This is a genomic window from Anaerotignum lactatifermentans (genome assembly GCF_014982935.1).
GTDB classification, from domain to species: Bacteria; Bacillota; Clostridia; order Lachnospirales; family Anaerotignaceae; genus Anaerotignum; species Anaerotignum lactatifermentans.
Genome location: NZ_JADCKK010000005.1, coordinates 1 through 57,516, shown reverse-complemented (window position 1 = coordinate 57,516; position 57,516 = coordinate 1). Strand labels below are relative to the sequence as shown.

The following is a 57,516-nucleotide window of genomic DNA, read 5'->3' as shown; positions in this document are numbered from 1 at the left end:
TGCGCAGGATGGCAACGGAGCAGTCCAGTTCATCCAGATGCAGGAAATGATACAGTTCCATGCCTTTGCCGGCTTTGATATGGTCAATGACAATGCCGTTTTGGATTTCGTCGATATGCATTACACTTCCACCCCCAGTAATTTCAGAATCAGTGCCATACGGATATATTTGCCGTTGTGTGCCTGTTTGAAGTAGCATGCGCGGCTGTCGTTATCCACACTGGTGGCGATTTCGTTGACACGGGGCAGGGGATGCAGGATACAAAGATCCTCTTTGGCGTTTTTCAGCTTGTCCAGTGTCAGAATATAGCTGTCTTTCAAACGAATGTAGTCTGCTTCGTTGAAGAAACGTTCCCGCTGTACTCTTGTCATGTACAGAATGTCCAGTTTGGGCATAACTGCTTCCAGATCCTGTGTTTCTTCGTAGGACATGCCTTTTTTCTCCAGTACATCATGAATGATGTAAGAAGGCAGGCTCAGTTCTTCGGGAGAAATCAGCACGAAGTGGATGCCTGTGTAACGGGACAGAGCGTGGATGAGGGAATGTACGGTACGGCCGAATTTCAGGTCGCCGCACAGACCAACAGTCAGGTTATCAAAATGACCTTTTTCTCTGTGGATGGTCAGCAGGTCTGTCAGTGTCTGTGTGGGGTGGTTATGACCGCCGTCACCAGCATTGATGATGGGCACGGGAGAGTGCATGGAAGCCACCATAGGTGCCCCTTCTTTGGGATGACGCATAGCGATGATATCTGCATAGCAGCCTACCACACGTACGGTATCCGCAACGCTTTCCCCTTTGGATGCAGAGCTGCTGTTTGCTTCGGAAAAGCCCAGCACACTGCCGCCCAGTTCCAGCATAGCCGCTTCAAAGCTCAGGCGGGTTCTGGTAGAGGGTTCAAAAAACAGGGTAGCCAGTTTTTTTCTGCGGCAAGCGTCGCAGTATTTATCGGGATTGGCGATGATGTCACAAGCGGTGGCAATCAATTCGTCGATTTCCTGTACAGTCAGGTCAGTAATATCGATCAGATTTCTCATTTCACATCAGTCCTCCAGCTTTCATCACTGGGATTGTTGCGGAAAGCGATCAGTCTCGCGATGTCAGATTCTTTGATGTAGCCTTCTTCAGCAGCTACTTCAGCAACAGCGTCGAAGTTGGACAGGCTGACATTTTTTACATTTGCTTCTGCCAGACGATCCAGACCTTTCTGCATGCCGTAAGTAAAGATGCTTACGATACCCAGTACGTCTGCACCTGCTTCACGCAGTACGTTTACAACTTCGATGGCGCTGCCTGCTGTGGAGATCAGGTCTTCCACAACAACAACTTTCTGACCTTTTTCCAGTTTGCCTTCGATCTGGTTGTGTCTGCCGTGGTCTTTGTGACCGGAACGTACATAGCCCATAGGCAGACCCATGATGTGACCAACGATCGCAGCATGAGCGATACCTGCTGTGCTTGTACCCATGAGAACTTCACAGTCGGGATATTCTGCTTTGATGGTTTCTGCCAGTGCGTTTTCTACGCGAGTACGCACTTCAGGTGCTGTCAGTGTCAGACGGTTGTCACAGTAAATGGGGCTTTTGATGCCGCTTGCCCAGGTGAAAGGTTCTTCGGGACGCAGGAAAACAGCGCCGATGGATAACAGGTCTTTTGCAATCTGTTTTTTCATGTTTGTCATATTACTTTTCGCCTCCTAAAAATTCAGAAACACATCTTCTATAAGCAGCGATGGGGTCCTCTGCCTGTGTGATAGGTCTGCCTACTACGATGTAGTCAGAACCGATTTCTCTTGCTTTTGCAGGGGTGGTGATTCTTACCTGATCCCCTTTATCCCCATCGGCAAAACGTACGCCGGGGGTTACTGTCAAAAAGTCTTTGCCGCAGACGTCTTTTACTTTGCCTGCTTCCAGAGGGGAGCAAACAACGCCGTCCAGACCTGCGATTTTTGCGTTTGCTGCATAGTGCATAACAACTTCATCCAGAGGTTTGTCGATGAGCAGATCGTTCTGCATACGTTCTTCGCTGGTGGATGTGAGCTGTGTTACAGCGATCAGCAGGGGACGTGTGCCGTCGGGGCGTGTCAGACCTTCCAGACCTGCTTCCATCATAGCGATGGTGCCGCCAGCATGTACGTTGCACATGTCAACATCCAGACGGGACAGGACTGCCATAGCTTTTTTTACGGTGTTGGGAATATCGTGCAGCTTCAGGTCCAGGAAGATTTTATGACCTCTTGACTTGATTTCTCTTACGATTTCGGGACCTTCTGCATAGAACAGTTCCATACCGATTTTCAGGAAGGGTTTTTCTTCTGTGAAGCGATCCAGAAAGGCATACAGGTCTTCTTTGCTGTTGAAGTCACAAGCGATGATGACATCTCTGTTCATTTGTGAGCACCTCCAATGATTTCATTCAGATCTTTGATACCATACTGCTCCATAACGCGGGGCAGGTCTTCGATGATGTTTTTGCATGCGAAGGGGTCTACCAGATTGGCTGCGCCTACCTGTACGGCAGTAGCGCCTGCCAGCATCATTTCGATGACGTCTTCCGCGGAGGAAACACCGCCCATACCGATGACGGGGATGTTTACAGCTTCCGCTACCTGATATACCATGCGGACAGCCACAGGGAAGATGGCACTGCCGGAGAAACCGCCCATTTTGTTCGCGATAACAGGGCGTTTTGTTTTCAGGTCGATACGCATGCCCATCATGGTGTTGATGAGGCTGATGCCGTCTGCGCCTGCTTCTTCACATGCTTTTGCAACAGCCGCAATGTCTGTTACATTGGGGCTCAGTTTGATGTAAACGGGTTTTGTGGTCACTGCCTTTACGGCTCTGGTCACTTCTGCCGCTGCTTCAGGGCTGGTGCCGAATGCCATGCCGCCGTGATGTACGTTGGGGCAGCTGACATTGACTTCGATGATGCCAACCTGATCTTCTTTGTCGATGCGTTCGCAGCAGTAAGCGTATTCGTCAACGGAAAAACCGCTGATGTTGGCAATGACAGGTTTATGGAAGCACTTGCGCATTTTAGGCAGTTCTTCGGAAATGACTTTGTCAATGCCGGGGTTCTGAAGCCCTACGGAGTTGATCAGCCCTGCGGTGCATTCTGCAATACGGGGTGTAGGGTTACCGAAACGGGGTTCTCTGGTTGTTCCTTTGAAAGAGAAGGAACCCAGAATGTTGATATCATACAGTTCCGCAAATTCGTAGCCATAGCCGAAAGTACCGCTGGCGGGAATCACGGGGTTATCCAGCGTAATGCCGCTGAGTGTTACTTTTGTGTTTACCACTTGATTTCCTCCTTTTCCAGTACAGGGCCGTCTTTGCAGATACGTTTGTTGCCGTATTTTGTTTCACAGCTACATCCCATGCATGCGCCGAAGCCGCAGCCCATGCGTTCTTCAAAGCTGAGCTGACCGCTGGTTTCTGTCACGTCGGAAAGAGCCTTCAGCATGGGTTCGGGACCGCAGGTGTAGAAATAAGTGTAGTCTTTCAGTGTTTTTACAACGTCTGTGACAAAGCCTTTTGTACCCAGAGAGCCGTCTGCTGTTGCTACATGAACGGGTACGCCAAGGGCGCGGAATTCGTCGATATAGAAGGCTTCCGCTTTGGTGTTGAAGCCCAGAATCACTTCAGGCTTTTTGCCTTCTTCCAGCAGATTTTTTGCCAGACGGTACATGGGAGGAACCCCTACGCCGCCGCCGATGAGCAGGGGACGCATACCGCTTTTGCTGGTGTCATAGCCGTTGCCAAGACCTGTCAGGATGTCCAGCTGTTTGCCGGCTGCCAGTGTGGAAAGGTACTGTGTGCCTTTGCCCACCACTTTGTAAAGGATGGTCAGAGTTTTTTCGTTGTAGTCACATACGGAAATGGGACGACGCAGGAAAAAACCATCCAGTTTGATATTCACGAACTGACCGGAAGCGGTGATGGCAGAGGTATCCCCTGCCAAAACCATTTTCAATACTGTGTCGGTCAGATGCTGATTGCTTTTTACAGTAAAGATAGACTGCTTCACGACGTACCTCCTAGATTATGCGTCGATGGTAGAGATGCAAAGTGTTGTTTCTTCCAGAACATCCAGCAGAACACGAACAGTATCCAGTGTTGTGAACATGGTTACGTTGTTTTCTACAGCGCACTGACGGATTTCCCAGCCATCGCTGTTCTGCATGTCGTTGATGTCTCTGGTGTTGATGACATAGCTTACATAGCCGTGGCGGATGGATTCGATGATTTCATCGCTGCCGTCGCTGATTTTTGCTCTGACTCTTGTACGGATGCCATGTTCTTTCAGGAAGTCAGCTGTGCCTTTTGTTGCTTCGATGTTGAAGCCCAGTTCGTAGAAACGACGGATCAGAGGCAGTGCTTCTTCTTTATCTTTGTCTGCGATGGTAGCAAATACGGTACCGTAGTTCAGGATGTTCATGCCGGAAGCCTGCAGAGCTTTATACAGCGCGCGGTTCAGTTTGTTGTCGTAACCGATTGCTTCCCCTGTGGACTTCATTTCGGGGGACAGGTAAGTGTCCATACCGTGCAGTTTGGAGAAGGAGAATGCGGGAACTTTTACATACCATCTGTTCTTTTCGTCGGGGTAGATGCCGAAGATGCCCTGTTCTTTCAGAGTCTTGCCCAGAATTACCAGTGTTGCGATGTCTGCCAGAGAGTAACCTGTTGCTTTGGACAGGAAAGGTACTGTTCTGGAGGAACGAGGGTTCACTTCGATTACGTATACATCATCGTTCTTATCCACGATGAACTGGATGTTGAACAGACCGCGGATACCGATGCCCAGACCCAGTTTCTTGGTGTATTCCAGGATGGTGCCTTTTGCTTTTGCGGATACGCTGAAGGTAGGGTATACACTGATGGAGTCACCGGAGTGTACGCCGGTTCTTTCTACATGTTCCATGATACCGGGAACGAATACATCGTAACCGTCGCATACTGCGTCTACTTCCAGTTCTTTGCCTTCGATATATTTGTCAACCAGTACAGGCTGGTCTTCGTTGATTTTAACGGCTGTTTTCAGGTATGTGCGCAGGGATTCTTCGTTGGCAACGATCTGCATTGCACGACCGCCCAGAACGTAGCTGGGGCGAACCAGTACGGGATAGCCGATTTCTTCTGCTGCTTTTACACCGTCTTCGATGTTTGTAACTGCCTGTCCCTTAGGCTGAGGGATGTGCAGTTCTTCCATGATTTTTTCAAAGGAATCTCTGTTTTCTGCTCTTTCGATGGCAGCAACGTCTGTACCGATGATTTTTACGCCGCGTTCCATCAGAGGCTGTGCCAGGTTGATAGCTGTCTGACCGCCCAGAGAAGCGATAACGCCCAGAGGCTGTTCCAGTTCTACGATGTTCATAACGTCTTCTGTTGTCAGAGGTTCGAAGTACAGCTTGTCGCTGGTTGTGTAGTCTGTGGATACAGTTTCAGGGTTGTTGTTGATGATGATGGATTCATAACCATACTGTTTGATGGTTGTTACAGCGTGTACTGTGGAGTAGTCGAATTCGACACCCTGACCGATACGGATAGGACCGGAACCCAGTACGATGATTTTCTTCTTGTCGCTCAGGCGGGATTCGTTGCCTTCTTCGTATGTGGAGTAGAAGTAAGGGATGTAGCCGCCGCAGCCGCTTGTTTCGATCATTTTGTAAACGGGGAACATTTTCTGTTCTTTTCTCAGGTTGAATACTTCAACTTCTTTCCAGTTCCACAGTTTTGCGATGAATTTATCGGAGAAGCCCATTTTCTTCGCTTTTGCCAGAATTTCAACGTTGCCAACGTTTTCAGCCAGAACTGTTTCGTAGTCAACGATATTTTTCATTACTTCCAGGAAGTATTTTGTGATCTTGGTTGCTTCGAAGATGTCGTCCAGAGATACACCGTTGCGGATCAGCTGTGCGATGGCATAGATTCTGTCATCGGGGCTCTTAGCGATGTAGTCCAGCAGTTCTTCGTTAGGTGTGTTGTCAAATTTGTCCATGTACAGGTGGCAAACACCGATTTCCAGAGAGCGGATGGATTTCAGCAGGCATTCTTCGATGGTTCTGCCGATACCCATAACTTCGCCAGTTGCTTTCATCTGTGTGCCCAGTGTGTTTGCTGCTGTAGCAAATTTGTCGAAGGGGAAACGAGGCATTTTTGCTACGATGTAGTCCAGTGCGGGTTCGAAGTTTGCGTTTGTTTCGGAAATCTTGATTTCGTCCAGTGTCATACCAACAGCGATTTTAGCTGTTACACGTGCGATGGGGTAACCGCTTGCTTTGGATGCCAGTGCGGAAGAACGAGATACACGAGGGTTCACTTCGATCAGATAGTATTTGGAGGAGTTGGGGTCCAGTGCGAACTGTACGTTACAACCACCTTCGATTTTCAGCGCGCGGATGATTTTCAGAGCGCTGTCACGGAGCATGTTGAAGTCTGCATCGCTCAGTGTCAGGATAGGAGCCACAACGATGGAGTCACCTGTGTGTACACCAACGGGGTCGATGTTTTCCATACCGCAGATGGTGATGGCGTGGTCTGTGCCGTCACGCATTACTTCGAATTCGATTTCTTTGTAGCCTTTTACGCTCTTTTCTACCAGTACCTGGTGTACGGGGGAAAGTTTCAGAGCGTTTTCCATGATTTCAACCAGTTCAGTTTCGTTGTTTGCAAAACCGCCGCCTGTGCCGCCCAGTGTGAATGCGGGACGCAGTACAACGGGGTAGCCGATTTCTTTTGCAGCGTCGATGGCTTCTTCAACGGAGTATGTGATGATGGAAGGAATTACGGGTTCGCCGATTTCCTGGCAGAGTTCTTTGAACAGTTCTCTGTCTTCAGCGCGTTCGATACTGTCGCAGCTTGTGCCCAGCAGTTCAACCTGGCATTCTCTCAGAACGCCTTTCTTTTCCAGCTGCATTGCCAGATTCAGACCTGTCTGACCGCCGATACCGGGAACGATGGCGTCGGGACGTTCATAACGCAGGATTTTTGCAACATATTCCAGTGTCAGGGGTTCCATGTAAACCTTGTCTGCAATGGTTGTGTCTGTCATGATGGTAGCGGGGTTGGAGTTTACCAGCACAACTTCATAGCCTTCTTCTTTCAGGGCAAGGCAAGCCTGTGTGCCTGCATAGTCAAATTCGGCAGCCTGTCCGATCACGATGGGGCCGGAGCCGATAATCAGAATTTTTTTGAGGTCAGTTCTCTTTGGCATATTGTAATTCCTCCTTAAGAATTATATATATAAAATTTCCTAGTTACCTGAATTTATTATAATATGGTTGTTTTCCGGCTGTCCAGATTTTCTTCCCATACAGGAATCCCTTTGTACATGGTCAGTTTACATCTGCCGGATACTTCCCAGCCGGTGAAGAGTGTGCTTTTGCCCATGGAGCAGAACTCCGCAGGGTCAATGGTGTATGTTTCGTTCAGATCGTACACAGTCAGGTTGGCAGGCATGCCAACAGCAAGAGGTGTGCCGATGCCGAAACGTTTGGACGGATTTGTGTGCATCAGATCAATGAGCATATTTAAGGTAAGAACTCCTTTTTTCACCAGATTGGTGTACAAAATGGGGAAGGCTGTTTCCAGTCCTACGATACCCATCATGCTCTTTTCCAGACCTTTGCTTTTTTCCTCAGCGGAATGGGGCGCATGGTCGGTGGCAATCATGTCGATGGTGCCGTCCAGAATGCCTGCGATGAGGGCATCCTGATCTGCTTTGCTGCGCAGAGGGGGATTCATTTTGAATCTGCCGTCCTCCTGCAAGTCCATATCAGTCAGTACCAGATAATGAGGACCTGTTTCGCAGGAAACGGGAAGCCCTTCTTTTTTCGCCTGACGGATCAGTTCCACGCCTTCTTTGGTGGAGATGTGGCAGACGTGATAGTCACATCCTGTTTCTCTTACCAAAGCAATGTCGCGCTCGATCTGCTTCCATTCACTTTCGGAGCAGATACCTTTGTGTCCGTGCTGCGCACAATATTCGCCTGCATGAATATAGCCGCCATTGAGCAGTTCATTGACTTCGCAGTGTGCGGCTACCATTTTGTCAAGTTGTTTGATTTTTTTCATCGCCTGGCGCATCATTTCGTCACTTTGTACACCTCGTCCATCATCGGAAAAGGCACAAACATGAGGTGCCAGTGCATCAAAATCCGCAAGAGCTTCGCCTTTTTCACCATAAGTGATGGCACCATAAGGCAGGACTTCAATCAAAGCGGTTTTTTCGATGGCTTCCAGCTGAGGTGCCAGTGTTTCGGCACAATCGGGCACTGGATTCAGGTTTGGCATTGCACAAATGGTGGTGTAACCGCCGTGTGCTGCCGCCTGTGTACCGGTACGGATGGTCTCTTTATAAAAAAATCCCGGTTCTCTCAGATGCGTATGAACATCAATGAAACCGGGAAAGATAGCGAAACCTTCCAAATCGAAAACAATGCTGCCTTTTGTGGGTGCGGCGGAAGAAATATCGGTAATGATACCATTGTTGACAAATACGTTGGATTTTACAAATTCGCCCTGCATAAATACGTTTGCATTGGATAAAATGTAGTTCAATGTATTTCTCTCCTTTCTTCTGTCTGCATGGTTGTTATATATTTCTTTACAAATTGTCAGTAGTATATCATAGGGATTTGGCTCTGTCAAGCATTTCTTTTGGGGAAAATTCTTTCCCCTTCATTGACAGGAAATTGGAAAATGTGTTAGACTGAACTTGTCAAATAAAGCGGTTTTCTGTAACTGACGGATTGGTGGGAAACCACAGGGGAGCAGAAAATCGGAATTTTTTCTAAGCAGTGCAGTACTGCCTGGCGGATATTTTTATGAATGCCGGGCTTAACAGAATTTCTTCGGTCTGTTTCTTCTGCATGATGGTGGTCGGCGGTGTTTTTGATGAATGGAAATATCGCTTTTTTGCTGTCAATGAGGAGAAAAGAAGGAAAGCGTGCTGCTTTTTGTCGACCGTCTGGGCAGTCCTGTTTCCGCCAAGGAATCAGACTGTCCTTTTTTGCGTCTGCAAAAGGAATTTGTATTATTTTTGAGGAGGTTTATCCATGAAAAAAATCGGTATTGTAATGGGCAGCGACAGTGATCTTCCTGTATTGGAAAAGGCAATGACAACACTGGACAAATTTGGTGTGCCTTATGAAGTGCATGTATATTCCGCACATAGAACACCTGTAGAAGCAAAAGAGTTTGCACAGCAGGCAAGAGCAAACGGCTTTGGTGCCATCATCGCGGCAGCAGGCAAGGCAGCTCATCTGGCAGGCGCCATTGCAGCCAACACAACACTGCCTGTCATCGGCATTCCTGTAAAATCCTCTACACTGGACGGTCTGGATGCACTGCTTTCTACCGTACAGATGCCCGGCGGCATTCCCGTTGCAACTGTAGCCATTGACGGCGCAGAAAATGCGGCTCTGCTGGCAATTCAGGTACTGGGTGCATCTGACGCGGAACTGGCAGCAAAACTGGATGCAGCCAGAGCAGAAGCAGCAGCAAAAGTACTGGAAAAGAACAAAGCAGTGGAAGCAAAATACAACCACTGATACCATACATACGAAATAAACACAGATACAAAAGAACCCCTGTCAGAAAAGACAGGCGGAACAAGGAGCTGGAAAAATGAATAAGATCCATGAAGAATGCGGCGTTTTTGGTGTATATGCCAAGGAGAAAACATCCGTTGCATCTACGGCATATTACGGTTTGTTTGCCCTGCAGCATCGGGGACAGGAAAGCTGTGGGATTGTAGTCAACGACGAGGGCGTGTTCACATATCATAAGGACGGCGGTCTGGTCAATGATGTGTTTACCCCAGCGGTGATGGAGCATCTGGGGGAAGGGAGCATGGCAGTGGGTCATGTGCGCTATGGCACAACCGGCGGCGGTGGCAGAATCAATGCCCAGCCCATCGTTGTGAACCATGTGAAAGGCGCAATGGCTCTGGCACATAACGGCAATCTGGTCAATTCCTTTGAACTGCGGCGGGAACTGGAGCTGGAAGGTTCCATATTCCACACCACCAGTGATACAGAAGTCATTTCCTACATCATCACCAAGGAACGGCTGAAAGCACCTTCCATTGAGGAGGCGGTCAATCAGGCAATGTATCGCATCAAGGGGGCTTACTCTCTGGTGGTCATGTCTGCAACCAAGATGATTGCGGCAAGAGATCCCCATGGATTCCATCCTCTCTGCTATGGTGTCACAAAAGAAGGGACTTACGTCATTGCTTCGGAAACATGCGCGCTGGATGCAGTCAGCGCAGCCTTTGTGCGGGATGTGGAACCCGGTGAAATCGTGGTCTTTGACGGCGATGAAATCCGTACCATTTCCGACCATATGGGTGAAGCAGAGAAGCATTTGTGTATTTTTGAACATATTTATTTTTCCAGACCCGATTCCAGAATCGACGGCGTCAGCGTACATCGTGCCAGAGTAACGGCAGGTGCCTGTCTTGCCATGGAACATCCCGTACAGGCGGATGTTGTCATTGGTGTGCCGGATTCCGGTATCGACGCAGCCATTGGATATGCCAGACAGTCCGGCATTCCATATGGCATGGGATTTATCAAGAATAAATATATCGGTCGTACCTTTATCGCGCCGGGACAAAAGGCGAGAGAGGATAAAGTAAAGATCAAGCTGAATGTAATATCAGAAACCATCAGGGGAAAACGTGTGGTTATGGTGGACGACTCCATTGTCAGAGGCACCACCTCTGCAAGAATCGTCAAACTGCTGCGGGAAGCAGGGGCAAAAGAAGTCCATGTCCGTTCTTCCGCACCGCCGTTTTTATTCCCTTGTTATTACGGAACAGACGTGGATTCCCAGGAAAACCTCATTGCGGTGAATCATACCATGGATGAGATTCGGGATATCATCGGTGCGGACAGCATCGGCTATCTGAATCTGGACCATCTGGGCATGCTCATGGGTACTCCCAAGGGCTGCGGATATTGTGCCGCCTGCTTTGATGGGAATTATCCCACAGAAGTTCCCACAGAAACGTGCAAGAACAGATTTGAAGGCAAGCTGAGCGAAAGGAGCAACAATCATGAAAAGTCAAAGTGAAAGCTATAAAGCTGCAGGTGTGGATATTACCGCTGGGTATCAGGCAGTGGAACTGATGAAAAAACACATTGCAAGAACCGTAACAGCAGGTGCAATGTCCGATATCGGCGGTTTTGGCGGTCTGTTTGAAATGGATCTGACAGGCATCACAAAACCCGTACTGGTAAGCGGTACTGACGGTGTTGGCACAAAACTGAAACTGGCGTTTTTGATGGACAAACATGACACAGTAGGTATCGACTGTGTAGCTATGTGTGTCAACGACATCATTTGCTGCGGCGCAAAACCTCTGTTCTTCCTGGACTATATTGCCGTAGGCAAAAACTTCCCTGAAAAAGTAGCAGCCATTGTTTCCGGCGTAGCAGAAGGCTGCGTACAGTCCGGCGCTGCTCTCATCGGCGGTGAAACAGCAGAAATGCCTGGTTTCTACCCCGAAGACGAATACGATCTGGCTGGTTTTGCAGTAGGCGTTGTTGACAAAGATAAAATCCTGGACAACAAAACCATGGAAGCTGGCGACGTTGTCATCGCACTGCCTTCCAGCGGCGTACACTCCAACGGTTTCTCTCTGGTTCGCCGTGTATTTGATGTGGAAAACGCAGACATCAAAACACCTCTGGCAGAACTGGGCGGTAAATCCCTGGGTGAAACACTGCTGGCACCTACAAAAATCTATGTAAAACCCATGCTGGCACTGTTCGAAGAAGTAAAAGTAAAAGCAGTTTCTCATATCACAGGCGGCGGCTTCTATGAAAACATTCCCAGAAGCATCCCCAAGGGCTTCGGTGCGAAAATTGACAAGAGCGCACTGCGTATTCCTCCCATCTTCAAACTGTTGGCAGAAAAAGGCAACATTCCCGAACGTGACATGTTCAACACATTCAACATGGGTGTTGGCATGAGCGTTGTGGTTGCCAAAGCAGACGCTGAAAAAGCACTGGAAATCCTGAAAGCAAACGGTGAAGACGCTTACATCATGGGCGAAATCATTCCTTCCGAGGAGGGCGTGGTGATATGCTGAAAACAAAAATCGCAGTTTTTGTTTCCGGCGGCGGCACCAATTTGCAGGCATTGATTGACGCCCAGAAAAGCGGCATCCTGCAAAGCGGCGAAATCGCCTTGGTACTTGCCAGCAACCATAAGGCTTATGCCCTGACAAGAGCGGCAGAAAACAACATTCCTTCCGTTGTGGTTGTCAGAAAGGAATTCGATTCCCAGCTGGCTTATGAAGAAAAGGTCAAAGAAGTCCTGAAAGAATATGGCATTGAACTCATCGTTCTGGCAGGCTTCATGTCCATTCTCAGTGAAAACTTTACTTCCGCTTTCCCTAAGCGGATTATCAATATCCACCCCTCTTTGATCCCTTCTTTCTGCGGAAAAGGGTATTATGGTCTGAAAGTCCACGAAGCGGCTTTGGCTTATGGGGTGAAGGTAACAGGGGCAACGGTGCATTATGTCAATGAAATCCCCGACGGCGGCGAAATTCTCATGCAGAAAGCCGTTGAGGTCAAAGACGGAGATACACCGGAAGTGCTCCAGCGCCGTGTCATGGAGGAAGCGGAATGGATTCTGCTGCCCCGTGCCACAGAGCAGGTTTCCAAAGAATTGCAGAAAGGAAGATAATTTTCATGGATATTTACAGAAAAGATTCTATGGCTACACTGGTGAAAGATAACGCTTATGTGGGCAGAGGCATTGTCATCGGCAAAACAGCAGATGCCAAAAAAGCGGTAGTGGCTTACTTCATCATGGGCCGCAGCGAAAACAGCCGTAACCGTGTGTTCATCGAAAAAGGCGATGAAGTCATCATCGAACCCTTCGATGTTTCCAAAGTAGAAGACCCTTCCCTGATCATTTATTCTCCCATCAAAAAATGGGAAAACAAACTGATTGTCACAAACGGCGACCAGACAGACACCGTTTATGACTTCATCAAAGACGGCAAAACATTCGAAGAAGCTCTGGAAACAAGAGAATTTGAACCTGACGCACCCAACTTTACCCCCAGAATCAGCGGTATGCTCACATTCGGGGAAAAAGATTTCGCATACAAAATGAGTATCCTGAAAAGCGCAGACGCAGAAGGCAGCGCATGCAACCGCTACACCTTCTCCTATGCTGCAACAGCAGGTCTGGGTCACTTCATCCATACTTACGCTTGCGACGGCAACCCCCTGCCTACATTCCAGGGTGAACCCGAACGTGTGGCAATCCCCGATGACATCGACACCTTCCTGAATGAAATCTGGGAAAACCTGAATGAACAGAACAAAATCTCCATTTATGTTCGCTACATTGACCTGGAAACAGGCGCTGTGGAAAACAGAATGATCAACAAAAACAAATAAATCAAAAGAGGAGTACAGGATGCACGAAAACAAGGAAATTTATATTTCACCTTTTTCTACCCGTTATGCCAGCAAGGAAATGCAGGAAGTATTTTCTGAACAGTTCAAATTCCGCACATGGCGCAGACTTTGGATCGCATTGGCACGGGCGGAAAAAGCATTGGGTTTGGATATTACAGAGGAACAGATTGCACAGATGGAGGCGTTCAAAGACGACGTCAATTACGAAGTGGCGGAAGAAAGAGAACGAATCGTTCGCCATGACGTTATGAGCCATGTTTATGCTTTTGGGAAACAGTGTCCCGCGGCGGAACCCATCATCCATCTGGGCGCAACCAGCTGCTATGTAGGGGATAATACAGACATTATCATTCTGCGGAAGGCTTCCGAAATCATTTTGAAGAAAGCGGCGCAGGTGCTGAAAAACCTGTCTGATTTCGCTATGGAATATAAGGACATGCCTTGCCTTGCGTATACCCATTTGCAGCCTGCACAGCTGACCACCGTGGGCAAACGTGCGGCACTGTGGATGTATGAACTTTCTCAGGATGTGCTGGAACTGGAACATCGTCTGGACAAGCTGCTGCTTTTGGGTTCCAAAGGCACCACAGGCACACAGGCAAGCTTTATGGAGCTTTTTGACGGCGATGAGGAAAAAATCAAGAAAATGGAAACCATGATCGCTGACGAAATGGGATTCCCCGGCGTGGTTCCCGTTTCCGGTCAGACTTATTCCAGAAAAGTAGACGCTTATTTCCTCTCTGTTCTGTCCGGCTTTGCCCAGAGCGCATATAAATTCTCCAATGACATGCGTATTTTGCAGTCCTTTGAGGAAATGGAGGAGCCTTTTGAAAAGAATCAGATCGGTTCTTCCGCAATGCCTTACAAGCGCAATCCTATGCGCAGTGAGCGTATTTCCGCTCTGGCAAGATATGTCATTGTAGATTCTCTGAATCCGGCACTGACAGCAGGAACCCAGTGGTTTGAACGTACTCTGGATGACTCAGCAAATAAACGTGTTTCCATTGCGGAAGCGTTTCTGGCAGTAGATGCCATTTTAAATATCTATATCAACGTGACCGGCGGCATTGTGGTCTATGATAAGGTTGTAAACCGCCGTGTCATGGAAAAACTGCCTTTTATGGCAACAGAAAACATCCTGATGCAGTCTGTGAAAAAAGGCGGCAACAGACAGGAACTTCACGAACGTCTGCGCACCCATTCCCATGGGGCAGCAGCAAAAGTGAAACTGGAAGGCGGCGCAAACGACCTGATTCAGCGCATTGTGGACGATCCTGCATTCCCTCTGACAGAAGAGGAAATCTATGTGGAACTGGACCCCAAGCGTTATATCGGCAGATGCGCCTCTCAGGTGGAAGAACTGGTGTCTTACACCATCCAGCCCATTTTGCAGCGGTGGCATGACGGCGAAATCAAGGCAGAATTGAAGGTTTGAAATTTTAGGAGGAGAGAAGCGGTATGAAAGAATTTGAATTGAAATATGGTTGTAACCCCAACCAGAAACCGGCAAAAATCTTTATGGCGGACGGCAGTGATTTGCCCATTGAAATTCTCAACGGCAAACCGGGTTATATCAACTTTTTGGACGCGTTCAACAGCTGGCAGCTGGTGAAAGAACTGAAGGAAGCCCTGGGCATGCCTGCGGCAACCTCCTTTAAACATGTAAGCCCCACTTCCGCGGCAGTCGGCGTACCTATGAGCGCGGAACTGAAAAAAGCTTGCTTTGTAGACGATATTGAAGGTCTGGATGATTCTCCCATCGCGCTGGCTTACGCAAGAGCAAGAGGTACAGACAGAATGTGCTCCTTTGGTGACTGGGTTGCCCTCAGCGATGTTTGTGACGAAGTAACCGCTCGTCTGCTGAAAAGAGAAGTTTCTGACGGTATCATCGCTCCCGGTTACACACCCGAAGCATTGGAAATCCTGAAAAGCAAACGCAAAGGCAGCTACAACATCGTAAAAATCGACCCGAACTATGTGCCTGAAAAACAGGAAAGAAAACAGGTTTACGGCATCACATTTGAACAGGGCAGAAATGATTTCAAAATCGACGAAGAACTGCTGAACAACATCGTGACAGAAAACAAAGAACTGCCTGATGCAGCAAAACGCGACCTGATCATCGCCCTGATCACACTGAAATATACACAGTCCAACTCTGTATGCTTTGCAAAAGACGGCCAGGCAATCGGCGTTGGCGCAGGTCAGCAGTCCAGAATCCACTGCACCAGACTGGCTGGCAGCAAAGCGGACGTATGGCATCTGCGTCAGCATGAAAAAGTGCTGAACCTGCCTTTCCTGCCTACCGTTGGCAGACCTGACAGAGATAACACCATCGATGTTTATATCTCTGACGACTATGAAGACGTTCTGGCAGAAGGAACATGGCAGAAATTCTTCTCCGAAAAACCCGAACCTCTTACAAAAGAAGAAAAGAGAGCATATCTGGATTCCATCAAAGGTGTGGCTCTGGGCAGTGACGCTTTCTTCCCCTTCGGTGACAACATCGAACGTGCGGCGAAGAGCGGCGTAACTTATATTGCGGAACCCGGCGGTTCCATCCGTGACGACAATGTCATCGAAACCTGCAACAAATTCGGCATGGTTATGGCATTTACCGGCATGAGACTGTTCCATCACTAAGAGAGAAAACGGGAGGAATCAATCTATGAAAGTTATGGTTGTAGGCGGCGGTGGCAGAGAACATACCATCGTGAAAAAGATCAAGGAAAACAAAGATGTGACAGAACTGTACGCACTGCCCGGCAACGGCGGTATCGCACAGGATGCAGTCTGTGTGGATATCGGCGCAAAGGACATTGACGGCATTGTGGCATTCGCAAAGGAAAAAACCATTGATTTCGCAGTGGTAGCTCCTGATGATCCTTTGGTACTGGGCGCAGTTGACGCACTGGAAGCCATCGGCGTGCCTTGCTTCGGTCCCAACAAAAACGCAGCGATTTTGGAAGGCAGCAAAGTGTTCTCTAAAAATCTCATGAAGAAATACAACATCCCCACAGCGGCTTACGAAGTTTTTGACAACGCCGAAGACGCTCTGGCTTATCTGGAAACAGCACCCATTCCCACTGTTATCAAAGCAGACGGTTTGGCGCTGGGCAAAGGCGTTATCATCGCTGAAACAAGAGAACAGGCAAAAGCCGGCGTAAAAACCATCATGGAAGATAAAGTATTTGGTGCCAGCGGTGACCACATCGTTGTGGAAGAATTCCTGACAGGTCCCGAAGTTTCCGTTCTGGCATTCACAGACGGCAAAACCATGATTCCCATGGTTTCTTCCATGGATCACAAACGCGCGCTGGATGGTGATAAAGGTCTGAACACAGGCGGTATGGGTACAGTCGCTCCCAACCCTTACTATACAGAAGCTGTTGCGGAAGAATGTATGAAAACCATCTTCCTGCCTACTATGGAAGCGATGAACAAAGAAGGCAGAACATTCAAAGGCTGCCTGTACTTTGGTCTGATGCTGACACCCAACGGTCCCAAAGTAATCGAATACAACTGCCGTTTCGGCGACCCTGAAACACAGGTAGTTCTGCCTTTGCTGGAAAGCGACCTGCTGAGCATTATGCAGCATATCGCTAACGGCACACTGGCAGACGCTGAAGTAAAATTCAGCAATAAAGCGGCTTGCTGTGTTATCATGGCATCCGAAGGCTATCCCGGAAAATATGAAACCGGCTACGAAATCACATTGCCCGCAGATTCCAGCAGAATCTTCGTGGCTGGCGCGAAAATCAAAGACGGTAAACTGGTAACCGGCGGCGGTCGTGTGCTGGGTGTGACAGAAGTGGCTGACACTTTAGCAGAAGCTGTGGATAAAGCTTATGAAACGGTAAAAACCGTAAGTTTTGCAAACGCATATTATCGGAAAGATATTGGTAAAAAAGCCCTTGCGGCGGAGGTGTAACATCTATGGTTTATAGAATTTATGTGGAGAAAAAACAGGGTTTGCAGACAGAAGCAGACGGCTTAAGAGCCGATCTGGTGAACCTGCTGGGCATCAAAGGTCTGACAGGTCTGCGCCTTTTGAATCGTTACGACGTAGAACACATTGACAAAGAATTGTTTGAAAACTGCAAAACAACGGTATTTTCCGAACCTCAGCTGGATGATCTGCTGACAGAAATCCCTCAGGATGGCGCGAAAGTATTCGCAGTGGAATTTTTGCCCGGTCAGTTTGACCAGAGAGCAAACTCCGCAGCAGAATGTATCCAGATCATTTCCAAACAGGACAGACCTCTGGTAAAGAGCGCAAAAGTTTACCTGCTGTATGGTGATCTGAGCGACGCGGATGTGGAAGCTATCAAGAAATATGTTATCAACCCTGTGGAATCCAGAGAAGCTGCTCTGGCAGAAGCAGATACACTGGAAATGGTATATGAAATCCCCACTTCCGTGGCAACACTGGACGGTTTCTGCGAAATGGACGAAGCCGCACTGGCACAGTTTGTAGCGGATCAGGGTCTGGCAATGGATTTGGACGACATCAAAGTATGTCAGGCTTATTTCCAGAGTGAACACAGAGATCCTACCATCACAGAAATCAAAATGATTGATACATACTGGTCTGATCACTGCCGTCATACCACATTCCTGACAACCATCGACAGCGTGAAATTCGAAGACGCACTGCTGCAGAGCGCTTATGACGAATATCTGAAAACAAGAGAAGCCATCGGCAGAACAAAACCCATCAACCTGATGGATATGGGTACCATCGTGGCAAAATTCCTGAAACAGCAGGGCAAACTGGATAAACTGGACGAATCCGAAGAAATCAACGCTTGCACAGTCAAAATCGACGTAGAAGTGGAAGACAGAGTGGAAAAATGGCTGCTGCTGTTCAAAAACGAAACACACAACCATCCCACAGAAATCGAACCTTTCGGCGGCGCTGCAACCTGCGTAGGCGGTGCTATCCGTGACCCTCTGAGCGGTCGTTCCTATGTATACGCTGCGATGCGTGTAACAGGTGCAGGCAACCCTCTGACACCCGTTTCCGAAACACTCCAGGGCAAACTGCCTCAGAGAAAAATCGTTACCACAGCTGCCGCTGGTTACAGCTCTTACGGCAACCAGATTGGTCTGGCAACAGGTCAGGTAGACGAAATCTACCACGACGGCTATGTGGCTAAGAGAATGGAAATCGGTGCGGTTATTGGTGCGGCTCCTGCGGAAAATGTACGCAGAGAACGTCCCGAAGACGGCGATATCGTTATTCTGCTGGGCGGCAGAACCGGTCGTGACGGCTGCGGCGGTGCAACAGGCTCCTCCAAATCCCATACACTGGAATCTCTGGAAAACTGCGGCGCAGAAGTACAGAAAGGTAACGCTCCCGAAGAAAGAAAACTCCAGAGATTGTTCCGTAACGCGGAAGCATCTCGCCTCATCAAACGCTGCAATGACTTCGGTGCCGGCGGTGTATCCGTTGCTATCGGGGAACTGGCAGATGGTCTGGAAATCAATCTGAACGCTGTTCCTAAGAAATATGAAGGTTTGGACGGCACAGAACTGGCTATCAGTGAATCTCAGGAACGTATGGCAGTTGTTGTTGCGGCAGAAGATGTGGAACGCTTCAAAGAACTGGCTTACGCAGAAAACCTGGAAGCTACCGTTGTGGCGGAAGTAAAGGCAAATCCTTATCTGGTAATGTATTGGAACGATAAGAAGATTGTGAACATTTCCCGTGAATTCCTGAACTCCAACGGTGCGGAAAAACATATCGATATCACACCTGCTGCTCCCGAAAACTATGACAAAGAAATCAAAGACGATTTCAAAGCAGCTTACATGGATTTGGCTGGCGACCTGAACGTTTGCTCCAAACGTGGTCTGTCTGAACGCTTCGACTCCACCATCGGTGCAGGCACAGTTCTGATGCCTTTCGGCGGCAAAAACCAGAGAACACCTATCCAGGCTATGGTAAACAAAGTTTCCATGGAAAAAGCAGACGCAAAGACATGCTCTTTGATGGCTTGGGGCTACAATCCTTTCATTGCGGAAAAGAGCCCTTACCACAGCGCTTATCTGGCAGTTGTGGAATCCGTTGCGAAACTCATCGCAACAGGTGCGAAATTTGAAGATGTATACCTGTCCTTCCAGGAATACTTCGAAAAACCTATGAAAGACCCCAAACGTTGGGGCAAACCTATGGCAGCCCTGCTGGGTGCGTTTATGGCACAGAAAGGTCTGGAAATCGCTGCTATCGGCGGTAAAGACTCCATGAGCGGTACTTTTGAACATATCGACGTACCTCCTACACTGGTTTCTTTCGCTGTAACAACAGAAAATGTAGCAAATATCATCTCTCCCGAATTCAAAGGAGAAAATCATAAAGTAATACTGCTGAAACCCGTTTACGATGAAAACGGTCTGCCTACTGCTGACAGCCTGAAAGCACTGTTCGCACAGGTGAACGACCTGATGCGTGCTGGCAAGGTTTGCGCAGCTTACACACCTACTTATGGCGGCGTAGCAGAAGCAGTGCTGAAAATGGCAATGGGTAATGACATCGGCTTCACATACGCAGATGGCCTGACCAAAGAAGACATCTTCGGTTATGCTTACGGCGCATTTGTGCTGGAACTGAGCGGCGAAGACGAAGTTGGCACACTGCTGGGCAGAACCGGCGGCAATGCCATCGCAAAAGACGGCGTTTCCATCGCACTGGCTGACCTGTACGATGTTTACGAAGGCAAGCTGGAACCCATTTACTCCTGCAACATCGAAACAGAAGCAAAAGAACTGCCTACATTTACATATCGTGCAGAAAGCTTCGCAAAACCTCGTCTGCAGTTCGCAAAACCTAAGGTACTGATTCCTGTATTCCCCGGCACAAACTGCGAATATGATTCCGCAAAAGCTATGGAACGCGCAGGGGCAGAAGCGGAAATCTTTGTCATCAACAACCTTTCCGCAGCTGGTATCGCAAACTCCGTAGAAACATTTGCGAAGAAACTGAACGACAGCCAGATGATCTTCATCCCCGGTGGTTTCTCCGGCGGTGACGAACCTGACGGCTCCGGTAAATTCATCACAGCATTCTTCAGAAACCCTGAGGTAAAAGAAGCTGTTACAAAACTGCTGGAAGACAGAGATGGTCTGATTTGTGGTATCTGTAACGGTTTCCAGGCGCTGATCAAACTGGGTCTGGTACCTTATGGCAAGATCATCGACACCGATGAAAACTGCCCGACACTGACATATAACACCATCCACAGACACCAGTCCAAACTGGTTCGCACTCGTGTGGCTTCCAACAAATCTCCTTGGCTGTCCAACGTACAGCCCGGCGATATCTTCACCGTGCCTATTTCTCACGGCGAAGGTCGTCTGCTGGCAGATGAAGCATTGCTGCGTCAGCTGGCAGAAAACGGTCAGATTCTCACACAGTATGTAGATCAGAACGGCAACCCTACAAACGATATTCAGTACAACCCCAACGGCTCTGCCTTCGCCATCGAAGGTCTGCTTTCTCCCGATGGTCGTGTACTGGGTAAGATGGGTCACTCCGAACGTATTGCTGACCGTCTGTACCAGAACGTACCCGGCGAATTTGATATGAAACTGTTCAAATCCGCAGTGGAATATTGGAAATAAAAAATACTTTGCTCCCGTGTCATTTTGGCACGGGAGTTTTTTTTGACAACAAAAATAAACCATGGTATGATGCACACAGGAGATGAACGTCTATGAAACCGGATAAAGTTTGTATTTTTAGAAGGAAAATCAGCTCTGTACAATAAGACCGATCGAGATTGTATGGGGCGGAGATTCTTTTACATAAGATCGGCATGAAAACATAGGAAACTATGTTTTGTTTGCGTGCCGGAAAGAAAGAATATCCGCGGAAAGCCTTTTTGCAGATGGCAGAAGGGCAGCCGTGGATTTTTTGCGCCCTTTTTTAGAAAGAAAGGACGATTTGATATGTATGAAAACTGGAAAATACAAACAGGTAAGTTCTTGACTGCACAGACCATTTCTCTTTTTGGTTCGGCATTGGTGCAATATGCTATGGTCTGGTATTTGACACTCTATACTGGGTCTGGAAAGGTATTGACCCTTTCTACGATCTGTGGCTTTTTGCCCCAGGTTTTGATTTCTCTTTTTGCGGGTACTTGGCTAGATCGATATAACAGAAAAAAACTAATGATGATTTCTGATGGTATGATTGCTTTTGTAACGGGAATTTTGGGAATCAGTTTTTTGATGGGAAAAGCCACAACGGCAGGCGTTATCGTGGTGCTTGCAATACGTTCCGTTGGTTCCGGCATACAGACCCCGGCAGCCCAGGCAGTCATTCCGCAACTGGTGCCCAAAGAAGCATTGGTGCAGGTCAATGGTATACAAAGCACCAGTTCTGCTATTACCAATTTTTTGGCACCGGCAGCCAGCGGGGCTGTTTTGGGCATCCTTGGTATAGAAGCAACATTGTTTTTGGATGTCATCACAGCGCTGATGGGTATTTCCATCACGTCAACGATTATGATTCCTGAGCTGAAGGCAAAAACAGAGGCTTCTTCATGGATACAGATGGCAGAAGGGGTTGGTTTTATCCGAAAAAATCAGGATGTATGTTATTTACTGCTCTTTGAATTCGTGACAATGTTTTTTGTAACACCTTCAGCCTTCTTGACGCCTCTTTTGGTGTCCCGCTCTTTTGGAGAGGAAGTTTGGCGGCTGACATGCAGTGAGATGACTTACAGCTTGGGCATGATTCTAGGGGGATTGCTGTTGGCTGTATGGAAAGGGTATCCACGGCGTGCCAAAGCAACGCTTTTGACAGGTACATGGTATGGAATGCTTATGTTTGGACTTGGTCTTGCCCCGACATTTGGGGGTTATTTGCTTTGCAATACCCTCATTGGCATTGCGTCACCTTGTTATAATGCGCCTATGACTGCTTTTTTGCAGGATAGAGTACCGCAGAAATATCATGGCAGAGTATTCGGCTTTTTACAGATTGCCATGTCCATGGCTTTTCCGCTGGGGATGCTTATATTTGGACCTTTGGCAGATGTGATGGAGATCAGGCTGTTGCTATTTATTGGCGGAAGCGGTGTGTTGGGTGTGATGGCATACAGCTTTTTCCGAAAAAACTGAATTTCTAATTTTTTTATAAAAACAGCAAACCTTTCTCTCACCAATTCGCTCTATATAGTAGACGCGTCAAACGAAAGAAAAAAGGAGGCTTTGGCTTTGACCATAGAAGAAACGGCAGCACTGGTTCGTCAGATGCAGGCGGGAAACACAGACGCCTTTGACGAAATCTTCGCTGCTTATGAGCAAAAAGCGGTGCGCACTGCTGCCCTGATATGTGGGGAAGTTCCCCTGGCAGAGGATATTGCCCAAGAGACTTTTGTGACTTGTCTGCTGCAAATCGAAAAGCTGAAAAATCCATATTGCTTTTCATCTTGGTTTTTTAAGATACTGATCAGATGTGCATGGAAACAGACAAAGAAGAAACAAAAGCTGATGCCTGCGGAAGAAATACTGGCGGAAGGGGCACAAGGCCTGCCGCCGGTATTTGACAGTTATCCCAGTGAACAGCGGGCAATGTACGAAAAGCTGTATGACGCCATTGACAGTCTGGGGCAGAAGCAGCGAACCACATTGATTCTATATTATTTCAATGATTTTTCCATCAAGGAGATTGCACAGATCACATCTTCTTTGGAAGCAACGGTAAAATCCAGATTGTTTGCGGCAAAAAGCCGATTGCGGAAGGCTTTGGCAGAGGAACACACACTGCGGAAGGGGGAACTGGTTTATGAAAAGAGATGAATTGGACGCAATGATTCAGCATGCTATGGAAAAGCAGACAGAGCATTTGCATGCAAATCCCATGATGCTGGAACGCATCAAGAGAGAAGCGGCGTCAAGAGAGCGGAAGGAGAGAATTTCCATGAAATTATTTACAGCAAAAAGAATTGCAGCTGTTGCAGTGGTATGTTTTGCATCTGTTACCTGTTATGCGGCAGTGCATTTCAGCGGCGTAGAGGCACAGACTACTGTTGATATCACAAGCTATGCGCAGCTTGAAAAGGCGGAAGAAAAAGTGGGATTTGATATGAAAACCGTAGAATCCTTCTCCAATGGCTTTACATTTGTCAATGGCGGCACTGGTGAAATATACGGGCAGGATGAAAACGGCAATAACATAGGTGACCCTTATGCGCTGATGACACTGTCTTATGAAAAAGAAGGTAAAACGTTGGTAGTTACTGCACAGGACGGCGATCCTTATGCGGATGCAGGGCAAGAAGTACGGGAAGGCTACAGCAGTCATCTGTACAAATTTGTGCCGGAAGGCTATGAGTTGACAGCAGAGGACAAAGAAAAAGAAGCTAGCGGTGAACTGATCATTTCTTATGGCACAGACGAAGTCATGGAAAGTGTGATGGAAGTCTATTCCTGGAAAGACGGCGATCTGTTTTACAGTATGACAGCTGATAACTGTGATCTGGGAGAAGAAACTATGGCGCAGATGGCACAAGAAATGCAGAATGCCTGAGAATATGGCAAGAGAGCGTAGCATATAAGTAGTAAAGATAGAAAAAGTGAAGGAACATCTTTTTGTAGAGGTGTTTTCTTCACTTTTTTTATGAAGTGACAGAAGAAAATTGGGGATGTATTTTTATTCATAAATTTCCACTTATATGCAAAAGTATTGAGAAATTTGGAAAAACGATGTGGATTCATAAATTTTTTGCATCAACAAAACTTTAAAATTTTCAAAGTACCGACATTTGTGCATTTGCAAAAAGGATGAAATTTTCGGTCAAAATCGAAGGTGATTTAAAAATATGTGAAATTTTAATAATAATCGCGAATCTATAGAAAAAAGTTTTGGAAATTGATAAATTTTTCTGTATTGTTGTGTGTTTCATTTTGTGTTATAATGGCTAAGTATGTATAACAGATGAAAAGAGGATGTATATATGCAAAAGGATTTCATTCTTTCACATGTAGACCATACCATGCTGAAACAAGGTGCCACGTGGGCAGATATCCAGCGAATCTGTGATGAGGGTTTATCTCATAAAACAGCTTCTGTTTGTATCCCACCTTCTTATGTTGCGGATGCAGCGGCATATCTGAAAGGACAGTTGGCAGTGTGTACGGTCATCGGCTTTCCCAATGGATATCAGACCACAGCGGTGAAAGTGGCAGAAACAAAAGATGCCATCGCTCATGGCGCAGATGAGATTGATATGGTCATCAATATCGGCTGGGTCAAAGACGGAAAAGATCAGAAGGTTTTGGAAGAGATCAATGCCGTGAAAGAAGCCTGTCAGGGCAGAATATTGAAAGTCATTGTAGAAACCTGTCTGCTGACAGAAGAAGAAAAAATCCGTATGTGTGATGTGGTCAGCCGTTCTGAGGCAGAATACATCAAGACAAGCACAGGATTTGCTGGCGGCGGTGCTACATTTGCAGATGTGGAGCTGTTTGCGAAGCATGTACAGCCTGGTACCAAGATCAAAGCGGCAGGCGGCATCAAAAGTGTTGCAGACGCGGAGAAATTTCTGGAACTTGGTGCAGAGCGTCTAGGGACCAGTTCTCTGGTAGCCATGCTGGATCAAAAAGACTGATATGCGCCGGTACGCTTCTGGCGTGCGGCATACCATAAATATGTTTTTAAAAAGGTAAAAAAGGGAGGAATTACAATGAGTTTATTCAAGAAATTTGCAGCAACAACATTGGCACTGACAATGGTATTTAGCTTGGCAGCTTGTGGTGGCTCCAGCGATACTGCAACAACAGAAGAAGGCGGCGACGCTGCTACAACTGGCAAAGTTTACAAAATCGGTACAGATACAACATTTGCACCTTTTGAATTCCAGAACGACGCTGGTGAATTCGTAGGTATCGACATTGACCTGCTGAACGCAATCGCAGAAGATCAGGGCTTTGAAGTAGAACTGCAGTCTCTGGGCTTCAATGCAGCTGTTCAGGCTCTGGAAGCTGGTCAGGTTGACGGCGTTATCGCTGGTATGAGCATCACACCTGAAAGACAGGAAAAATTTGACTTCTCCGATCCTTACTTCGACAGTGGTGTTGTTATGGGCGTAAAAGAAGACAACGAAGACATCAAGAGCTATGAAGATCTGGCAGGCAAAAAAGTAGCTGTTAAGATCGGTACAGAAGGTCAGACATTTGCTGAATCCATCAAAGATGAATATGGTTTCACAACAGTTGTATTTGACGATTCCAACTCCATGTATCTGGATGTTAAATCCGGCAACTCCGTTGCTTGCTTCGAAGACTACCCTGTAATGGGCTATGCAATCTCTCAGGGTTCCGGTCTGAAAATGGTAACAGAAAAAGAACAGGGCAGCTCCTATGGTTTTGCTGTAAACAAAGGTGAAAACGCAGAACTGCTGGAAATGTTCAATGCTGGTCTTGCAAACCTGAAAGAAAGCGGTAAATATGACGAAATCCTGAACACATACATTCAGGAATAATCCTTTGCCGAAGGATTTTTGATCCGAAAGGAAATTTTTTGTATTTTAGTTGGGAGTAGTGCCTTATGGGTGAGATTTTTGTAACAGCAATGACGAACATGTTCCCACAGACAGGTCATTTTGCACTGGCTGTGGGCGGTTCTTCAAACTTTTTTGAATATGCAGTGAGCATTTCCCCTCGTCTGTTCGAAGGGCTGAAAATGACCATTGCTATGACAGTTTGTTCTTTGATTCTGGGGATTTTGGTAGGTTTGCTGTCCTGCTTCTGTTCCATCTCCAAATCTTTCATTTTGAATAAGCTCTCTGGAGCTTACCTGAGCATCATTCGTGGTACACCACTGATGGTACAGGCGACTTTCATTTACTTCGGTTTGAGTGCGGCGCTGAATATGCCAATCACTTCATTTACAGCGTCCATCATCGTACTGATGCTGAACTCTGGTGCATACCTGTCTGAAATCTTCAGAAGTGGTATCAGCGCCATCAATAAAGGTCAGATGGAAGCGGCACGCAGCTTGGGTCTGCCCCATGGCGTAGCAATGCGGAAGATCATTCTGCCTCAGGCATTCCGTATCGTTATCCCTTCCGTAACCAACCAGTTCATCATCACACTGAAAGATACGTCTATCCTGTCTGTTATCGGTGTGGCGGAAATGATGCGTCAGAGCCAGCAGCTCATCGCAAACAACTTCCGTGCATTTGAAACATACGCAATCGTTGCAGTATGGTACTATGTACTGGTTATCATTTTGACAAAACTGTTTAAACTGCTTGAGAGGAGGCTGGCAAATTGATTAAGGTAAAAGTTGAAAACCTGAAGAAAAACTTTGGCAGTCTGGAGGTTCTCAAGGACATTAACATGGAAGTCAAAGAAGGCGAAGTAGTTTGCCTGATTGGACCTTCCGGCTCCGGGAAAAGTACATTCCTGCGCTGTCTGAATAAACTGGAAGAACCCACCGCTGGTGTGATTATCGTAGACGATTATGATCTGATGGCAAAAACATCTGATATCAATAAGATTCGTGAAAACATCGGTATGGTGTTCCAGCAGTTCAATCTGTTTCCTCATCTGTCTGTGCTGCAGAATATCATGCTGGCACCTGTAGACAGAAAACGCATGACAAAGGAACAGGCTGAAGAAAAAGCCAAAAAATTGCTGGATCGGGTAGGTCTGCTGGAAAAAGCAGATGTATATCCCGCAAGCCTTTCCGGTGGTCAGCAGCAGCGTGTAGCCATTGCCCGTGCATTGGCAATGGAACCGGACATCATGCTTTTTGACGAACCCACTTCCGCTCTGGACCCTGAAATGGTAGGGGAAGTATTGGAAGTTATGAAACAACTGGCTGCAGAAGGTATGACCATGGTGGTCGTAACCCATGAAATGGGCTTTGCTCGTGAAGTGGCAGACCGTGTGGTATTTATGGACGGCGGTTACATCGTAGAAGAAGGAACACCGGAAGAAGTTTTCGGCAATCCACAAAACAAGAGAACACAGGATTTCTTGAACAAGGTACTGTAAGAGCGATTCGTAAGGCTAACCACATAAATACAAAAAAAGCAGTATAAAGCAATTATGCAGAGAGGATTTTATTGGATTCTCTCTGCTTTTTGTTTTTTTATGAAATAGTCTTTAACGATACTGCCACTTAAGAAAAATAAATATAGCCGACATCCTTTTTATTTCAAGGATGTCGGCTATATGAGAATGGTCAGATTTGTTTTTATCTGGAGTGCCTTTTACTGTAATTAGATGTCTATTTCATGTTCCAGCCAAAGCTGATCCGGCGGTGTTTGAGAGCCAAAGAGCAAAGGGGAAAGGGTATAACCGTAACTGCCGGCGTTTGTAAACAGCAGGCGGTCGCCTACCTCTGCTCGAGGAAGTGTCACATTAGATGCCAGCAGGTCATAACGGCTGCACAGACCACCTACGATGTCTACGGTTTCTGTACCTTCCCGGTCAGCCAGCAGTGTCACCTGAGAAATGTTCGGACAGGTGTAGAAAGGCTCTGCCGGTGCTGGTGTATGCTGGTCTTTTGTCATTAATTCCTTCATGACCGGACGGAAAAAGCCGTTGGTACCATTTTTTACAATATAATATGTTTTGCCACGGGAGATTTTGATGTCCATGATTTCTGTTACATAGACGCCGCTTTCGCCCACCAGAAAACGTCCGCTTTCCAGCAGGAATTTTGCCTGCAAACGAGGACGGAATGCATCAAAGACGGTGGATACCTTTTTTTGCAGGACATCTAAATCCAGCGGTTTTTGGGTATCAGGATCATAAACAATGCCTAAGCCACTGCCAAAATTGATGTAAGAAAATTTGGTGTCCCAAAGGTGTTCCAGCCGCAGAGCCAATGTCAGTACATGAGCATAGTAGGCTGTCAGCTGGTCTGCATCCAGAATCTGTGACTGGATATGTACGTGAATGCCTGTAGGACGCAGGGCAGGAAAATCGTCAAAAGCGTGGGAAGAAAGAAGCTGTTCCTCATCAATGCCAAACTGGGAAGGTCCCCCCTCAGTTCCTTCCATAGAAAATGCTGGATTGATGCGGATACCGATAGGCAGAACAGCGTGTTTTTCCTGTGCCAGACGATTGCATAAATCAAGTTCGTGGAAGCTGTCCGCAATGATATGGCAGCGTCCAATAACATCTTCCAATTCATCCCGTGTTTTGCCGGGAGCGGAAAAATAAATCCGCTCAGAAGGAATCCCTGCCCGGCGGCTTTCGGATACCTCTTTGGCAGAAGCGGCATCAGCCCCCAGACCGAATTCGGAAATGGTCTGCAAAATGGGGAAGAATGGATTGGTTTTGATGGAATATAATATTTCAAAATCAGGAAAAACCTGTTTCAGTTTTTGTGCCTGACGCAGAATCACCTGTTTGCGATAAGCGTAAAAAGGTGCTGCATGTATGGTGAAAATATCATGTCTCTTCAAGAATGAACCCTCCTTTTTGCCCTTCTATCATATCACAGGGAGTAGTCCAGAAACAATAGAGAATGTTTTTTTCTGCCATAGCCAAATTCCTTGATTTTTCGGGAAATAAAGGAAAAATGCTTGCATAAGGTATGAAAAAATGGTATACTAACAACAGTAACAAGCGGAAATGGCAGAGAAAAGAGTGGGTGAAAGCCCACTCTTTGTTGTTGCTTAGGCAAAAATATATACGAGGTGAAAAAATGGCAAAGAGCAATACAGAAAAGAAAGTACTGCCTCTTCTGGAACCCATTGTGGAAGAAAGAGGTCTGGAACTGGTGGATTTGGAATTTGTAAAGGAAGGCGCGAACTGGTATCTGCGTGTGTATATCGACAAAGAAGGCGGCGTTTCCATTGACGACTGCGAAGCTGTCAGCCGTGCGCTGGAAGCAAAGCTGGATGAAAAGGACCCCATCGAACAGGCTTATGTGCTGGAAGTAAGCTCTCCCGGTATCGACCGTCCCCTGAAGAAGGATGCGGATTTCATCAGATTCCAGGGAGAAATCATTGATGTAAAGCTCTATAAGGCTGTAGACGGACAGAAACAGTTCCAGGGCAAACTGCTGGGACTGAACGACGGCGTTATTTCTTTGGAAGAAGAAGATGGTACTGTTCGCGAATTTGTACAAAAAGATACCGCTGATGTGCGGTTGGCTGTTATTTTCTGAGGATAAGGGAGGAATAGGAAAAATGGATAGAGCAGAATTTATCGAAGCACTGCATTTGATTGAAAAAGAAAAAGGCATCGACAAGGAAATCATTTTTGAAGCCATTGAAGCATCTCTGGTTTCCGCTTGCAAAAAGAACTTTGGTTCTAACCAGAACATCAAAGTTGTTATCGACAGAGAAACAGGTAACGTTGCCTGCTACGCACAGCGCGAAGTTGTGGAAGAAGTCATGGACGAACAGAACGAAATCGACCTGATGGCTGCAAGAATTCTGAACCCCAGCTATCAGATTGGCGATACTGTAGATCTGGAAGTAACACCCAGAGACTTCGGCCGTGTGGCTGCACAGACAGCAAAACAGGTAGTTGTGCAGAAATTCAGAGAAGCGGAAAGAGAAATCCTCTACAATCAGTACATCACAAAAGAACGTGAAGTAGTGACCGCTATCGTACAGAGAAAAGAAAGAAGAAACATCATCGTACAGATGGGCAAAATTGATGCGGTGCTGGCTGCCAACGAACAGATTCCCGGCGAACAGTATAATTTCATGGACCGCATCAAAGTATATGTGCTGGAAGTAAAACAGACACCTAAGGGTCCCCAGATTTATGTTTCCAGAACACATCCCGAACTGGTAAAACGTCTCTTTGAACAGGAAGTACCTGAAGTGCATGACGGTACTGTAGAAATCAAGAGCATTGCCAGAGAAGCAGGCAGCAGAACAAAAATCGCTGTTTACTCCAAAGACGAAAATGTGGACGCACTGGGCGCATGTGTTGGTCAGAATGGCTACCGCGTAAATGTCATCGTCAACGAACTGGGCGGCGAAAAGATTGACGTTATCAACTGGAGCGAAGATCCTAAGGAATTCATCGCTGCTGCTCTGAGCCCTTCCAAAGTTCTGGCAGTTGCCATCAATGAAGCAGAACAGAGTGCAAAAATTGTTGTACCTGACCATCAGCTGTCTCTGGCCATCGGTAAAGAAGGTCAGAACGCAAGACTGTCTGCAAAACTGACAGGCTGGAGAATCGACATCAAGAGCGAAACACAGGCAAGAGAAACAAACTTCCTGGCTGAAGATCCTGTAGAAGAAACAGAAGATGCAGCAGAAGAAATGACAGAAATCATGGAAGAATCCGCAGAAGCTGTGGAAACAGCAGCAGAAGAAACTGCTGTAGAAGAAACACAGGAAGAAGCGTAAGCATAGAGGAGGCGGCATCATGATGAAACAACGGAAAGTCCCCCTCAGAAAATGTACCGGCTGTCAGGAAATGAAGGACAAACGGGAATTGATCCGCATCGTGCGCAACGATGCAGGCGAATTTTCTCTGGACCGTACAGGCAAGAAACCGGGACGGGGCGCATATATTTGCCCCAATACGGAATGCCTGGCAAAGGCGCAGAAGTCCAAAGGTCTGGAACGCTCCTTCAAAGCACCTGTGCCCAAGGACGTATATGAAGCCCTGCTGGCACAGCTGGAAGGAGAAGAAAATCATGCGTAAGTTTTATTCCCTGCTGGGGCTTTGCAAACGTGCCAATAAAGTGGCAGGCGGCGAAGTGGCGGCAGAGGAAGCTATACGCGGCAAAAAGGCATGTCTTGTCATTGTGGCAGGAGATGCGTCGGCAAATACAAAGAAAAAATTTCATAACTCTGCATCGTTTTATGAAGTTCCGATTTTGGAACTGGGAACAAAGGCAGATTTAGGCAGAGCTGTCGGCGAGGAGATCCGCGCGGTACTGGTTGTGACAGAAGCGGGATTTGCGGCAAAACTGCAGCAGCTTGCACAGACAGCAGAAAACGCAGAGTAAAGGATTTGGAATAGATGTAAGAGAAAGAAGAGGTGCGGCGAATGTCAAAAATGCGAATTTATGAACTGGCAAAGCAGTTGGGCGTAGCCAATAAAGAACTGATGGAAAAAATGAAGAGTGTAGGTATGGAAGCAAACAGCCATATGAGCATGATCGAGGAAAGCGACGCGGACAAGATCAGAAAGCTGTATCAGCCTGCACAGAAAGCGGAAGAACCCAAAAAAGAAGCTCCCAAGCAGGAAGTAAAAGAACAGCATAAGGGAAATCAGCAGAAAGATGCTCCCAAACAGGATAACAGAAACAAGGGCGAAAACAAAAAAGCGCAGGACGGCAAGAACCCGCAGAACAATAATCAGAATAAAAACAACCAGAATAAAAACCAGAACAACAACGCCCAGAACAACCAGAATCAGGGCAAAAAAGATAAAAAGGGCAAAGGCAAGAAAGACCAGAAACCCAGAGAAAACCCTCTGGAACGCAGAAGACGTGAAATGGAAGAAGAAGCGGCGCTCATGGCAGAACTGGAAGCGCTGGAAGCAGCTGAAAAAGCAGCAGAACCTGTAATCAAATCCATTCCTGCTTCCATCAGCGTGAAAGAACTGGCAGAAGTGCTGGGCAAAAAAGGTTCCGATCTGGTAATGGCACTGATGAAAAAAGGGCAGATGCTGAACATCAACGCAACACTGGACTTTGATACAGCTGCTGCCATTGCGGAAGATTACAACGTTATTCTGGAACAGGAAGAAGAAAAAGACATTCTGGAAACCGTTTTCGCAGAGGAAGAAGACGACGAAAAAGATCTGAAAGAAAGACCTCCCGTTGTTGTTGTTATGGGTCACGTTGACCACGGTAAAACATCCCTGCTGGATGCTATCCGTCACAGTAACGTAACAAAAGGCGAAGCCGGCGGTATCACACAGCACATTGGTGCTTATACTGTACAGATCGACGGCAAACCCATCACATTCCTGGATACACCCGGTCACGAAGCTTTCACAGCAATGCGTATGCGTGGTGCACAGATCACAGATATTGCTATTCTGGTTGTAGCGGCTGACGACGGTGTTATGCCTCAGACTGTAGAAGCCATCAACCATGCCAAAGCAGCAGGCGTTGAAATTATCGTTGCCATTAACAAAATGGATAAACCCTCCGCAAACCCTGACCGCGTAAAACAGGAACTGGTAGAATATGGTCTGGTAGCGGAAGACTGGGGCGGTCAGACTATCTGTGTACCTGTTTCCGCAGTGACAAAAGACGGTCTGGATTCTCTGCTGGAAATGATCATTCTGGTAGCAGAAATGAAAGAACTGAAAGCAAACCCCAACAAACATGCAAGAGGTGCTATCGTAGAAGCACAGCTGGACAAAGGCAGAGGTCCCGTTGCGACTGTACTGGTACAGAACGGTACTTTGCAGGTAGGTGACCCCATCGTTGCAGGTGCGGCTTATGGTAAGATTCGTGCTATGACCGACGATAAGGGCAGACGTGTGAAAAAAGCAGGTCCTTCTACTCCTGTAGAAATCCTGGGTCTGTCTGAAGTACCTTCCGCTGGTGACAGCTTCTATGTAGCAGAAAATGATAAACAGGCAAGACAGGTTGCTGAAAGCATCATCGCGAAGAACAGAGAAAACATGATCAAAGAAACACCCCAGAAAGTATCTCTGGACGACCTGTTCTCTCAGATTCAGAGCGGTAACATGAAAGAACTGAACATTGTAGTCAAAGCAGACGTACAGGGCTCCGTAGAAGCTGTTCGTCAGAGTCTGGAAAGACTGTCCAACGAAGAAGTACGTGTACGTATCATCCACGGCGGTGTTGGTGCTATCACAGAAAGCGACGTTATGCTGGCTTCCGCATCCAACGCTATCATCATCGGCTTCAACGTACGTCCCGAACCCGCTGCAAAAGCATTTGCGGATGAAGAAAAAGTTGACGTTCGTCTGTACCGTGTCATCTACAACGCTATCGAAGACATCACAGCTGCTATGAAAGGTCTGCTGGATCCTGTATTCGAAGAACAGGTACTGGGTCATGCGGAAGTACGTCAGCTGTTCAAAGCTTCCGGTGTTGGTACCATCGCCGGCAGCTATGTAAAAGATGGTAAGTTCGTAAGAAACTGCCAGGTTCGTATCATCCGTGACGGCGTTGTTGTTTACGAAGGCGATCTGGAAAGCTTGAAACGTTTCAAAGACGACGTAAAAGAAGTTGCTGCGGGCTATGAATGCGGTCTGGTATTCAAGAAGTTCAACGACGTGAAAGAAGGCGACTGGATCGAAGCCTATACCATGGTAGAAGTACCTAGATAAGCAGGTGAGAAATATATGAAGAACAATACAAGAATTTCCCGTATCAATGACGAAGTTTTCAAGGAAATCTCTCAGATTGTACGGGGAGAATTGAAAGACCCTCGCATCGGCGCTATGACCAGCGTAGTGCGTGTGGATACCACTCAGGATTTGAAATACTGCAAAGTATATGTATCTGTGCTGGGGGATGAAAACCAGAAAGCAAGCGTCATGAAAGGCTTGAAAAACGCTTCCGGTTTCATCCGCCATCTGGTGGCAGAACGTGTGAATCTGCGTCTGACACCGGAACTGATTTTCAAACTGGACGAATCTGCGGAATATGCCGTTCGTATGGAACAGCTTATGGCGCAGATTGCCAAAGACCGTGAGGAAAGAGAAGTGCAGAAAGATGCAGAATAATACAAAACAGGAAATTCTGGAAAAAATTGCACAGGCAAAGACCATTCAGATTGCAGGGCATACCAATCCCGACGGCGACGCCATCGGGGCTTGCCTTGCTTTCGGGCTGGCACTGGAAAAAGCCGGTAAAGATGTGACCGTACTGCTGGAGCATTATGCGCCCAAGTATGACGTGATTCCCGGCAAGCATCTGGTGAAAGAAGCGGCAGCGAAAGCGGACCTGTTTCTGGCGCTGGACTGCGGCGACGAAGGTCGTCTGGGGGCTGCGGCAGATTGGTTCCATCAGGCAGATGTGACCATCAACATTGACCACCACAGCAGCAATACTTATTACGGTCAGTACAATTATGTGGAAGGTGCATCTTCTTCCACATCTGAAATCGTATATGGTTTTCTGGAAGGAAATTACCCTGTAGATCAAGACATGGCGGCAGGGCTTTATGCTGGGATGATTTATGATACTGGTGGCTTCCGTCATTCTTCCACATCTCCCAATACCATGCGTGTGGCAGGGGCTTTGATGGAAACTGGGATTCCTTTTACAGATATTTATAACCGCTTTTTCGACAGCCGCAGTTTTTCCGAAATGAAAATCATGGGACAGGCTCTGGAAAACGCAAAACTGTATTTTGACGGCAAAGTGGTATGTGCTACCATCACTTCTGCGGAAATTGCTGCCTGCAACGGCACCAATAAGGAACTGGACGCCATCATCAATTATCTCAAAGGCGTGCAGGGGGCAGAAGTGGCATGTTTCCTTTACGAAAAGACAGAAACAGAAGTCAAAGCAAGCTTCCGTGGCGCTGATGGCAGAGATGTCTGCGCATTGGCACAGAAATTCGGCGGCGGCGGTCATGTGAAGGCGGCAGGCTGTACCATTGCGGCACCCATTGACAAAGCCAAAGAAATGGTGCTGGCAGAAATTGAAAAAATGCTGTAAGGAGGGAATCGCTTGGACGGTATTTTGAATATCCGAAAGGAAAAGGGATTTACCTCCCATGACGTAGTGGCTGTGGTGCGCCGTATTCTCCATACAAAGAAAGTGGGGCATACAGGTACTTTAGACCCTGACGCAGAAGGCGTACTGCCTGTTTGCGTAGGCAAAGCCACAAAACTGGCGGACATCATCATGGACGGGAAAAAACGTTACCGTGCCATGGTGCGGCTGGGCATCACCACCACGACAGAAGACGCGGCTGGTGAAGTGCTGGAAGAAAAGCCCGTGGATTTTGATGAGGAAAAAATCAGACAGGCAGTAGCCGGATTTGTGGGGGAACAGAAACAGATTCCGCCCATGTATTCCGCTATCAAAGTCAACGGCAAGAAATTGTATGAGTTGGCGCGGGAAGGCAAAGAAATCGAGCGTAAAGCAAGAACCATTACCATTTTTGCTATCAATATTGTCCGTTTTCTGCCTCCTGACCGCTTTGAAATAGATGTGGACTGCTCCAAAGGGACCTATATCCGCACCCTTTGCAGCGATATTGGCAAGGCTCTGGGCTGTGGCGCCCACATGGCAGAACTGACTCGTACCCGTACCGGCAGTTTTGCGTTGGAAGATGCCATCACGCTGGGAGAATTGCAGACAATGGCAGATGAAGGACGGCAGGAAGAAGCTTTCCTGTCCATGGAAGCGGCACTGTCCGATTTCCCGAAAATCATCGTTTCTCCGAAGTCCACAAAGATGCTGTATAACGGCGGCAGAGTTTACGCCAAGTTTTATGAGGCGGAAAAAGAACTGACAGCAGGTGACATTGCCGCTGTCTTTGACAGTGAACACCATCTGGTGGGACTGTATGAAGTACGGGACGAAGAAGGCTTTTATATCAAACCATTTAAGATGTTGATTTAAAGGAGTATCGAAATGGAACATATTACAGACGGGCAGGTAGACCGCAGCAGACCCACAGCCATTACACTGGGGAACTTTGACGGGCTGCATCTGGGTCACCGTGCCCTGATTCAACTGACAAAAGAATTTGCGGCAGAGGAAAATCTGGAAAGTGTTGTATTTTCCTTTTCTCCTCATCCCATGCTGGTATTCAAGAAAAAAGAGGACTTTGCCCTGATTATGGCACCCTCTGAAAAGCTGTTTACCATGGAGCAGATGGGCGTGGATACGTATATCGAATATCCTTTTGATGTGGAATTTGCTTCTATGTCTGCTTATGATTTTGCCGTAAAACTGCTTTTTGAACGCATGAAGTGCAAAGTGCTGGTGGTAGGGGAAAACTATCATTTCGGCAGCAATCGGGCAGGTAATTATGAAATGCTGCGCCGTTTGGGGGAAGAACACGGCGTGAAAGTCATTGCGGTGCCTTCTGTCCAGTACGAAGGCGAACGGGTCAGCAGCTCTCGTATCCGTCAGTGCCTCATCGACAAAGATTTGGAAAGCGCGAACACCATGCTGACAGTGCCTTATTTCATTCTGGGTACTGTCAAAGAAGGGAAAAAACTGGGCAGAACTATTGGTTTCCCTACGGTGAATATCGAAGCCCATCCCTTGAAGCTGTTCCCTCCCAATGGGGTATATGCCACAAAAACACTGTATGAAGGCAAGTATTACTACGGTGTGACCAATATCGGCAAAAATCCTACGGTAAACGGCACACAGAAGATTGTGGAAACCTATCTGTTTGACTTCAACAAAATGATTTATGGTGAAGAATTACAGATTTTCTTCTATAAATTCCTGCGCAGCGAAAAGAAATTTGAAAGCGTAGACGAATTACAGGCACAGATTGCTATCAATGCAGAACAGACCAGAGCATATTTTGCTTCTGCGGAATATGAACACTGGAAAGCGGAAGAAGAAAAATAATCACATACGGACAGATAAAATGATATGAGGTAACATCATGTTAGAGAATAAAAGAACACGGGCCCATTTGCTGCTGCTTTTGACAGCCATCATCTGGGGGAGCGCCTTCGTTTTTCAGAAATTTGCCACAGAGGAACTTTCCGGCTGGTTCATCACAGCAGCAAGATTTTCCATCGCGGCAGTGGTGCTTTGGGTCATTACCTACAAAAAATGGGGCAGACTGGATAAGGGGTATTTGCTTGGCGGTATCATCACAGGCTTGACCATGGGGACGGCCACAGCTGTGCAGACCGTTGCTCTTGCCATGGGTACCACACCGGGCAAAAGCGCCTTTTTGACGGCAGTTTATTGCGTGATTGTACCATTTTTCTATTGGTTTGTTTCAAAAGAACGTCCTCAGCGCAATCATGTCATTGCGGCAATCTTCTGCTTGGCAGGGATTGGGCTCATTTCCCTCAACGGGGATATGACTATGCTGCCGGGGGACGTGGTAACACTGGTCTGTGGCGTCATTTACGCTTGTGACCTGACAGCAGTGGCGTGGTTTTCCAAGGGCAGAGACCCCATTCTGCTGACCACCATGCAGATTACATTCTCTGCGGTCATTGGCTGGATTGGTACCCTTCTGACAGGCGGTATGCCGGAAACCGTTTCCATGGGTGCCATGGGAAATGTCATGTATCTGGCGCTGCTTTCCACAGCTCTTTGCCTGTTCCTGCAGGCATATGGTCTGAAGCATACAGACGCGGCAGTGGGAACCATCCTGCTGAGTCTGGAATCCGTTTTCGGGGTTGTCTTCTCTGTACTGCTGTACCATGAAGAAGTAACACCCAGAATGGCAGTGGGCTTCGCTGTGGTATTTGTGGCAGTGCTCATGTCGCAGTTCCGTTATGAACCCAAGAAAAAGACGGAAAAATCAGCCCAAACCAGCTGAAAAAACGAAAAAATCGCAAGAAATCAAGCCTTTGCTCTTGCAAAGGGTTATATAGTATGATAAAATGAGAACGCTGTAAAACCAGGACTCAGTGACAGGACGCTCCGACCTTCACTTAGTTCTAGGGGTTGCAAGAATAAATATTTTTAAGGAGGCCAAAAATCATGGCAACAATCAACAAACAGGAAATTATCGCAAAATACGGCAGAACACCTAACGACACAGGTTCTCCCGAAGTTCAGATCGCTCTGCTGACAGCAAGAATCACTCTGCTGACAGACCACCTGAAAAGCCACAAGAAAGATCACCACTCCAGACGTGGTCTGCTGAAAATGGTTGGTCAGAGAAGAGGTCTGCTGAACTACCTGAAAGAACTGGATATCGAAAGATACCGTGCAATCATTGCAGAACTGGGTCTGAGAAAGTAAGACACAAACCAAAAGATTAGGAAAAGAGAGGACGTTTTTCCTCTCTTTTCTTCTATCAAACAAAAACAAAGAAGGTTGCACTATAGATTTCCAACTTTGCAAATATGGACGACCATGTTTTTGAAGTTGAAGATCTATGGTGCAGGAGAAAAACAGACAGAAAAGGAGAATGAACATGTTTAGAACCTATTCCATGGAACTGGCAGGCAGAACATTGACAGCTGAAATCGGCAGAGTAGCAGAACAGGCTAACGGCGCTGTATTGCTGCGTTACGGCGATACCACTGTACTGGTTACTGCAACTGCATCCGAAAAGCCCAGAGACGGCATTGACTTCTTCCCTCTGAGCATTGATTACGAAGAAAGACTGTATTCCGTAGGTAAAATCCCCGGCGGTTTCATCAAAAGAGAAGGCAGACCTTCCGAAAAAGCAATCCTGACAGCAAGATGTATCGACAGACCTCTGCGTCCTCTGTTCCCTAAGGATTACAGAAACGACGTAGCTATCGTTGCAACAGTAATGTCCGTAGATCAGGACTGCTCTCCTGAAGTAGTAGCCATGATCGGCGCATCTCTGGCGCTGAACATTTCCGATATTCCTTTCACAGATCCCGTTTCTTCCGTAAGCATCGGTTATGTGGATGGCGAACTGGTGGTGAACCCCACAGCAGAACAGAGAGAAAAAACAAGACTGACACTGACCGTATCTTCCAAAGAAGATAAAGTTATGATGATCGAAGCAGGCGCAGACGAAATCCCTGACGCACTGATGATGGAAGCCATTCATCTGGCATTCGACACCAACCTGGAAGTTGTCAAATTCATTCAGGAAATCACAGCAAAAGAAGGTAAAGAAAAAGCACCTTACACAGAACATGTGATTCCCGAAGACGCTTACAAAATGGTAACAGAATATATCACAGACGCAAGAATGGAAGAAGCTGTTTTTGCAGAACTGAAACAGGATCGTGACGCAAAGATCAAAGTCATCACAGAAGAAGTTCTGGAACAGCTGACAGAAGCTCTGACAGAAATTTCTGAAGAAGATACAGACATTGCTGCTCTGGTAGACGAAATCATCTACAAATTCGAAAAAATGACTGTTAGAAGAATGATTCTGAGAGAACACAAACGTCCCGACGGTCGTGGCATCGAAGAAATCAGACCTCTGAGCGCAGAAGTAGACGTACTGCCTCGCGTGCATGGTTCCGCTCTGTTCTCCAGAGGACAGACACAGGCTCTGACAGTAACCACACTGGGCGCCATCAGCGAAGGTCAGCGTCTGGATGGTCTGGATGCAAACGAAACAGGCAAACGCTACATTCACCATTATAACTTCCCCGGTTTCTCTGTAGGTGAAGCAAAAACTTCCAGAGGTCCCGGCAGACGTGAAATCGGTCACGGCGCACTGGGTGAAAGAGCACTGCTGCCCGTTATCCCCAGCGAAGAAGAATTCCCTTACGCAATCCGTCTGGTTTCCGATATCCTCAGCTCCAACGGTTCCACATCTCAGGCTTCCATCTGCGGTTCCACACTGTCCCTGATGGCAGCAGGCGTACCCATCAAACGCCCCGTTGCTGGTATCTCCGTTGGTCTGGTAACAGGTGACAGCGATGATGACTTCATCGAAATCACAGACATCCAGGGTGTAGAAGACTTCTTCGGCGATATGGACTTTAAAGTAGCTGGTACTTCCGAAGGTATTACAGCAATTCAGATGGATATGAAGATCAAAGGTCTGACATTCGAAATGATCGAACAGGCTTTTGCACAGACAGGCAGAGCAAGAGAATATATCCTCAACGAAGTCATGCTGAAAGCGATTCCCGAACCCAGAAAAGAACTGTCCAAATATGCGCCTAAGATTGCAACTATGCAGATCGATGTGGATAAGATTGCGGAAGTGATCGGTACAAGAGGCAAAGTCATCAAAAAGATCATCGAAGAAACAAATTGTGAAATCGATACAGAAGATGATGGCAAGATCTTCATCAAAGGTACAGATCCCGCAGATATGCAGCGTGCAATGGATATGATCAACGCCATTGTCAGCGATCCCGAACCCGGTAAGGTTTACAAAGGCACCATCACAAGACTGATGACATTCGGTGCTTTCGTAGAAATCGCACCCGGCAAAGAAGGTCTGATTCATATCTCCAAAATGGCAAACAAGAGAGTTGCAAAAGTAGAAGACGTTGTAGCACCTGGCGATGAAGTTATGGTAAAACTGACAGAAATCGACAAACAGGGCAGACTGAACTTCTCCATGAAAGACGCTCTGGTACAGGACGAAACACCTGATTCCGAAAAAAGCGTTCTGGAAAGATATTGATTTGCAATCAGATAAAATAAAATCTCAGTAAGAACAAAAAAGCTGAAATCCTCTATCATAAGGATTTCAGCTTTCTTTGTTGTTGATGAAGATGCCCCAAAAGCAGAGATTTTCTGTTTCATCCATTTTTCTGGTAAGATTAAAATTTTGCGGAATCAACTGAAGTCGGGAGCATCTGGGTGTTCTATCAGATAGATATCATGGAGATTGCCATTGAGCGCAGGCGAATCCGACATTTTTTCAAACAGATATGTTTCGCCAGAAATAGTCAGAGAAAATGTGCCGTTTTCTATGGTGATTTCCTGCTGCCCCAGTGTTTCGCTTTCCAGAAGATAATGCCCGTAGGTTTTCAGTGTACAGGTGCCGGATTCATACAACCCTTTGTTCATGTCGTATGAACCAGTATCGGCATCAAGGAACACAGATTCGTTTTGGTAAATGTAGAATATCCCTTTTTCCTCGCTTGCCGCAAAATAATACTCTTCTGTTTCCGTATGACAGGAATATGTGCCTGTGATCATAGGCTCGGATGTTGTGACCAGACGATAGACCCCATAGAGCAGAAGCAGAGCAATGACTGCCACGATAATTTTTTTTGCCATCAAAATCCCCCCAATTTGTAAGATGTTCTATGCCGCTGTTGTATAGTTTCATGGTAGCAGATTTTGAATGGGACAACAATGTCCATCCTTACGAAAAAACAGAGAGTTTGTGGGAACAATGGACGAATTCGCAGAAAAAATCGACAAGAAGATTGCACAGGAAAGCCGATTTTGCTATGCTATAAAGATAGAAATATGTATGGTATTTTGAAAATGGAATACCCTAATGAGAAAAACAGGCAGGAGAAGAATGATGCTGACCATAGAAAAATTAGAAAACGGAATACAGGTGGTGCTGGAGGAAATCGGCTACGTCCGCAGTATTTCCTTTGGCATTTGGGTGAAAAACGGAACGAGAAACGAGCGCCCCGAGGAAAACGGCATTTCCCATTACATTGAACATATGATGTTCAAGGGAACAGAAAACCGTTCCGCAAGGCAGATTGCAGAGGAAATGGACGCTTTGGGCGGACAGATCAACGCTTATACCACAAAGGAATATACTTGTTATCATACCCGTGTGCTGGACAAGCATGTGAAACAGGCCATGGAAGTTATGAGTGATATGCTTCTGCATCCGGCTTTTTCGCAGGAAGAAGTGGATAAGGAACGGAACGTCATTACAGAAGAAATTTATATGTATGACGACGCGCCGGAAGAACTGGTTCATGACTGCTTGCAGGACAGCATTTGGCGGGAAAGCAGTTTGGGCATGCCCATTCTTGGAACAGAAGAAACCATTGGCAATCTGGATGCGGCAAAAATCCGCGCTTATTACGAGAAAAATTATCATACAGAAAATATGGTGCTTTCCGTGGCAGGAAACTTCAAACGGGAAGAAATGCTGGAACTTTTGAACCATTACTTTGGCAGATGGCAGGCGAAGGCGCCTTATTGTCCTTTGGAAACAAAGGCTTCTTACCACCAGTCATGGATTCAGAAGAAAAAAGATGTGGAACAACTCCATACATGCATTGCTTTTGAAGGGCTGGAACGGGAACATCCCCTGAAATACGCTATGGCAATTTTCAATACGGTTTTTGGCGGCGGCATGAGCTCTCGTTTGTTCCAGAAAATCCGTGAGGAACAGGGATTGACTTATTCCATTTACAGCTACACCACCGCTTTTGCGGATACGGGACTTTTTTCCATTTATGCCAGCATGAACCCCTCTCAGGCAGAGGCAGTATACAAAGGCATTGCGGCGGAAATCGCGGCAGTGCGGAAAGAAGGCATTTCCGAAAAGATATTGAATGTGACAAAAGAACAGATGATCAGCAATTTCATCATTGGTTCTGAAAGCACATTGAACCGTATGACAGCGGCAGGTTCTGCCATGCTCCTGCGTGGTAAGGTGCAGGAAATGGAAGAAGTCATTGAAAAAATAGAAGCAGTGACGCAAAAAGATCTGACAGAAGTGGCAGAACTGGTTTTTGCGAACCCCAAAATGAGCTATTCTGCTGTGGGTAATCTCAAAGGGGTAGATTTTGCCAATACAGTTGAAAAACTTTTTTCATAAAATTCAAAAGACAAGGGATACTATGGATACAGATATATCTGTTGATCATACCATTAGGAGGTCAAAAGCATGAAAACAGGGAATTATATTGCTTTGACACTTGTCATCATCGGTGCGCTGAACTGGGGTCTCATCGGATTTTTCGGATTCGATCTGGTAACAACCATTTTCGGCGGTTCCATGTTCTGGCTGGCTCGTGTGATCTTCGCGCTGGTAGGTCTGGCAGGACTTTGGTCTCTGCGGCTGTACAGCGCAGTGGCACAGGAGCGGGAGATGGTACCGACGACCCACGGACAGCACTAAACACAGGCGGTATATTTTTACCGCCCCTACATAGCAAGGAGGAAACAACATGCGTTTTACAAAAATGGAAGGCTGCGGCAACGATTATATTTATATCAACGGTTTTGAGGAAGAAGTGAAATATCCCGATATGCTGGCGGTGGCTATGAGTGAGCGTCATTTTGGTGTAGGCGCTGACGGGCTGGTATTGATTCTGCCTTCTGAAGTGGCAGACTTCCGTATGCGGATGTTCAATATGGACGGTTCCGAAGGGGAAATGTGCGGCAACGCGGTTCGCTGCATCGGCAAATATGTTTACGAGCGGGGCATGACCACAAAGAACGTCATTACATTGGAAACATTGGGCGGCATCAAAACTTTGCAGCTACATATTCAAAACGACATCGTCATTGCGGTCACAGCGGATATGGGAGAACCTATTCTGGAAGCGGCACAGATTCCCGTTATCAGTGACAAAATGCCTGTCATTGGGGAAAAATTGCAGATTTTGGACAAGACTTTTGATGTGACCTGCGTTTCCATGGGAAATCCCCATGGTGTCATTTTTGTGGATGATACAGAACATTTTGAAGTGGAAAAATACGGCAAAGTGGCAGAAATCCATCCTATGTTCCCCAAAAAAGCAAATATCGAGTTTGCCCATGTCATTGACCGCACCCACATGAGTATGCGTGTTTGGGAAAGAGGCAGTGGCGAAACAATGGCATGCGGTACAGGCGCATCTGCCACATTGGTGGCAGCGGTGCTTAACGGATTGTGTGACAGAAAAGTGCGTATTCAGCTTTTGGGCGGCACATTGGAAATCGAATGGAGAGAATCCGATAACCATGTTTATATGACAGGTCCCGCCAGATTCTCTTTTGACGGCGTATGGCTGCGGTAAGAAAGCAGAGAGGAGTAAGACATGGCAAAAGAATTGCATGAAAATAAAGATACAGAAGAAAGATTGATATTGGTAGGCATTGAGCTGGAGGACAAGGACAGTCCTTCCGCTATGGCAGTGGAAGCCTGTCTGGATGAGCTGGAAGAACTGGTAAATACAGCAGGTGCAACAGCTGTTGCCCGTACCATCCAGCGCAGAGAAAAGGTGCATCCTGCCCATTATCTGGGAAAAGGCAAAATCGAAGAACTGAAAATGATGATAAATACATACGATGCCACAGGCATTGTCTGCGACGATGAACTTTCTCCGGCACAGCTGAAAAATCTGGAAAAAATGCTGGAAACAAAGGTTATGGACAGAACCATCGTTATTCTGGATATTTTTGCCGGACGGGCTATTTCCGGTGAAGGGAAAATTCAGGTAGAATTGGCACAGCTGAAATACCGTATGTCCCGTCTGACTGGTATGGGTGCATCCATGTCCCGTCTGGGTGGCGGTATCGGTACCAGAGGTCCCGGGGAAAAGAAGCTGGAAACAGACCGCCGTCACATCAAAGAACGGATTGCGGAATTGAATCGGGATTTGAAAGAAATCCAGACCCATCGGGAACTTTTGCGTAGTCAGCGCAGCAAAAAAGGCACTCCTGTGGTTTCTTTGGTAGGCTATACCAATGCGGGGAAATCTACTACATTGAATGTACTGACACAGGCTGGCGTACTGGCGGAGGATAAACTTTTTGCCACACTGGATACCACAACCAGAAAGGTGGAACTGCCTGGCGGTTCTGAAATTCTGCTGACAGATACGGTAGGTTTCATCCAGAAGCTGCCCCACCATCTGATTCAGGCATTCCGTGCAACACTGGAAGAATTGAAGTATGCAGATATTCTCCTCCATGTGGTGGATGCGTCCAATCCCAACAGAGAAGAACAGATGCGAGTGGTATATGACACTTTGAGAGGTCTGGGCTGCGAAGATACACCCGTTATTACCGTTTATAACAAAATGGACAGAGAAGTGGAACTGCCTTTGCCCATGGACAGAATGGCAAGGGAAATCGTACAGATTTCCGCAGGGAAGCAGATGGGGCTGGAACAGATGCTGGCAACCATTGAAAAACTGCTGAAAAGCTTCCGTAAGTCCATGACGGTACTGCTGCCTTATACAGAAGGCGCTCTGGCAGGCTGGGTACATGGCAGATGCGAAATCATCCGGGAAGAACATACAGCAGAAGGGGTATTGCTGGAAGTTTATGTGGATGAGGAAGCGGCAAACAGACTGAAATCTTTTGCGGTAGAAGGATAAAGTAAGAAAATGTATATAAAAAAGATGGCAGATTTTATATCTGCCATCTTTTTGTATTTCAGAATATCTTATTTCAAAATCTGAATTTCAAAGTCTGTTCCTGCCGCATGTTTTTCCAGCAGTTCTTTGGACAGTTCCAGCAGGGATTCCAGTTCCTGACCGCCATTGAAGGTGTAGTATACAAGCAGGATTTCTTTGGTGTCGTCGGTAATCATGGCACGGGTGTTGTCGCTGGTGGGATTGCCGAAGGGACCTTCTTCATCAAAAAGGGCAGGAAGGAACTCAATATTCAGCACATCTTTGCCGATGCCCTGATAAGCGGTGCCTTCGGGGGCACGTTTCCAGGTGATGCCGCCAGTAACATGTGCCAAATCGTAAGTACCCGTGGAATAACCGGACAGAATAGAAAGGTAGTTATTGATGTCTACCACATTATTGATGTAGTAAAGCCCACGTTCTTTGGCAATTCTGCGGCACATGGCTTCACAGGAATTGCGGTAGCGGTTGGGTTCTTTGCCCAGTGCTTTGTATGCTTTGCGGGTGGACTGGATGTAGTCCCGTTTGTTTGCCTGAGACAGTTCCACTTCAGACAGTTCTGCAATCTTGCTGTTGAGCAGTGCAAGGAATTCTTCATCATCGGGATGTACATTAACTTTGCACTGCAAAAGTCCCAGTACCGCTTCGGGACAACGTTCTTTGATGCTTTCGTCTATGGTAACAGAAATCATGTCATATCGCTCCTTTTTCTTTTTATAACAACATACTGCATTTTCTTTCGTCACTTGTCAAGCAAAAACGAAAACGGCTGTTGAAATTTTGCCAAAAAACAGGTATGATACAGAAGGAAAGGAGCGTGCAGAAATGGATGAATTGAGAATGATCGTTTCCTGCATCGAATATTACAGCTATGCAAAAAACATTCCCGGACATAAGGTTTTTGAAGCCTTTGACAAAAATGGTGTGATCCAGCTGCTGCAGGATACCAGAAACCAATTCCCGGAAATGGATACCTCTTTTTACATCGGCATGATCGACGGGATGATGGCGCTGGAAAGAGATGCGGAAGAAGATACTTATGGGCATTATGAAGAAAGAACAGAACTGCTCATTGATGTCGTTGGACGGATGGCAAAGGCACATCGTATGGATGCTGCGGAAGCCTGCCGTATGTACTATGGCACAAAGATTGCGGCAACTGTTGCAGAAGACAGCACAGGATATTACAAAAAATCCGCAGAAGAAATTTTTGAAGCTGCAGAAAAAGAATGATAAAAAGTTGAAAAAGGAACCATGGAACGGTTCCTTTTTTCATGGAGAGAATGGCGGAGAACAATATGAAAATCATGGAAGTAAAGGAAAGAACGCCCATGCTGGTGGAGCAGCTGCTGGCGGTGTGGGAGGATTTTGTCAGAGCAACCCATCTGTTTTTGTCTGATGATGAGATAAACGGCATTAAGCCTTATGTGCCGCAAGCCATAGAAGGGGTGGCACGTTTGTATATGGCAACAAAAGCAGGACAGCCTGTGGCGTTTATGGGAACGGAAAAAGGTCTTTGGAGATGCTGTTCATTGCGTCTGCGGAACGTGGAAAAGGATTGGGAAAGCAACTGCTGGAACGGGCAGATTGTGATGAAAAAATAAAGCAGGTGACAGTCAATGAGCAAAATCCTCAGGCTATTGGTTTTTATGAGCATATGGGATTTTCCGTTTACAAAAGAACCGATTTGGATGAGCAGGGGAATCCATATCCCCTTTTGTATATGTGCCGCTGAGGAAAAGACGGCAAAAGAAAAACCCCTGTCCAGGCTTTGGAATCAGGGGGTTTTTAGGCAATAAAAAACGCCGCAAACAGATGCCTGCGGCGGGTCTATCGGTGTGACAGGATTTGAACCTGCGGCCTCTACGTCCCGAACGTAGCGCTCTACCAAACTGAGCCACACACCGATACACAACACTAATATTTTGCGCTATTTTTATAAAATTGTCAAGATGAAAATAAATTTTTTTTGCCCCAGAAAGCGAAATCTGTCCTTTTTACTGCCCATTTGCGAAAGAAGCCATAGAAAGTTACTGGATTTTCCATGTTTCTTATGGTATACTGTAATGCGAAACAGGCGAACGGGGGTGAGCAGGTGAATTCATTTGAAATGCTCTATCGAGCATATTATGACAGAGTATATGCTTTTTTGCACCGTCTGTGCGGGGATCGCGCCTTGGCGGAAGACCTGGCGCAGGAAACGTTCTTGCAGGCATATATGTCCTTTCACCGTTTTCGCGGAGAGTGCGAAGTTTTTACCTGGCTGGCATCCATCGGAAAGCATGTTTATTTCAAATATCTCAAACGCAACAAACTGCATCTGGATTCTGCCAATCTGGACCTGGTAGTCAATACCTATTATACGCAGAATGCAGACCCGGAAGAATATGTCCATAAGAAATATGTGGAAAAAGCAGTCCGCGCCATGGTAAAGGAAATTCCGAAAAAATACCGGGATGTGGTGCTGCTGCGAATCTATGCGGAACTGCCCTTTTCACAGATCGCGCTGGCGCTGAAGATCAGTGAAAATTCCGCAAAGGTGATTTTTTTCCGCGCAAAGAAAAAAATGATGGAGGTGTTGAAAGATGAATTTGCCATGTGAGATCGTCATGGACTTGGTGACCCTGTATCAGGATGGGCTGGCAAATCCAGTGACAAAAAACAGTGTGGCGGCGCATTTGCGGACTTGTCCCGATTGTCGTCAGTATTACAAACAATATCGCAGATTTTCTCAAAGACCCTCCGGAATGGGACAGATTCCAGCAGAAAACACAGCAGAACAGGAATTTTGCCGATTGGCGGAAAAAATGCGGCATAGAAGAATGCTTATCGGCATTGGGTTTTTATCCTATGTCTGTGCTTCCTGGTGCCTGCTGGTGATGCTGTGGATGCGGATGAGAAAAAGAGGCTGACGGGGGAACAAAGGGGCTTTTACTACGATAAAAAGTCAGTTTCCTTTTTGTTTGGAAAAAAGTGCAAAAAAATATCAATTTCCTGTAACCTTTTTGCCGAAACGGGGACTAAATATCGTAAGCACAAAAGATTGCATATTGCAGGAGGAAAAAAGAATGAGTTTTTCGATATTGGGAACGGGCATGTATGTGCCTCCCAGAGTGGTAACCAATGATGATATGTCTAAAATCGTAGATACAAACGATGAATGGATCATGCAGCGCGTCGGCGTAAAAGAACGCCACGTCAGCACAAACGAAACGGCGGCAGACATGGGCGCCAAAGCAGCACTGGCAGCACTGGAAAACAGCGGTGTGAAAAAGGAAGAAATCGATCTGATCCTGGCAGCCAGTGTCAGCGGGGAATCCATTTCTCCTTCTGTTTCCTGTATGATTCAGAATATTCTGGGTCTGGACTGCATGACCATGGACATCAACGCGGCATGTTCCGCATTTGTTTTCACACTGGAAACAGCAGCAGGATTCTTTGCCAGAGGTAAGGCGAAAAAAGTCCTTGTCATTGGCGCTGAAAGATTGAGCCGTATCGTAGACTGGGAGGACAGAAGCACCTGTGTTATTTTTGGTGATGGCGCAGGGGCAGTGGTTCTGGGTGAAGGTGACAACTACCTGGACTCTGTATTCCATGTAAAAGGCGGCAACAATGTCATCGACATTCCCCAGCTCATCGGGAAATCTCCTTTCTTTGAAGGAGAACAGAAAAAACCTTATATCCATATGCGTGGACAGGATACATTCAAGTTTGCTGTAAACGCCATCTGTCACGATACAAAATATCTGCTTAAGCAGAATGGTCTGACATTTGAGGATATTAAGTACATCGTACCACATCAGGCAAATCAGCGTATCATTGACTTTGCAAGCGTAATGCTGAAAGTGCCTAAGGAGAAATTTTATGTGAATATTGACCGTTACGGCAATACTTCCTCTGCAAGCATCCCCATTGCGCTGGATGAAATGAACCGCAAGGGAATGCTGCAAAAAGGCGATCTGCTGCTGCTGCCTGCTTTCGGCGGCGGTCTGGCAAGTGCAGCCTGCATTGTAAGATGGTAATGAGCCGAAAAGGCATCATATACAAGTCCGCATCATGCGGAAATATTGGGGACAGCTTGCTGCCCTGAACAAGACGAAATCATTTTTTTAAAGAAGAAAAGGAGAATGCATCATGGTATTTGAAAAAATCGCAGCACTGTTGGCAGAAAAACTGGAATGTGAAGTTTCCACAATCACAATGGAAACAAAATTTGCTGATCTGGGGATCGACTCTCTGGACGTTATGGAACTGCTCATGAGCCTGGAAGAAGAACTGGGCACAGAAATCGAAATGGGCGACAACAAAGTAGAAACTGTTGCTGATCTGGTTAAAATGATCGAAAGCAAACAGAACTAATTGGAGGGAAAGAAATGATTGTTTCACCGATTTGCGAAATGATAGGCATTGAATACCCCATCTTTCAGGGGGGCATGGCTTGGATTGCAGATGGTAAACTGGCAGCAGCCGTTTCCAATGGCGGCGGTCTGGGCATCATCTCTGCCATGAACGCAGGCGGCGACTACCTGCGTGAACAGATTCGTATTGCCAGAGAACTGACAGACAAACCTTTTGGCGTGAATATCATGCTGATGAGCCCCCATGTGGATGAAGTGGCAAAAATCGTGGCTGAAGAAAAGGTAGCTGTTGTTACCACAGGCGCAGGTATGCCAAAAAAATACATGGGAATGTGGAAGGAAGCAAACATCACCGTCATTCCCGTTGTTGCATCTGTTGCGGCAGCAAAAATGATGGAAAAAGCTGGTGCTTCCGCTGTTATCGCAGAAGGCGGCGAATCCGGCGGGCATATCGGGGAAATGACAACAATGCCTCTGGTGCCTCAGGTATGCGACGCTGTGAACATTCCTGTACTGGCAGCAGGCGGCATCGGTGACGGACGCGGTATGGCAGCGGCATTCATGCTGGGCGCAGTAGGCGTACAGATGGGTACTCGTTTCCTGCTGGCAGAAGAATGCGGTGTGCACCAGAACTACAAAGACATGGTTCTGAAAGCAACTGACATTTCTACCGTTACCACAGGCAGACGTTTTGGCGGCAACACTTGCCGTTGTCTGAAAAATCCTTTCAGCCGTGAATTCCTGAAAGTGGAATATGCACCGGAAACCACAGCGGAAGATGTGGCAGAACTGGGCGTTGGCGCACTGCGTAAAGCAGCTGTAGAAGGCGATACAAAAGCTGGCTGCTTCCTGGCAGGTCAGATCTCCGGTATGGTGAAGAAAGAACAGCCCGCAGCGGAAATCGTGAAAGAAATCGCGACCGAAGCGGAAGAACTGCTGAAAGGAGCTGCAAAATGGGTAAAATAGCCTTTGTCTTTTCAGGGCAGGGCGCGCAGAAGGCCGGTATGGGCAAGGACTTTTACGAAAACAACGAAAGCGTAAAAGAACTGTTTGCTCGGGCGGAGGAAATCCGCCCCGGCACTTTGCAGCAGTGCTTTGAAGGTACAGCCGAAGAATTGAAAATTACAGAAAATACACAGCCCTGTCTGTATCTGGCAGACATCGCAGCAGCAATTGCACTGCAGGAAGAAGGCATTGTGCCTGAGGCTGTGGCAGGTTTTTCCCTGGGAGAAATCCCAGCATTGGCTTTTGCAGGCGCTTACAGCCCTGAAGATGGGTTCCGTTTGGCCTGCGCGAGAGGGGCAGCCATGGGAAAAGCTGCAAAAGAACATCCCGCATCTATGGTAGCGGTGATGAAAATGGAAAATGCACAGGTGGAAGCACTAGCGGAAAAATACCCCAATGTGTTCCCTGTAAACTACAATGGACCCGGTCAGCTGGTTGTTGCCGGGAAAAAAGATGAACTCGACAGTTTCGGAAAAGATGTAAAGGAAGCTGGCGGCAGATGTCTGCCCGTAGCCGTAGGCGGCGGTTTCCATTCTCCTTTTATGGATGAAGCATCTCAGGAATTTGCAGAAGCACTGAAGGCTGTAGATGTAAAACAGCCCGAAATGACTGTATATTCCAACTATACAACAAAACCTTACACAGCAGAAGTAAGAGATTTGATGGAAAAACAGATCAACCATTCCCTGCGTTGGCAGGAAAGCATTGAAAATATGGCAGCAGACGGCTTTGATACTTTCATCGAAGTGGGCGTTGGCACCACACTGAAGAAACTCATCAGCCGCATTCTTCCCGACAGCAAAGTGTATGCTGTTTCCAACATGGAAGAAGCTCGCCAGGTAGCAGAGGAGGTACGCTAAGATATGTTGAAAGGAAAAACAGCCATTGTTACAGGCGGTTCCCGTGGTATCGGTGCGGCCATTTGTAAAAGATTCGCAGAACAGGGCGCAAACATTGCGCTGCTGTATGCAGGCAATACCCAGAAAGCAGAAGAAACAAAAGCAGCTCTGCAGGAAATGGGTGTAAAGGCAGAAGCTTACCAGTGCAACGTGGCGGACGCGGAACAGGTTGCCGCAGTCTGCAAACAGATTATCAAAGATTTCGGCGGCGCTGATATTCTGGTAAACAATGCCGGCATTACCAAGGACAAACTGGTGCCTATGATGAAGGTTCCCGACTTCGACAGCGTTGTGGATACCAATCTGAAAGGCGCTTTCTATATGATCAAGCAGCTTTACCCTGTTTTCATGAAACAGAAAAGCGGCAAGATTATCAATATCAGCTCTGTATCCGGTCTGATGGGCAATCCCGGTCAGACAAACTACTCCGCTTCCAAGGCGGGGCTCATTGGGCTGACAAAATCCGTTGCAAAAGAACTGGCTAGCCGCAATGTGAACTGCAATGCCATTGCGCCCGGTTTTGTAGCAACAGACATGACAGAAAATCTGTCTGAAAATAACGCATTAGTCGATCATATTCCAATGAAAAGATTTGCGCAGCCCGAAGACATTGCAAACCTTGCGCTGTTTTTGGCAAGCGACCAGTCCGATTATATCACTGGTGAAGTGATCCGCATCGACGGCGGTCTGGCCATGTAGGAGGTACTTTATGAAAAGAGTCGTAGTAACAGGTTTGGGTGCGGTAACGCCCATCGGCAACAACGTGGCTGATTTCTGGGAAGGTCTGAAAACAGGCAAAAACGGCATCGGTATGATTACCCGTTTTGACGTATCCGAATCCAAATATAAACTGGCAGCAGAAGTAAAGGATTTCGATCCTCTGTGCTGCATGGATAAACTGTCCGCAAAGAAGCTGGACCGTTTCACACAGTATGCGCTGGCATCTGCGGCAGAAGCCATGGCTGACAGCGAACTGGAAGGAAAAATCGCCCCTGAAGAACTGGGCGTATACTTTGGCAGCGGTATCGGTGGTTTTGAAACATTTGGAGAATCCTATAAAGCACTGGAAGAAAAAGGTCCCAGACGTGTTTCTCCTCTGTTCATCCCTAAAATGATCAGCAATATCGCAGCAGGCAACATTGCCATCAAATATCATGCACAGGGTCCTTGCGTTTCCATGACAACTGCATGTGCTACAGGTACTACATGTATCGGCGAAGCATATCGTGCAATCCGTCACGGCTACACAACAGCGGCTATCTGCGGTGGTAGTGAAGCAGCCATCACCAATCTGGCAGTGGCAGGCTTTGGCGCATGTATGGCACTGAACCCTTCTGAAGATCCTAACGCAGCATCTCTGCCTTTTGACAAACGCCGCGGCGGTTTCGTTATGGGAGAAGGCGCAGCCACACTGATTCTGGAAGAGTATGAACACGCAAAAGCAAGAGGCGCAAAGATTTACGCGGAAGTATGCGGCTATGGTTCCACCTGTGACGCACACCATGTAACAGCTCCCGATGAAACAGCAGTAGCCAGCGCAAGAGCGATCAAAGACGCAATGGCTGAACTGGAAGGCGTTCCCGCAGAAAAAATCTACATCAACGCCCATGGTACAGGTACAGCCTTGAACGATAAAACAGAAACAAATGCCATCCGTAAGGCTCTGGGCGAAGAAGACGCGCAGAAAGTACATATAAGCTCTACAAAATCCATGACAGGTCATATGCTGGGTGCAGCAGGTGCGGCAGAAGCCATCGCTGCAATCTGTGCCATGAATCACTCTCTGGTACCTCCCACCATTAACCTGCTGGAACAGGATGAAGTTTGTGATCTGCACTATACACCCAATGTAGCGGAAGAAGCGGAACTGGAAGCAGTTCTGTCCACTTCTCTGGGCTTTGGCGGTCACAATGCCTGCATCGCATTTAGAAAATTCAAAGGGTGAGATAGATGGAAACAACAAAGATTGCTGAATTGGCAAAAATTTTGAAAGATAACGGTTTGACCAAACTGGATTTGACAGAAGGCGACAACAGACTGGTGCTGGAAGCAGTATCTGCTCCTGTGGCACCTGCTGTGGTAGTGCCTGCGGCTGTTCCTGTGGAAGCTGTGCCCGTTGCAGCAGCAGAAGCACCTGCGGCACCTGCAGCTCCCGCTGCGCCTGAAGAAGATCTGTATGAACAGAAAACACCTCTGGTAGGTACTGTTTATATGGCACCTCAGGCTGGTGCGGCACCTTATGTGTCCGTAGGGGATCATGTGGCAGCCGGCGATACTGTATGTATCGTAGAATCCATGAAGATGTTCAATGAAATCGCAGCAGAATGCAGTGGTACCATTGAAGAAATCTGTGTCAACAACGGTCAGATCGTGGAATACGGTCAGGTTCTGTTCCGTATCCGTGAAGACTGACAGGAAGAAGGCGAAAACCTATGAATCAGGAAGAACTGAAGAAAATACTGCCCCATCGGGACAATATGCTTCTGGTTGACGAAGCAGAACTGAGAGATGGCGTTGCTTACGGCAAAAAGACCATCCGCCCCGATGAGTGGTTTTTGCAGGGACATTTCCCTGGTAACCCTGTAGTGCCGGGTGTTATCCTGTGCGAAATTCTGGGACAGTCCACCTGTGTGCTCCTTTCCGGCGAACAGGAAGGCGCAACACCTTATTTCACAGGTCTGGACAAAGTACGTTTCAAAAACAGTGTACGTCCCGGTGATGTTTTGGAAACAGAATGCACTTTGATCAAACACAAAGGTCCTTTCTACTGGGCAAGCGGCAAAGGCTTTGTGAACGGAAAATTATGCGTCAGTGCGGAATTTTCTTTCGCTCTGATAAAGGAGTAAGAGGATATGTTTTCAAAAATTCTCATTGCAAACAGAGGGGAGGTAGCTGTCCGTATCATTCGTGCCTGTAAGGAAATGGGCATCGAAACCGTAGCGGTTTATTCCGAAGCAGACCAGAATTCCCTGCCCGTAGCATTGGCAGACGAAAGAATCTGTATCGGTTCCAACGCGGCAGCAGACAGCTATCTGAACCAGAAAAATATCATTAGTGCAGCTTTGGCATCCAATGCGGAAGCCATCCATCCCGGCTATGGCTTTTTGTCCGAAAACCCTGAGTTTGCGGCACTTTGCGAAGAAAAGGGCATCATTTTCATTGGTCCTGACAGCAATGTGCTTCGTGCCATGGGTGATAAGGACAATTCCCGTCAGCTCATGAAGGAAATCGGTGTGCCTGTGGTACCCGGTACAGAAATCCTTCATGACCCTGCGGAAGCAAAACGTCTGGCTGCGGAAATCGGCTATCCCATTCTGGTAAAAGCTACCGCTGGCGGCGGCGGCAAGGGCATCCGTGTGGTGGAAAGAGAAGAAGATCTGGAACATGCCTTCTTGGCAGCGTCTGAAGAAGCCAAAAGCGCTTTTGGCAACGGCGACGTGTTCCTGGAAAAATATCTGACTTCCGTACGCCATGTGGAAATGCAGGTGCTGGCAGATGCCTTCGGCAACATTGTTTGTCTGGGGGAACGTGACTGCTCCCTGCAGCTGAATAAGCAGAAGGTGCTGGAAGAAACACCTTGCCCTGTTATGACAGAAGACATCCGCAAAAGAATGATGGATGCGGCTGTGAAAGCGGCAAAAGCTGCCAACTATGTGAACGCAGGTACTGTAGAGTTCCTGCTGGCACCCGACGGCAATTTCTATTTCATTGAAATGAATACCCGTCTGCAGGTAGAACATCCCATTACAGAAGAAATCAGCGATGTGGACATCGTAAAGTGGCAGATTCGTATTGCCTGCCAGATTCCTCTGGATTTCACGCAGGAAGATATTCACCTGCATGGTCATTCTATGGAATGCCGCATCAATGCAAGAAGCACCGGTCAGGTAGACTTTTTGCATATCCCCGGCGGTTCCCGGGTACACTTTGATACAGCATTGGTACAGGATTGCCTGATTGTACCTTTTTATGATTCCATGATTGGGAAACTCATTGTTTACGCTAAAACCAGAGAAGACGCTATCCGCAAAATGGAAGCGGCTCTTTGCGAAATGGTTATCCATGGGATTCATACAAATATTGAAGACCAACTGCGGCTGGTGCGTAACCCCCGGTTCCAGAAAGGGGATTATAACACACTGATTCTGCCGGAACTGTTGGCGGAAGGAGGCACAGAACTTGAATAATATTGTTGGCATGTTCCGAAAATCAAGAAATGTGCTGGAAAGCGGCGGTATTACACCTACGGTGGAAGAAAAAATCCGCTGCCCCATTTGTAAAGCCATTGATACAAAACGTTCTGTTGCAAAGAACAAAATGGTATGCCCTTCCTGTGGCTATCATTACCGTATCAGTGCCAGAACAAGAATCAAAGCCATTTGTGACAAAGGCAGTTTTCAGGAACTGGAAATGAATATCCAGACAGAAAACCCTTTGAACTTCCCTGGCTATGCCAATAAGATCGAGTCTGCCCGTGCGGCATCCGGTCAGATGGAAGGCGTGGTATGCGGTACTGCTACCATCCGCCGTCAGCCCTGCGCTGTGTTTGTTATGGACCCTCAGTTCATGATGGGCAGTATGGGTTCTGTGGTAGGGGAAAAGATTACACGGCTTTTTGAATACGCAACAGAACATGATCTGCCTGTAGTGGGCTTCACAGCCTCTGGCGGCGCTAGAATGCAGGAAGGGATTCTGTCCCTCATGCAGATGGCAAAAACCAGCGGCGCTGTTCATTTCCACAGCGACAAAGGCGGATTGTATATCACTGTTCTGACAGACCCCACAACTGGTGGTGTAACAGCAAGCTTTGCTATGCTGGGGGACATCATCCTGTCCGAACCCAATGCGCTCATTGGCTTTGCAGGTCGTCGTGTCATTGAACAGACTACAAAGAAAAAATTGCCGGAAGATTTCCAGCGTGCAGAATTTCTGCAGGACTGCGGTTTTGTAGATGCCATCGTGCCTCGTACAGAACTGCGTGCAACACTGGAACGTCTTTTGAAACAGCACAGCAGAAGGAGGGATGAGGCATGATGACAGCTTATGAAAGATTACAGGCTGCAAGAGCCCAGGATCGTCCCACTTCCCGTGCCTATATCGAAAATCTGTTCACAGAAAGAACAGAACTGCACGGTGACCGGAAATACGCAGATGACCCTGCCATCATTGGCGGTATCGGTTATCTGGGAGATATTCCTGTTACATTCATCGGCATTGAACGTGGTCGCGATTTGCAGGAAAGAATCCGCTGCAACTTCGGCTGCCCCATGCCCGAAGGCTATCGGAAAGCACTGCGTCTCATGAAACAGGCGGAAAAATTCCATCGCCCTGTCATTTGTTTCGTGGATACCTCCGGTGCATACTGTGGGGAAGAAGCGGAAGAACGTGGTCAGGGTCAGGCCATTGCTGACAACCTCATGCAGATGATGGGACTGGAAACACCCATTATTACCATTGTCATTGGGGAAGGCGGCAGCGGCGGCGCACTGGGTCTGTCTGTGGCAAACCGCGTGTATATGCTGGAAAATGCGGTATTTTCCGTTATTTCTCCCGAAGGCTGCGCATCTATCCTGTGGGAAGACGCAAGCAAAGCGGCTGACGCGGCAGAATGCCTGAAAATCACAGCAGAAGATATGAAACGCTTCGGTGTGGCAGAAGATGTCATTGAAGAAAACTTTGATTCCTTTGATGTCATGTGCGAAGACCTGAAAGCGCGTCTGCTTTCTGACGTACAGGAACTGGAACAGTATTCCGGTCGTGTCCTGTCTGAAAAACGTTATGAACGTTTCCGTAAACTGGGCGTTTACAGCGAAAAATAATATTTGTATTTGATGTCCTTGTGGGATTTCCCACAGGGACTTTTTAGTACCATATAAGTGTAAGAGATAAAGCATATCATTTGTGCTTTACCCTCTGCACTTATTTTTTTATGATAAGGGAGTAATTGGTCTGGCGAGGCTCTTTTTGGATTAATCACATCCGTCA

The 57,516-nt window shown here is 47.1% G+C and carries 60 protein-coding genes, 1 tRNA gene and 1 riboswitch (1 of these 62 only partly in view); of the genes, 48 read left to right on the top strand and 13 right to left on the bottom strand.

Features of this window, described 5'->3' with window-relative positions:
- The 8 genes in view from INF29_RS02385 to INF29_RS02350 are tightly spaced (at most 56 nt apart) and all read right to left on the bottom strand, a layout consistent with a single transcriptional unit that may run on beyond the window.
- On the bottom strand, nt 1–121 hold the 5' end (the start) of the coding sequence (locus tag INF29_RS02385) for an aspartate carbamoyltransferase regulatory subunit (protein WP_072851804.1). It extends 299 nt beyond the left edge of the window; 121 of the gene's 420 nt are visible here — the first part of the coding sequence; it begins with the start codon at nt 119–121; its stop codon lies beyond the left edge, outside the window.
- Nucleotides 121–1,038: an aspartate carbamoyltransferase gene (gene pyrB / locus INF29_RS02380; protein WP_072851806.1), complete on the bottom strand. Its 918-nt coding sequence runs from the start codon at nt 1,036–1,038 to the stop codon at nt 121–123. Before pyrB ends, INF29_RS02385 begins: the two co-directional genes overlap by 1 nt.
- Complete coding sequence (gene pyrE, locus INF29_RS02375) at nt 1,035–1,682, bottom strand: orotate phosphoribosyltransferase (RefSeq protein ID WP_330391172.1); 648 nt, start codon at nt 1,680–1,682, stop codon at nt 1,035–1,037. Before pyrE ends, pyrB begins: the two co-directional genes overlap by 4 nt.
- Nucleotide 1,683: 1 nt before the next feature.
- On the bottom strand, nt 1,684–2,391 hold the full coding sequence (gene pyrF / locus INF29_RS02370) for an orotidine-5'-phosphate decarboxylase (RefSeq protein WP_193484362.1): 708 nt from the start codon (nt 2,389–2,391) through the stop codon (nt 1,684–1,686).
- Nucleotides 2,388–3,302, bottom strand: a complete 915-nt coding sequence (locus INF29_RS02365) for a dihydroorotate dehydrogenase (RefSeq protein ID WP_072851811.1) — start codon at nt 3,300–3,302, stop codon at nt 2,388–2,390. Before INF29_RS02365 ends, pyrF begins: the two co-directional genes overlap by 4 nt.
- On the bottom strand, nt 3,296–4,030 hold the full coding sequence (locus tag INF29_RS02360) for a dihydroorotate dehydrogenase electron transfer subunit (RefSeq protein ID WP_330605982.1): 735 nt from the start codon (nt 4,028–4,030) through the stop codon (nt 3,296–3,298). The genes INF29_RS02365 and INF29_RS02360 overlap by 7 nt, the downstream gene beginning before the upstream one ends.
- A gap of 15 nt (nt 4,031–4,045) precedes the next feature.
- Nucleotides 4,046–7,216: a carbamoyl-phosphate synthase large subunit gene (gene carB, locus INF29_RS02355; protein WP_072851814.1), complete on the bottom strand. Its 3,171-nt coding sequence runs from the start codon at nt 7,214–7,216 to the stop codon at nt 4,046–4,048.
- 56 nt (nt 7,217–7,272) lie between these two features.
- A complete protein-coding gene (locus INF29_RS02350) occupies nt 7,273–8,562 on the bottom strand; it encodes a dihydroorotase (RefSeq protein ID WP_243184061.1) in 1,290 nt (429 codons plus the stop codon).
- Nucleotides 8,563–8,731: 169 nt separating this feature from the next.
- Nucleotides 8,732–8,825, top strand: a riboswitch (ZMP/ZTP riboswitch).
- Between the two features lie 234 nt (nt 8,826–9,059).
- On the opposite strand from INF29_RS02350, the gene purE reads away from it, so the two are divergent.
- From purE to INF29_RS02270, 16 genes are all read left to right on the top strand, one after another.
- Complete coding sequence (gene purE / locus INF29_RS02345) at nt 9,060–9,554, top strand: 5-(carboxyamino)imidazole ribonucleotide mutase (protein ID WP_022255246.1); 495 nt, start codon at nt 9,060–9,062, stop codon at nt 9,552–9,554.
- 76 nt (nt 9,555–9,630) lie between these two features.
- Nucleotides 9,631–11,082, top strand: coding sequence for an amidophosphoribosyltransferase (gene purF / locus INF29_RS02340; RefSeq protein ID WP_191344085.1), 1,452 nt, complete (start codon nt 9,631–9,633; stop codon nt 11,080–11,082).
- A complete protein-coding gene (gene purM / locus INF29_RS02335) occupies nt 11,066–12,103 on the top strand; it encodes a phosphoribosylformylglycinamidine cyclo-ligase (protein ID WP_022255244.1) in 1,038 nt (345 codons plus the stop codon). The genes purF and purM overlap by 17 nt, the downstream gene beginning before the upstream one ends.
- Nucleotides 12,097–12,705 (top strand): phosphoribosylglycinamide formyltransferase, encoded by a 609-nt coding sequence (purN, locus tag INF29_RS02330; protein WP_072851817.1) that lies wholly within the window; start codon nt 12,097–12,099, stop codon nt 12,703–12,705. Before purM ends, purN begins: the two co-directional genes overlap by 7 nt.
- A gap of 5 nt (nt 12,706–12,710) precedes the next feature.
- On the top strand, nt 12,711–13,430 hold the full coding sequence (locus tag INF29_RS02325; protein WP_243184060.1) for an IMP cyclohydrolase: 720 nt from the start codon (nt 12,711–12,713) through the stop codon (nt 13,428–13,430).
- A 19-nt stretch (nt 13,431–13,449) separates the two neighbouring features.
- Nucleotides 13,450–14,886 carry an adenylosuccinate lyase gene (gene purB, locus INF29_RS02320; protein ID WP_193484361.1) on the top strand — a complete coding sequence of 479 codons (1,437 nt, stop codon included), beginning with the start codon at nt 13,450–13,452 and terminating at the stop codon, nt 14,884–14,886.
- A 23-nt stretch (nt 14,887–14,909) separates the two neighbouring features.
- Nucleotides 14,910–16,094: a phosphoribosylaminoimidazolecarboxamide formyltransferase gene (locus tag INF29_RS02315; protein WP_022365202.1), complete on the top strand. Its 1,185-nt coding sequence runs from the start codon at nt 14,910–14,912 to the stop codon at nt 16,092–16,094.
- A gap of 25 nt (nt 16,095–16,119) precedes the next feature.
- Entirely contained in the window at nt 16,120–17,382 is a 1,263-nt protein-coding gene (purD, locus tag INF29_RS02310) for a phosphoribosylamine--glycine ligase (RefSeq protein WP_193484359.1), read from the top strand.
- A 5-nt stretch (nt 17,383–17,387) separates the two neighbouring features.
- Nucleotides 17,388–21,074, top strand: coding sequence for a phosphoribosylformylglycinamidine synthase (locus INF29_RS02305; RefSeq protein WP_193484357.1), 3,687 nt, complete (start codon nt 17,388–17,390; stop codon nt 21,072–21,074).
- Nucleotides 21,075–21,401: 327 nt separating this feature from the next.
- A complete protein-coding gene (locus tag INF29_RS02300) occupies nt 21,402–22,577 on the top strand; it encodes an MFS transporter (RefSeq protein ID WP_193484355.1) in 1,176 nt (391 codons plus the stop codon).
- A gap of 96 nt (nt 22,578–22,673) precedes the next feature.
- Nucleotides 22,674–23,258 (top strand): RNA polymerase sigma factor, encoded by a 585-nt coding sequence (locus INF29_RS02295; RefSeq protein WP_193484353.1) that lies wholly within the window; start codon nt 22,674–22,676, stop codon nt 23,256–23,258.
- Nucleotides 23,245–23,988, top strand: coding sequence for a hypothetical protein (locus INF29_RS02290; protein WP_193484351.1), 744 nt, complete (start codon nt 23,245–23,247; stop codon nt 23,986–23,988). The genes INF29_RS02295 and INF29_RS02290 overlap by 14 nt, the downstream gene beginning before the upstream one ends.
- Before the next feature lie 427 nt (nt 23,989–24,415).
- Nucleotides 24,416–25,069, top strand: coding sequence for a deoxyribose-phosphate aldolase (gene deoC / locus INF29_RS02285; protein ID WP_072851824.1), 654 nt, complete (start codon nt 24,416–24,418; stop codon nt 25,067–25,069).
- A 75-nt stretch (nt 25,070–25,144) separates the two neighbouring features.
- Nucleotides 25,145–25,942, top strand: coding sequence for a transporter substrate-binding domain-containing protein (locus INF29_RS02280; RefSeq protein ID WP_193484349.1), 798 nt, complete (start codon nt 25,145–25,147; stop codon nt 25,940–25,942).
- Between the two features lie 65 nt (nt 25,943–26,007).
- Entirely contained in the window at nt 26,008–26,736 is a 729-nt protein-coding gene (locus tag INF29_RS02275; RefSeq protein WP_022255232.1) for an amino acid ABC transporter permease, read from the top strand.
- Nucleotides 26,733–27,461: an amino acid ABC transporter ATP-binding protein gene (locus INF29_RS02270; protein ID WP_072851827.1), complete on the top strand. Its 729-nt coding sequence runs from the start codon at nt 26,733–26,735 to the stop codon at nt 27,459–27,461. Before INF29_RS02275 ends, INF29_RS02270 begins: the two co-directional genes overlap by 4 nt.
- 227 nt (nt 27,462–27,688) lie before the next feature.
- Here INF29_RS02270 and INF29_RS02265 read toward each other — a convergent pair whose 3' ends face one another.
- Nucleotides 27,689–28,882, bottom strand: coding sequence for a type III PLP-dependent enzyme domain-containing protein (locus tag INF29_RS02265; RefSeq protein WP_072850472.1), 1,194 nt, complete (start codon nt 28,880–28,882; stop codon nt 27,689–27,691).
- 242 nt (nt 28,883–29,124) lie between these two features.
- Between INF29_RS02265 and rimP the strand changes: the two genes are divergently transcribed.
- From rimP to INF29_RS02205, 12 genes are all read left to right on the top strand, one after another.
- Nucleotides 29,125–29,589, top strand: coding sequence for a ribosome maturation factor RimP (gene rimP, locus INF29_RS02260; protein WP_072850470.1), 465 nt, complete (start codon nt 29,125–29,127; stop codon nt 29,587–29,589).
- 22 nt (nt 29,590–29,611) lie between these two features.
- Nucleotides 29,612–30,790 (top strand): transcription termination factor NusA, encoded by a 1,179-nt coding sequence (nusA, locus tag INF29_RS02255; RefSeq protein ID WP_072850468.1) that lies wholly within the window; start codon nt 29,612–29,614, stop codon nt 30,788–30,790.
- Between the two features lie 22 nt (nt 30,791–30,812).
- Nucleotides 30,813–31,091, top strand: a complete 279-nt coding sequence (gene rnpM, locus INF29_RS02250; protein ID WP_054329586.1) for an RNase P modulator RnpM — start codon at nt 30,813–30,815, stop codon at nt 31,089–31,091.
- Nucleotides 31,084–31,398, top strand: a complete 315-nt coding sequence (locus INF29_RS02245; protein WP_072850466.1) for a L7Ae/L30e/S12e/Gadd45 family ribosomal protein — start codon at nt 31,084–31,086, stop codon at nt 31,396–31,398. The genes rnpM and INF29_RS02245 overlap by 8 nt, the downstream gene beginning before the upstream one ends.
- Nucleotides 31,399–31,439: 41 nt before the next feature.
- Entirely contained in the window at nt 31,440–33,707 is a 2,268-nt protein-coding gene (infB, locus tag INF29_RS02240; RefSeq protein ID WP_193484348.1) for a translation initiation factor IF-2, read from the top strand.
- A 15-nt stretch (nt 33,708–33,722) separates the two neighbouring features.
- Nucleotides 33,723–34,106, top strand: coding sequence for a 30S ribosome-binding factor RbfA (gene rbfA / locus INF29_RS02235; RefSeq protein WP_087988803.1), 384 nt, complete (start codon nt 33,723–33,725; stop codon nt 34,104–34,106).
- Nucleotides 34,096–35,046: a DHH family phosphoesterase gene (locus INF29_RS02230; RefSeq protein ID WP_193484346.1), complete on the top strand. Its 951-nt coding sequence runs from the start codon at nt 34,096–34,098 to the stop codon at nt 35,044–35,046. Before rbfA ends, INF29_RS02230 begins: the two co-directional genes overlap by 11 nt.
- Nucleotides 35,047–35,058: 12 nt before the next feature.
- Nucleotides 35,059–35,958, top strand: a complete 900-nt coding sequence (gene truB, locus INF29_RS02225) for a tRNA pseudouridine(55) synthase TruB (RefSeq protein ID WP_087988801.1) — start codon at nt 35,059–35,061, stop codon at nt 35,956–35,958.
- Between the two features lie 12 nt (nt 35,959–35,970).
- Nucleotides 35,971–36,927, top strand: a complete 957-nt coding sequence (locus INF29_RS02220) for a bifunctional riboflavin kinase/FAD synthetase (RefSeq protein WP_072850460.1) — start codon at nt 35,971–35,973, stop codon at nt 36,925–36,927.
- Between the two features lie 37 nt (nt 36,928–36,964).
- Nucleotides 36,965–37,861, top strand: coding sequence for a DMT family transporter (locus tag INF29_RS02215; RefSeq protein ID WP_193484344.1), 897 nt, complete (start codon nt 36,965–36,967; stop codon nt 37,859–37,861).
- Between the two features lie 164 nt (nt 37,862–38,025).
- A complete protein-coding gene (gene rpsO / locus INF29_RS02210) occupies nt 38,026–38,289 on the top strand; it encodes a 30S ribosomal protein S15 (RefSeq protein WP_191344099.1) in 264 nt (87 codons plus the stop codon).
- Nucleotides 38,290–38,464: 175 nt separating this feature from the next.
- Entirely contained in the window at nt 38,465–40,621 is a 2,157-nt protein-coding gene (locus tag INF29_RS02205) for a polyribonucleotide nucleotidyltransferase (RefSeq protein ID WP_193484343.1), read from the top strand.
- A 155-nt stretch (nt 40,622–40,776) separates the two neighbouring features.
- Here the strand turns inward: INF29_RS02205 and INF29_RS02200 are convergent, their stop codons facing one another.
- Nucleotides 40,777–41,223: a hypothetical protein gene (locus INF29_RS02200; protein ID WP_193484341.1), complete on the bottom strand. Its 447-nt coding sequence runs from the start codon at nt 41,221–41,223 to the stop codon at nt 40,777–40,779.
- 253 nt (nt 41,224–41,476) lie between these two features.
- On the opposite strand from INF29_RS02200, the gene INF29_RS02195 reads away from it, so the two are divergent.
- The 4 genes from INF29_RS02195 (at nt 41,477) to hflX (ending at nt 45,233) form a co-directional block, all read left to right on the top strand.
- Entirely contained in the window at nt 41,477–42,742 is a 1,266-nt protein-coding gene (locus INF29_RS02195) for a M16 family metallopeptidase (protein WP_193484339.1), read from the top strand.
- Nucleotides 42,743–42,811: 69 nt separating this feature from the next.
- Entirely contained in the window at nt 42,812–43,045 is a 234-nt protein-coding gene (locus tag INF29_RS02190) for a DUF378 domain-containing protein (protein WP_022255215.1), read from the top strand.
- 49 nt (nt 43,046–43,094) lie between these two features.
- Complete coding sequence (gene dapF / locus INF29_RS02185) at nt 43,095–43,928, top strand: diaminopimelate epimerase (protein WP_193484337.1); 834 nt, start codon at nt 43,095–43,097, stop codon at nt 43,926–43,928.
- A gap of 21 nt (nt 43,929–43,949) precedes the next feature.
- Complete coding sequence (gene hflX / locus INF29_RS02180) at nt 43,950–45,233, top strand: GTPase HflX (protein ID WP_191344105.1); 1,284 nt, start codon at nt 43,950–43,952, stop codon at nt 45,231–45,233.
- A 68-nt stretch (nt 45,234–45,301) separates the two neighbouring features.
- Here the strand turns inward: hflX and INF29_RS02175 are convergent, their stop codons facing one another.
- The gene (locus INF29_RS02175; protein ID WP_193484335.1) at nt 45,302–45,961 is read right to left on the bottom strand and encodes a B3/B4 domain-containing protein; all 660 of its coding nucleotides are present in this window, start codon (nt 45,959–45,961) and stop codon (nt 45,302–45,304) included.
- A gap of 133 nt (nt 45,962–46,094) precedes the next feature.
- Here INF29_RS02175 and INF29_RS02170 point away from each other — a divergent pair, with 133 nt between their 5' ends.
- The 3 genes from INF29_RS02170 (at nt 46,095) to INF29_RS15195 (ending at nt 47,004) form a co-directional block, all read left to right on the top strand.
- Nucleotides 46,095–46,502 carry a DUF3791 domain-containing protein gene (locus INF29_RS02170; RefSeq protein ID WP_072850442.1) on the top strand — a complete coding sequence of 136 codons (408 nt, stop codon included), beginning with the start codon at nt 46,095–46,097 and terminating at the stop codon, nt 46,500–46,502.
- 65 nt (nt 46,503–46,567) lie between these two features.
- A complete protein-coding gene (locus tag INF29_RS02165) occupies nt 46,568–46,873 on the top strand; it encodes a GNAT family protein (RefSeq protein ID WP_330608244.1) in 306 nt (101 codons plus the stop codon).
- Nucleotides 46,792–47,004, top strand: coding sequence for a GNAT family N-acetyltransferase (locus tag INF29_RS15195; RefSeq protein WP_334298121.1), 213 nt, complete (start codon nt 46,792–46,794; stop codon nt 47,002–47,004). Before INF29_RS02165 ends, INF29_RS15195 begins: the two co-directional genes overlap by 82 nt.
- Nucleotides 47,005–47,102: 98 nt before the next feature.
- Here INF29_RS15195 and INF29_RS02160 read toward each other — a convergent pair.
- Nucleotides 47,103–47,176: transfer RNA gene (locus INF29_RS02160), tRNA-Pro, on the bottom strand.
- Between the two features lie 188 nt (nt 47,177–47,364).
- Between INF29_RS02160 and INF29_RS02155 the strand changes: the two genes are divergently transcribed.
- From INF29_RS02155 to INF29_RS02095, 13 genes are all read left to right on the top strand, one after another.
- Nucleotides 47,365–47,871 carry an RNA polymerase sigma factor gene (locus tag INF29_RS02155; RefSeq protein WP_193484333.1) on the top strand — a complete coding sequence of 169 codons (507 nt, stop codon included), beginning with the start codon at nt 47,365–47,367 and terminating at the stop codon, nt 47,869–47,871.
- The gene (locus tag INF29_RS02150) at nt 47,855–48,181 is read left to right on the top strand and encodes a zf-HC2 domain-containing protein (protein ID WP_191344932.1); all 327 of its coding nucleotides are present in this window, start codon (nt 47,855–47,857) and stop codon (nt 48,179–48,181) included. The genes INF29_RS02155 and INF29_RS02150 overlap by 17 nt, the downstream gene beginning before the upstream one ends.
- Before the next feature lie 156 nt (nt 48,182–48,337).
- Complete coding sequence (locus INF29_RS02145) at nt 48,338–49,291, top strand: beta-ketoacyl-ACP synthase III (protein WP_087988793.1); 954 nt, start codon at nt 48,338–48,340, stop codon at nt 49,289–49,291.
- 112 nt (nt 49,292–49,403) lie between these two features.
- Nucleotides 49,404–49,628, top strand: coding sequence for an acyl carrier protein (locus INF29_RS02140; protein ID WP_072850432.1), 225 nt, complete (start codon nt 49,404–49,406; stop codon nt 49,626–49,628).
- Between the two features lie 17 nt (nt 49,629–49,645).
- Nucleotides 49,646–50,593, top strand: a complete 948-nt coding sequence (locus INF29_RS02135) for a nitronate monooxygenase (RefSeq protein ID WP_334292964.1) — start codon at nt 49,646–49,648, stop codon at nt 50,591–50,593.
- Complete coding sequence (gene fabD, locus INF29_RS02130; protein WP_272872620.1) at nt 50,581–51,492, top strand: ACP S-malonyltransferase; 912 nt, start codon at nt 50,581–50,583, stop codon at nt 51,490–51,492. Before INF29_RS02135 ends, fabD begins: the two co-directional genes overlap by 13 nt.
- A 3-nt stretch (nt 51,493–51,495) precedes the next feature.
- Entirely contained in the window at nt 51,496–52,230 is a 735-nt protein-coding gene (gene fabG, locus INF29_RS02125) for a 3-oxoacyl-[acyl-carrier-protein] reductase (protein ID WP_022255202.1), read from the top strand.
- Between the two features lie 10 nt (nt 52,231–52,240).
- Nucleotides 52,241–53,476: a beta-ketoacyl-ACP synthase II gene (fabF, locus tag INF29_RS02120; RefSeq protein WP_193484329.1), complete on the top strand. Its 1,236-nt coding sequence runs from the start codon at nt 52,241–52,243 to the stop codon at nt 53,474–53,476.
- A 5-nt stretch (nt 53,477–53,481) separates the two neighbouring features.
- Complete coding sequence (accB, locus tag INF29_RS02115; protein WP_087988789.1) at nt 53,482–53,943, top strand: acetyl-CoA carboxylase biotin carboxyl carrier protein; 462 nt, start codon at nt 53,482–53,484, stop codon at nt 53,941–53,943.
- A gap of 20 nt (nt 53,944–53,963) precedes the next feature.
- Nucleotides 53,964–54,377 carry a 3-hydroxyacyl-ACP dehydratase FabZ family protein gene (locus tag INF29_RS02110; RefSeq protein WP_022255199.1) on the top strand — a complete coding sequence of 138 codons (414 nt, stop codon included), beginning with the start codon at nt 53,964–53,966 and terminating at the stop codon, nt 54,375–54,377.
- 6 nt (nt 54,378–54,383) lie between these two features.
- Nucleotides 54,384–55,718 (top strand): acetyl-CoA carboxylase biotin carboxylase subunit, encoded by a 1,335-nt coding sequence (locus INF29_RS02105; protein ID WP_193484327.1) that lies wholly within the window; start codon nt 54,384–54,386, stop codon nt 55,716–55,718.
- Nucleotides 55,711–56,565, top strand: coding sequence for an acetyl-CoA carboxylase, carboxyltransferase subunit beta (gene accD / locus INF29_RS02100; RefSeq protein WP_243184059.1), 855 nt, complete (start codon nt 55,711–55,713; stop codon nt 56,563–56,565). The genes INF29_RS02105 and accD overlap by 8 nt, the downstream gene beginning before the upstream one ends.
- Nucleotides 56,562–57,350: an acetyl-CoA carboxylase carboxyltransferase subunit alpha gene (locus INF29_RS02095; RefSeq protein WP_022255196.1), complete on the top strand. Its 789-nt coding sequence runs from the start codon at nt 56,562–56,564 to the stop codon at nt 57,348–57,350. The genes accD and INF29_RS02095 overlap by 4 nt, the downstream gene beginning before the upstream one ends.
- Here INF29_RS02095 and INF29_RS14490 read toward each other — a convergent pair.
- The coding region (locus INF29_RS14490; RefSeq protein WP_207728101.1) for a hypothetical protein at nt 57,335–57,516 on the bottom strand (182 nt) is incomplete at its 5' end. The two genes, INF29_RS02095 and INF29_RS14490, sit on opposite strands and share 16 nt — an antisense overlap.

Bases quoted from the DNA above. Each gene is read 5' to 3' on its own strand.
- pyrB (WP_072851806.1), bottom strand. From the start codon at position 1,038: ATGAGAAATCTGATCGATATTACTGACCTGACTGTACAGGAAATCGAC.
- pyrE (WP_330391172.1), bottom strand. From the start codon at position 1,682: ATGACAAACATGAAAAAACAGATTGCAAAAGACCTGTTATCCATCGGC.
- pyrF (WP_193484362.1), bottom strand. From the start codon at position 2,391: ATGAACAGAGATGTCATCATCGCTTGTGACTTCAACAGCAAAGAAGAC.
- carB (WP_072851814.1), bottom strand. From the start codon at position 7,216: ATGCCAAAGAGAACTGACCTCAAAAAAATTCTGATTATCGGCTCCGGC.
- purE (WP_022255246.1), top strand. From the start codon at position 9,060: ATGAAAAAAATCGGTATTGTAATGGGCAGCGACAGTGATCTTCCTGTA.
- purF (WP_191344085.1), top strand. From the start codon at position 9,631: ATGAATAAGATCCATGAAGAATGCGGCGTTTTTGGTGTATATGCCAAG.
- purM (WP_022255244.1), top strand. From the start codon at position 11,066: ATGAAAAGTCAAAGTGAAAGCTATAAAGCTGCAGGTGTGGATATTACC.
- purN (WP_072851817.1), top strand. From the start codon at position 12,097: ATGCTGAAAACAAAAATCGCAGTTTTTGTTTCCGGCGGCGGCACCAAT.
- INF29_RS02325 (WP_243184060.1), top strand. From the start codon at position 12,711: ATGGATATTTACAGAAAAGATTCTATGGCTACACTGGTGAAAGATAAC.
- purB (WP_193484361.1), top strand. From the start codon at position 13,450: ATGCACGAAAACAAGGAAATTTATATTTCACCTTTTTCTACCCGTTAT.
- INF29_RS02315 (WP_022365202.1), top strand. From the start codon at position 14,910: ATGAAAGAATTTGAATTGAAATATGGTTGTAACCCCAACCAGAAACCG.
- purD (WP_193484359.1), top strand. From the start codon at position 16,120: ATGAAAGTTATGGTTGTAGGCGGCGGTGGCAGAGAACATACCATCGTG.
- INF29_RS02305 (WP_193484357.1), top strand. From the start codon at position 17,388: ATGGTTTATAGAATTTATGTGGAGAAAAAACAGGGTTTGCAGACAGAA.
- INF29_RS02300 (WP_193484355.1), top strand. From the start codon at position 21,402: ATGTATGAAAACTGGAAAATACAAACAGGTAAGTTCTTGACTGCACAG.
- INF29_RS02290 (WP_193484351.1), top strand. From the start codon at position 23,245: ATGAAAAGAGATGAATTGGACGCAATGATTCAGCATGCTATGGAAAAG.
- deoC (WP_072851824.1), top strand. From the start codon at position 24,416: ATGCAAAAGGATTTCATTCTTTCACATGTAGACCATACCATGCTGAAA.
- INF29_RS02280 (WP_193484349.1), top strand. From the start codon at position 25,145: ATGAGTTTATTCAAGAAATTTGCAGCAACAACATTGGCACTGACAATG.
- INF29_RS02275 (WP_022255232.1), top strand. From the start codon at position 26,008: ATGGGTGAGATTTTTGTAACAGCAATGACGAACATGTTCCCACAGACA.
- rimP (WP_072850470.1), top strand. From the start codon at position 29,125: ATGGCAAAGAGCAATACAGAAAAGAAAGTACTGCCTCTTCTGGAACCC.
- nusA (WP_072850468.1), top strand. From the start codon at position 29,612: ATGGATAGAGCAGAATTTATCGAAGCACTGCATTTGATTGAAAAAGAA.
- rnpM (WP_054329586.1), top strand. From the start codon at position 30,813: ATGAAACAACGGAAAGTCCCCCTCAGAAAATGTACCGGCTGTCAGGAA.
- INF29_RS02245 (WP_072850466.1), top strand. From the start codon at position 31,084: ATGCGTAAGTTTTATTCCCTGCTGGGGCTTTGCAAACGTGCCAATAAA.
- infB (WP_193484348.1), top strand. From the start codon at position 31,440: ATGTCAAAAATGCGAATTTATGAACTGGCAAAGCAGTTGGGCGTAGCC.
- rbfA (WP_087988803.1), top strand. From the start codon at position 33,723: ATGAAGAACAATACAAGAATTTCCCGTATCAATGACGAAGTTTTCAAG.
- INF29_RS02230 (WP_193484346.1), top strand. From the start codon at position 34,096: ATGCAGAATAATACAAAACAGGAAATTCTGGAAAAAATTGCACAGGCA.
- INF29_RS02220 (WP_072850460.1), top strand. From the start codon at position 35,971: ATGGAACATATTACAGACGGGCAGGTAGACCGCAGCAGACCCACAGCC.
- INF29_RS02215 (WP_193484344.1), top strand. From the start codon at position 36,965: ATGTTAGAGAATAAAAGAACACGGGCCCATTTGCTGCTGCTTTTGACA.
- rpsO (WP_191344099.1), top strand. From the start codon at position 38,026: ATGGCAACAATCAACAAACAGGAAATTATCGCAAAATACGGCAGAACA.
- INF29_RS02205 (WP_193484343.1), top strand. From the start codon at position 38,465: ATGTTTAGAACCTATTCCATGGAACTGGCAGGCAGAACATTGACAGCT.
- INF29_RS02200 (WP_193484341.1), bottom strand. From the start codon at position 41,223: ATGGCAAAAAAAATTATCGTGGCAGTCATTGCTCTGCTTCTGCTCTAT.
- INF29_RS02195 (WP_193484339.1), top strand. From the start codon at position 41,477: ATGCTGACCATAGAAAAATTAGAAAACGGAATACAGGTGGTGCTGGAG.
- INF29_RS02190 (WP_022255215.1), top strand. From the start codon at position 42,812: ATGAAAACAGGGAATTATATTGCTTTGACACTTGTCATCATCGGTGCG.
- dapF (WP_193484337.1), top strand. From the start codon at position 43,095: ATGCGTTTTACAAAAATGGAAGGCTGCGGCAACGATTATATTTATATC.
- hflX (WP_191344105.1), top strand. From the start codon at position 43,950: ATGGCAAAAGAATTGCATGAAAATAAAGATACAGAAGAAAGATTGATA.
- INF29_RS02175 (WP_193484335.1), bottom strand. From the start codon at position 45,961: ATGATTTCTGTTACCATAGACGAAAGCATCAAAGAACGTTGTCCCGAA.
- INF29_RS02170 (WP_072850442.1), top strand. From the start codon at position 46,095: ATGGATGAATTGAGAATGATCGTTTCCTGCATCGAATATTACAGCTAT.
- INF29_RS02165 (WP_330608244.1), top strand. From the start codon at position 46,568: ATGAAAATCATGGAAGTAAAGGAAAGAACGCCCATGCTGGTGGAGCAG.
- INF29_RS15195 (WP_334298121.1), top strand. From the start codon at position 46,792: ATGCTGTTCATTGCGTCTGCGGAACGTGGAAAAGGATTGGGAAAGCAA.
- INF29_RS02150 (WP_191344932.1), top strand. From the start codon at position 47,855: ATGAATTTGCCATGTGAGATCGTCATGGACTTGGTGACCCTGTATCAG.
- INF29_RS02145 (WP_087988793.1), top strand. From the start codon at position 48,338: ATGAGTTTTTCGATATTGGGAACGGGCATGTATGTGCCTCCCAGAGTG.
- INF29_RS02140 (WP_072850432.1), top strand. From the start codon at position 49,404: ATGGTATTTGAAAAAATCGCAGCACTGTTGGCAGAAAAACTGGAATGT.
- fabD (WP_272872620.1), top strand. From the start codon at position 50,581: ATGGGTAAAATAGCCTTTGTCTTTTCAGGGCAGGGCGCGCAGAAGGCC.
- fabG (WP_022255202.1), top strand. From the start codon at position 51,496: ATGTTGAAAGGAAAAACAGCCATTGTTACAGGCGGTTCCCGTGGTATC.
- fabF (WP_193484329.1), top strand. From the start codon at position 52,241: ATGAAAAGAGTCGTAGTAACAGGTTTGGGTGCGGTAACGCCCATCGGC.
- accB (WP_087988789.1), top strand. From the start codon at position 53,482: ATGGAAACAACAAAGATTGCTGAATTGGCAAAAATTTTGAAAGATAAC.
- INF29_RS02110 (WP_022255199.1), top strand. From the start codon at position 53,964: ATGAATCAGGAAGAACTGAAGAAAATACTGCCCCATCGGGACAATATG.
- INF29_RS02105 (WP_193484327.1), top strand. From the start codon at position 54,384: ATGTTTTCAAAAATTCTCATTGCAAACAGAGGGGAGGTAGCTGTCCGT.
- INF29_RS02095 (WP_022255196.1), top strand. From the start codon at position 56,562: ATGATGACAGCTTATGAAAGATTACAGGCTGCAAGAGCCCAGGATCGT.